We start from the raw sequence: 57,671 nt of genomic DNA, 5'->3' as shown, positions 1-57,671 counted from the left end.
CGCACCGGCTCGGGCAAGGTCCAGAAGCAGAAGCTGCGCGAACTCCCGCCGCCACCCCGGGGTTAGGGTCTGACCCATGCAGGACGAGGTCGCGGAGTTCCGCCGCTCACTGGGCCTGGACGCCCTCATCGACGTCCACACCCACTTCATGCCGCAGCGCGTACTGGACAAGGTGTGGGCGTACTTCGACGAGGGCGGCCCTCTCGTCGGGCAGCCCTGGCCGATCGCGTACAGGCACGAGGAGGACCAACGCCTGGCGCTCCTGCGCGACTTCGGCGTGAAGGCGTTCACGTCGATGCTCTACCCGCACAAGCCGGACATGGCGCGCTGGCTCAACGACTGGGCTGCCGACTTCGCTTCACGCACCCCCGACTGCCTGCACACGGCGACGTTCTTCGCCGAACCCTCCGCCGCGGACGACGTACGGCGGGCCCTGGACCAGGGCGCGCGGGTATTCAAGAGCCACCTCCAGGTCGGTGCGTACGACCCCAACGACCCGACGCTCAAGGAAGTCTGGGGGCTGCTGGCCGAAGCCGGCGTCCCGGTCGTGACGCATTGCGGCTCCGGCCCCGCGCCCGGTCCCTTCACCGGCCCAGGGCCGATCGCCGCGCTGCTCGCCCGCCATCCCCGACTGCCGCTGATCGTCGCGCACTTGGGGATGCCGGAGTACGAGGACTTCCTCGAACTGGCCGAGCGCCACGAGAAGGTCATGCTCGACACGACCATGGCCTTCACACCGTTCGTCGAGGCCGCCGCGCCCTTCCCCCGCCGCGCGCTCCCCCGCCTGGCGGCCCTCCAGGACCGCGTCCTGCTCGGCACGGACTTCCCCAACATCCCGTACACCTACGCCGACGCGCTCCGGGCCCTCGAAGCGACGGACCTCGGCCCTGACTGGCTCCGGGCGGTCTGCCACGACAACGCGGCGCGGCTGTTCGACCTGTGAGCGGCGGGCCTCCGGTGAGCGGCCGGCCTCCGGGCTTCGCACCTCGCCGACGGCACCGGTACGGGCTGCCGGCGGCCGGCCCTCACCGCGCGTCGTCAGACGAGCACGGCGCTCCCCGCCCTTGAGCGCCGAAGGCCGATGAACTCGAGCTCGGCGAAGACCGCGACCACCAGCGCCGCGGCGACAATGAAGGCCGTTCCCAGGCCGGTGAGCGGCACGACGTCCGCGAAGGCGAGCACGAGCATCGCCACACAGGACAGCGCGTTGCCCACGACGACGGCCGCGGCGAAGCGCGCCGGGATCTCCGGATAGCCGGCGATGAGGCCGAGTGCGGCGGCGCCGCCCAGCATGGCGATCCCGAACGGCACGGACCAGGTCGCCGGCAGCCCGAGCAGGCCGCTGAGCCACCCGCTGCCGGCGAGCATGACGACGCCGAAGACGGCGGTGCTCCAGCCGTCGACGCGCAGGATGGTGCGCAGCAGATCCGGTGCGGCGCTGCCGGCCGCCGGCCGCTGGGCGGTCATGGCTGGAGTGTTCATGCGGGCCTCCTTGGTCTACGGGCCGGCATCCGGCATGCCCGGCCTGGTGAGAAGGTGGCAGCGCACCGGCCATGGACTCAATGACCTCCGAGGTCATGGCAGCTGTGACCCGGACGCCGATAGCCTCGCGGCCATGGATGTGGAACAGCCGTCCCGGGTGGGCGCACTGCTTCGGGACTGGCGCCGGCGCCGCAGGTTCAGCCAGCTCGATCTCGCCCTCCTGGCAGAGTCCTCCGCGCGCCACCTGTCCTGCGTGGAGACCGGCCGTGCACGACCGAGCCGGATGATGCTGCTCCGTCTGTCCGCCGCCCTGGACATCCCGTTGCGGGAGCGGAACACCTTGCTGCTGGCCGCCGACTACGCACCGGCGTACCGGGAGAGCGGCCTCGACGACGAGTACATGGCGTCGGTCCGTTCCGCGCTCGACGCCATGCTGGCGGCGCACGAGCCGTACCCCGCCGTCGTGGTCGACCGCTGCTGGAACGTGGTGACCGGCAACCGGGCGATGTCCCTGTTCATGGACGGCATACCGCCTCATCTCCTGGAGCCGGCACCGAACGTGTTCCGGCTGGCTCTGCATCCCGACGGGCTGGCCCCGCACATCTCCAATCTCGGCGAGGTCCGAGCCCTCTTCCTCGAACGGCTGCTCCGCCAGGTCAACGCCACCGGAGACCCGGAACTGCGGGCGCTGCACGCGGAGGTGGGCCGGTACCCGCTGCTCGACGGCGAGGAGCCGGTCGCCGATGCCGACGTCCCGGCAGCGCAACCCGGCCCGATACAGGTCCCGTTGAGAATGCGCACCCCGCACGGCGAGCTGTCGATGTTCACCACCATGGCGACATTCGGGGCCCCGGCCGACGTGACGCTGTCGGAGCTGGCGATCGAACTGTTCTATCCCCTCGACGAGTTCACCACGAAGACCCTCCGCGAGCTGGCTGCGCCGCCCGGCCCGTAGGGCTGAGCTGGAGGGCTGCTCGGTGGCGCCCCGTCCACCCCGCTGCAGCGATCGGCCCGCGGCCCGGCGTCCCGTACACCGGTGGGGGTGGGGTGCGGGGTCGTCACGGTCCACGTCTGCACGCCGCAGCGGGCCGCGACGTGAGGCGTCGGGGCCGGAGGGGAGGGGCGGGTTCACGGGAAAACTAATGGGGTCTCCCCAGCGAAGCGAGGGGAAGTGATTTGTGGCCGCTGCAAAGCCGACGAATGCGATTGCGTGGGCGGCCGTAAATCATGCCTTTCCCGTGGGCCCGTCCCGGACCGCAGGTCCCGGCGCCGCCCCCGACCCACCCACCGGCATCGATCGCCCCGCGCCAGCGGACCCGGCACCGGGTGCCGATTTCCGCGGCACGGAATGCCAATTTCGGTGGAAGCTTTGATCGATCATCGATCGTAGGCGTACAGTCCGAATTGCTGGGCCGACCCTGTCCTGCCAACCAGGGAGAGACCCGCACCCGGGAGGCCTCCCGACCCCCGTCGTCCCGACCCCTCCCCACCCCCCGTCCATCCCCGTCCGTCCCGTCCGGAAGGTGGCCACCATGCCCCGCCCCGTACGCAACAGTCCGAGCGAGCTCGACCAGCTCACGGACCGCGACCCGCAGGAGACCGCCGAGTGGCGTGAATCGCTAGACGCCGTCATCGCGCATGCCGGCCCCGAGCGCGCCACCTACCTCATGCGCCGCGCCCTCGGCCACGCCCAGGACAGCGGACTGGCGCTGCCGAATCTGCTGGAGACGGACTACGTCAACACCGTCCCGACCGCCGCCGAGCCGGAATTCCCCGGCGACGTGGAGATGGAATCCCGCATAACCGCCTGGAACCGCTGGAACGCCGCCGCCATGGTCACCCGTGGCAGCCGCTACGGCCTCGGCGGGCACATCGCGACGTTCGCCAGCGCCGCATGGCTGTACGAGACGGGCTTCCAGCACTTCTTCCGCGGCAAGGACGGCCTGGACGACACAAGTGCGGGCGCCTCCGCCGGCTCCGGCGACCAGCTCTACATCCAGGGCCACGCCTCCCCCGGCATCTACGCCCGCGCCTTCCTCGACGGCCGCCTCACCGAGGCCGACCTCGACCGCTTCCGCCAGGAGACCGCGGCTCCCGGGGAAGGCCGCGGCCTGCCGTCCTACCCGCACCCCCGCCGGCTGCCCTGGCTGTGGGAATTCCCCACCGTCTCGATGGGCATCGGCCCGATCAACGCCGTCTACCAGGCACGCTTCAACCGCTACCTGACGAACCGCGGCATCAAGGACACGTCCGCCTCCCACGTCTGGGCTTTCCTCGGCGACGGCGAGATGGACGAGCCCGAGTCGACTGCTGCCCTCGCCCTCGCCGGGCGGGAGCAGCTCGACAACCTCACCTTCGTCGTCAACTGCAATCTGCAGCGCCTCGACGGCCCGGTCCGCGCCAACTTCAAGATCGTGCAGGAGCTGGAGGCCCAGTTCCGCGCGGCCGGCTGGAACGTGGTCAAGTCGCTGTGGGGCACCGCCTGGGACGAGCTGTTCCAGCTCGACACCACAGGTGCCCTGGTCAAACGCCTGCGTGAGGTGCCGGACGCCCAGTTCCAGACGTACGCGACCCGCGACGCCGCCTACATCCGCCAGCACTTCTTCGGCGCCGACCCGGCCCTCGCCGAGATGGCGAAGCTGCTCTCCGACGAGAAGATCGCGGCCTGTTTCCACACCTCCCGTGCGGGCCACGAGCCGCGCAAGGTGTACGCCGCGTACAAGGCGGCCGTCGAGCACAAGGGCGCACCGACCGTGATCCTCGCGCAGACCGTGAAGGGCTGGACGCTGGGCAAGGGCTTCGAGTCCCGCAACGCCAACCACCAGATGAAGAAGCTGACCGGTAAGGAGTTCCGCGCGATGCGGGACCTGCTCGGGCTTCCCATCTCGGACAGCAAGCTGGACGACGAGCTGGTGCCGTACGTGCACCCGGGCGAGGACTCCCCCGAGGTGCGCTACCTCCAGGAGCGCCGCGCCGCGCTCGGCGGGCCCGCGCCGGCACGCAAGGTGCACCCCGTCGCCCTGCCCGAGCCTTCCGCCAAGCCCTTCGAGGCGCTGAAGAAGGGCTCCGGCAGCCAGGAGATCGCCACGACCATGGCGTTCGTACGGCTGGTGAAGGACCTGATGCGGGAGAAGGAGACCGGCAGGCGGTGGGTCCCCGTCGTCCCCGACGAGGCACGCACCTTCGGCATGGAGTCCCTGTTCCCGTCGGCCGGCATCTACTCGCCGCTCGGTCAGAACTACGACCCCGTCGACCGTGACCAACTCCTGTACTACAAGGAGGCGTCGGACGGTCAGATCCTCAACGAGGGCATCACGGAGGCCGGTTCACTGGCGGACTTCACGGCTGCCGCCACGTCGTACGCGACGCACGGCGAGCCGATGATCCCCTTCTACATCTTCTACTCGATGTTCGGCTTCCAGCGCACCGGCGACCAGTTCTGGTCCCTGGCCGACCAATTGGGTCGCGGCTTCGTCATCGGCGCCACTGCCGGACGTACGACGATGACCGGCGAAGGCCTTCAGCACGCGGACGGCCACTCGCCGCTGCTGGCCTCCACCAACCCGGCCGTCGTCACCTACGACCCCGCGTTCGCCTACGAGGTGGGCGCCGTCGTCAGGGACGGGCTGCGCCGCATGTACGGTCCGGACCCGTCCCGCAACGAGGACGTCTTCTACTACCTCACCGTCTACAACGAGCCGAAGGCGCAGCCGCCGCAGCCCGCGGGCGACGGCGTCGAGGAGGGCATCCTCAAGGGCCTCTACCGCTTCAGCGAGGGTGAGAGCGCCGAACCGGGCGCGCCCCGCATCCAGTTGCTGGCCAGCGGCACGGCCGTCCACTGGGCACTGGAGGCTCAGCGGCTGCTGGCCGAGGAGTGGGGAGTGACCGCGGACGTCTGGTCGGCGACGTCGTGGAGCGAGCTGCGGCGGGACGCGCTGGAGTGCGACGCCGCGCAGTTGCGGGGCGAGGACCGCACCCCGTATGTGACGCGGGCGCTGGAGGACGCACCCGGGCCGGTGCTCGCGGTCAGCGACTGGATGCGGGCCGTCCCGGACCAGATCAGCCAGTGGGTGGCGCAGGACTGGACGTCGCTCGGCACGGACGGTTTCGGCCTGTCCGGCACCCGTGAGGCCGTACGCCGCCACTTCGGCGTGGACCCCGAGTCGGTCGTCGTCGCCGCGCTGGCGCAGCTCGCGCGGCGGGGCGAGGTCAAGCGCGAGACGGTACGGCGGGCGGCGGAGGGTTACGGCCTGGCCTGACTCTCCGGGCCGGCTCGTCGGGCGGCGCGCGGCGCGCGGCCTACGGCGGACGGCGGACGAATCCGGCGGGCGGCACCGTCCGCCGGATTCCCGGAGTCCCGCGGCCCCTCGTGGCCGCGGGGCTGCGGGGGCTCCCGGGGCGCCACGCGCCCGCTTCCCGGCACAGTGGTTCACTGCCGCACGCACACGGCGGCAGAATGCTGCCATGCGCGCGGCCCGGCTGATCAAGATGGTGCTTCTGCTCCAGACCCGGCGTGCCATGACCGGTGCCGAACTCGCCGCCGAGCTGGAGGTTTCCGAGCGTACGGTCTCCCGCGACGTGCTCGCACTGTCGGAGGCCGGGGTGCCCGTCTACGCGGACCGGGGGCGCAGCGGCGGCTACCGCCTCGTCGGCGGATACCGCACGCGGCTCACCGGCATCGGCCGCAGCGAGGCCGAGGCGCTCTTCCTCTCCGGTGTGCCCTCCGCGCTGCGGGACATGGGCCTGGCGGACGCGGCGTCCGCGGCCAGGCTGAAGGTCTCCGCCGCGCTGCTTCCCGAACTGAGCGACGCCCACCGTTCGGCGGCGCAGCGCTTCCATCTCGACGCCCCCGGCTGGTGGCAGCCCTCCGAGGAGCCGCCGGAGCAACTGCCCGCACTGGCGGACGCGGTGTGGGACGACCGCAGCGTGCGGATGCGTTACCGGCGCCGGGGCACGGAGGTGGAGCGGGAGTTGGAGCCGTACGGGCTCGTACTCAAGGCGGGCGTCTGGTACTTGGCGGCGCGCGTGGCGGACGCCGGCGACCGGCGGGTCTACCGGGTCGACAGGGTCACGGGCGTCGAGGAGACGGGTGAACGCTTCCTACGGGACGAGGAGTTCGACCTGTCGGCCTTCTGGGAGGAGCGCTCCTCGGTGTTCGCGCAGTCGATCCTGCGCGACGAGGTGGTACTGCGGCTCTCGCCTGCCGGCAGACGGATGCTGCGGCACGCGACCGACCGCCGGGCCGCGGACGAGGCATTGGCCAAGGCCGGCTGCGACGTGCCGGAGAACGGCGCGGCGAAGAGCCGGGAGCGGGAGCGCCGGGAGCGGGAGCGCCGGGAGGCGGAGACCCGGGCTCCGGATGGCGGGGAACCGCGCGGAGGGGCGGAGCCGGAGGGCGAGGAGGCGGTGACCGTCGTTCTCGCCGTGGAGTCGGTCGACGTCGCCTACACCCAGCTGCTCGCCCTGGGCCCGGAGTGCGAGGTCCTCGAACCGCCCGCGCTGCGCGAACGGTTCGCGGAGGCGGCACGGCGCATGGCGTCGCACTACGGGCCCGGCGGGGCGTAGCGGGCCGGTCGGCGCGGGGCGCGCGGTCAGCGGTAGCCGGTCACGTCCGCGGACTTGCTCTCCTGATCGACCTCCACCATGTAGCGCCACGCGTCCGGCGCCGAGCCGTCGACATCGGTGAAGCCGTACTCCTGCGCGAGTCCGCCGCTGGAGAGCGAACGCCCGTTGAACCGGCTCACGTCCGGATCGGCCGCGAGCGCCGTGACGGCACGCCCGACGAAGACGGGCGATTCGGAGATCGCGAAGTGCGGGTTCTGCGCGGTGCCTTCGAGCCAGTTGTCCTCGGTGACCTTGAAGGCGGTGTCGAGCATGAACTCGGAGCGCAGCCAGCCGGGCGTGAGACACACGGCGGTCGCCCCGTGCTCCGGCAGTTCCTCGGCCAGTGCGTGCGCCATCCGCAGCGGGCCGTACTTGGCCAGGTCGTAGTAGAAGGGCTTGCGGTACCGGGTGCCGTTGAACTCCTCGGTGCCGTCGGTGACTTCGACGACCAGACCGCCCGGCCTGCGGATGAGCAGCGGGATCGCGTACCGGCTGGTGACGATGTGGCTCTCCACTCCCAGCCGCAGAATCCGCAGTCCCTGCTCCAGGTCGTGCTCCCACATCTTCTTGTCCCACTGGACGAGGTGGTCGCCACCCCAGATGTCGTTGACGAGGACGTCCAGACGGCCCTGCTCACTGTCGATCCGCTCCACCAGCTCACGAACCTGGCCGGGCTCCAAGTGGTCTGTGGGCACTGCGATGCCCGTGCCGCCCGCCTCGTCGACCAGCTCCGCGGTGCCTTCGATGGTCTCGCTCGTGCGGCCGATCTCGCTTACGTGCTCGCGGGTGGTACGGCCCGTGGCGTAGACGGTCGCACCCGCTCTGCCCAGCTCCACGGCCATGGCCCGGCCCGCGCCCCGTGTGGCGCCGGCGACCAGCGCGACCTTGCCGCTCAGCGCCCCTGCTGTGCTCACCGTCGGTCCTCCTCTGTGTTCACCGTCGGTCCTCCTCCTCTTACTGCGGTCCGCACGTCCCGCGGTCCGCTGCGCACAGCACGCTCGCACGGAAACCGGACACCTCACGTCGGTCTTTCCGGGTTTTCGGGACGGGTCCACCACGAGTGACACATGGGATGGTCACAACAGCGGCACATTGAGACCTTGACGCACCCTGGTAACGACAAGGCGGCATCCGAGGGAGTCCGCGTGCGTCTGGCGGGTACAAGGCGGATGCTGTGTTCGTGATGGACGAGACCGAGTTCTGGGCGCTGATCGATTCCACCCGCGAGGACGCCGAGGGCGACCCCGAGGAGCAGGCAGACCTGCTCATCGAGCGGCTGACGCGGCTCGATCCGGACGCCGTGATGTTCTTCGCCCGGCACTTCGAGTCCCGCTACAACCGTGCCAACCAGTGGGACCTGTGGGCGGCGGCCTGGATTCTGCTGGACGGCGTCAGCGACGACGCCTTCGACGCGTTCCGCTGCTGGCTGATCGGCCAGGGCCGTGAGGTCTTCGAGCACGCGGCGCACGACGCCGACTCCCTCGCCGACGTCCTGGAGGGCTTCGACGAGGAGCTGGACGGCGACGCGGAGGATCTCGGCTACGCGGCCGACGAGGCGTACGAGCAGCTCACCGGCATCATCATGCCGGACCTCGGCCTGCCGGACCCGCCGGAGGACCCGACCGGTGTCTCCCTCAACCTGGAGGACGACGCCGCCCTCGCCGAACGCCTCCCCAAGCTCTGGGACCGCTTCCGCGGCTGAACGCCGGCCGGCCGGTCACGGCTCGGTAAGCGGACGTCCCATCAGCACGTCATCGACGTACTCCCCGTTCAGCAGGAACTCACCGGGCAGCACGCCCTCCACGGAGAAGCCGGCCGCGCCGTACAGCTCGCGGGCGGCCTCGTTGTGTGCGAGCACCCGGGGGCGCGGGTGCACCGCATACAGGGGTGACCAGCTGATCCGGTCCAGCTCGCCGAGCCGGGTCTCGTCGGCGAGGGTTGCGGGGCGAACGGCGGGTGGGGTGGGCATGGGCGCAACAGTGCCTCGCTCCCCCACAGCTACGCGTGGGAGGTACCCCCAACGCCCGTCCACCGCTTGTCGGACAGGTCCGCCCCTCACCATCCGCCCCGTGCGCGGCGCTTCAGCAGGGCGGGCGCAGACGGCAGGATGGGCCCCATGCGTATCGCGGTCACCGGTTCCACCGGCCTCATCGGCACGGCACTCTCCCGCTCACTCCGTGCGGACGGGCACGACATCGTCCGCCTCGTGCGCCGCGCCTCCCAGGACGCGCGGCGTTACGAGAGTGCGGGCCCTGCCCCGGTGGCCGGGGGCCCGCCGCCGTCCGAGGTGATGTGGGACCCGAAGGGCCATTACGTGGACACCGCCGGGCTCGCCGGCTGCGACGCCGTCGTCCATCTCGCGGGCGCGGGCGTCGGGGACCGGCGCTGGACGGCCGCGTACAAGAAGGAGATCCGCGACAGCCGCGTGCTGGGCACCGCCGCCGTCGCCGACGCGATCGCCTCGCTCGACGAGCCGCCGCGCACGCTGATCGTCGGCTCGGCCATCGGCTACTACGGCGACACCGGCGCACGTGCCGTGGACGAGAGCGCACCGCCCGGTGACGACTTCCTCGCGAACGTCGCCCAGGAGTGGGAGGAGGCGGCGGCCGCGGCAGCCGAGGCCGGAATCCGTACGGTCTTCGCGCGCACCGGTCTCGTCGTCGCACGTGAGGGCGGCGCCTGGGGGCCGCTGTTCCGCATCTTCAAGGCGGGCGTCGGCGGCCGCATGGGCAGCGGCAACCAGTACTGGAGCCATATCGCGCTGCACGACCACATCGCTGCGCTGCGTCACCTGCTGGACCGGGACGATCTGTCGGGCCCGTTCAACCTCACCGCGCCCGAGCCCGTCACCAACCGGGAGGTGACCGCCGCTATGGGCCGCGTCCTGCACCGGCCGACGGTGTTCCCCGTGCCGGCACCGGTGCTGCGGGCGGCGCTGGGCGAGTTCTCCAAGGACGTGCTGGGCAGCCAGCGCGTCCTGCCGAAGCGGCTTCTCGAATCGGGTTTCAGCTTCGCGTTTCCCGGCATCGAAGACGCGGTACGCGCCGCATTGCGCTGACGGTACGGCCGGGCACCCCGTGGGTGTCTCCCGCTCCCGGGGCTCCCACTCCCGGGAATGGGCCTGCCGCGCCGGACGGCTTGATCGAAGCGGTGTGCGACCGCTGTGCGCCCGTGCTCTGCCCGTGTGCCACTGACCGCAACCGGACCGCTGCGTAGAGTCCGGATACTCACGGTTCACCAGCTCCGGTGAGGGCAGTACGGAAGCAGGACGGCCCCGCACCGCGCGCCGACCACGGGAGGCATCGTGCGCTCCACAGAGACAGCACGCTCCGGCCGTACACCGACTCCGGACACCGACGTCGTCATCATCGGCGCGGGGCTCGCGGGCCTCGCCGCCGCACACCATCTGACGGACGCGGGCCTGCAGGTCACGGTGCTGGAGACGACCTCCCGTGTGGGCGGCCGGATGGCCACGGAGAACGTCGACGGCTATCTGCTGGACCGCTCCGGGAGGCTGCTGTGTCCCGACTGGCCGGAGTTCCGGCGGCTCCCCCCGCTCGCCACGCTGGAGATGCGTCCCTTCGCTCCCGGCGCCCTGCTCCGCGCCGACGGCCGTACGCACCGGATAGGCGACCTGCGCCGCACCATCGGGCGCCTTCCCCGCGCCTCCCGTACCGCAGTCACGGACGCCGCGGCGCGCGCCGGCCGCGCCGAACGGGCCGACCGGCGCACAAGGAGCGCACTCACCACGGCACGCGCCCTCGCCGGGTCCCACGGCCCTTCCGCCTGGGGCATCTCGCGCCGCGGGCAGGGCTGGGGCATCTCCCGCCGCAAGCAGGGGAACGGCACCCTCGACCTCGCCCGGCTCCGAGGCGGGCTGGCCCGCTTCGCGGCCGTGCCCTCCGACCGGCTGCTCGCCCGTACCGAACTCCCCGCCGCCCAGGCCCTGTCGGCGCGCGGGCTGCCCGCACGCACGGTGGGATCGCTCGTACGTCCGCTGCTGTCCGCACTGCTCTGCGATCCCGCACTGACGACTTCCAGCCATGTCGCCGACCTGACGCTACGCGCGTTCGTGAGGGGCGGCTGCAGCCTGCCGGCCGGCGGCATGGCCTCGGTCCCGGAGCTGCTGGCGGCCTCGCTGCCCGAGGGCACCGTGCGTAGGGACGTCACCGCCGTGTCCGTCACCACGAACTCGGTGACCACCCGCGACCACGGCACGCTCGCCTGCCGCGCCGTCGTCGTCGCCACCGGTGCGGCCGACGCGGGAGAGCTGCTGCCCGGACTGCGGGTGCCGGACTTCCACCCCGTGACCGTCCTGCACCACGCCGTCGACGAGGTGCTGCCGCTGTCGCCTTCGCTGCTCGTCGACGGGGACGCGGCACGCCAGGGGCCCGTGTCGCACTCGTGGGCGGCCTCCGCCGTCGATCCCGGGCGCGCACGGCCCGGACGTGCGGGCCTGGTCACCTCGGTGGTGCTGGGCGCGGCGGCCGGCGAGCCCCTCGCCGCGCTGGAGTCGGCGGCCCGCTCCCAGCTGGCCACCCTGCACGGCGTGCCCACCGGGCGCTGGAGCCTGCTCGCCGCCCACTACGACGCGCAGGCCGTTCCGGCGATGCCGGCGCCGCACGATCTGCGCCGTCCGGTGCGGGTGCTCTCCGGCCTGTATGTGTGCGGCGAGCACCGTGACACCAGTACGGCTCAGGGCGCGCTCGTCTCGGGACGGCGGGCCGCAGGCGAAGTGCTGCGCGACTTCGGTCTGCCGCTGCCGCTGACCGACGGGCCGCTCACCACGGCGGCCTGAACGGCGCGCGCACGCCCATCACTTCGCCGGTGCCGTCCGCGCCGGCGACGACCCGGGCGACGCCGGCGACGTCGGCAGCCGTACGGTGAAGTGCGCGCCGCCCTCGGGCGCGTGCGCGGCGGTGACCGTGCCGCCGAGACGTTCCACGAGGCGCGCCGCCAGCGCGAGTCCGAGACCGGTCCCGACGGGCCGGCTGCCGCGGTAGCGGCGGTGCAGCCTGCCGTGTTCGAAGGCCACGAGCAGGTCCTCGTCCGAGAGGCCCGGGCCGCCGTCGCGTACCGAGAGCGCGATCCCTCCCCCGGGAGCGCGCGGTCCGGCGTGACCGGCGGCACCGGCGGGCACCTCGGCCCCGCCGCCGTCGGCGGGCGGTGCGTCGAGCGCGACCACCAGCGGTGCTCCCGGCGCGACGCGGCCCGCGTTCTCCATCAGGATGTCCAGGACCTGACGCAGCCGTCCCGGGTCCGTGCCCAACAGGACCGGATGCGGGGGCAGTTCGGTGCTCAGCTCGGTGCCGGACCGCTCCAGCGAAGGCCGCCAGGCGGTGACCGCGCCGGCGGCCAGCGCGGTGACGTCGACCTCCTCCACATCGAGCGTGAAGTCGTCCGCCTGCAGCCGTGCGAGGGCGAGCAGATCGGTCACGAGACGTTCCAGCCGTCCGGCCTCGGTCAGCACGGTACGGCCGGCGTCCCGCGCGACGTCCTCCTCCGCGGACAGGACACCGTCGGCGAGGGCTTCCGCGTAGCCGCTGATCGTCGTCAGCGGGGTGCGCAGTTCGTGCGACACGGACATCAGGAAGTCCTGCTGCCGCCGCTCGCTGACCTCCAGCGCCGCGGTCAACTCGTTGAGCGCGGCGGCGAGTTCGCGCACCTCCTCGGGCGGGGTCAGCGGCAGCCGGCAGCCGCGGTCCCCCTGCCGGATGCGGTCAGCGGTGCGGGCCGCCTGCCGCAGCGGACGGGAGAGGCGGCGGGAGAGCGCCACGCCCGCGAGGGTGCCGGCGGTCGCGCCGGCGGAGAGCGCGAGCGCCAGCCCCAGCCCTGCGGTGTCGCCGCGTGCCTCCTCGACGGACTGTGCCAGCACGACGCCGCCGGCCGCTCCGACGGGGCGTGCCTCGATGAGCACCTCGCGGCCGTCCTCGCGCGTGACGCGGGTGTGCGCGGGCACGCCCTCCCGGAGCCGCCGCGTGACCCGCGCGGGAACCCAGCCGCGGTCCGGGGTGTGGGCGCGTACGAGGGAGATGCGGATGCCGTTCCCGCGCATCAGCCGGGCCAGCTGCCGCACCCGGTCCGGGCGTCCGGTGCGCGCGGCGAGCATGGTCGCCGCGAGGTCCGCCTGGTCGCGCAGCGCCTCCCGTGCCTGAACCGTCGCCGCCTGCCGTACGAGCGGGACCGCCGCCGCCGCGGTCGCGAGCACCGAGACGAGGGCGACGAGAAGGGTGACCAGGACCGTACGGGACGTCATCCGCCCCATGCGGCGGCCGCGCAGCAGCTTCCCGGCCGGCCCGGCCCGCAGGGCGGAACCGGTGGAACCGGTGGAACCGGTGGAACCCGCGGCAGGGGTGGCACCCGCGGCATCCTCGGTACCGGCCGACTCGGCGCGCCCGGCGGGCGGTTCAGTCCTCGACGCTGTATCCGACACCGCGTGCCGTCCGGATAGTCCCGGCTGCGGGCCCCAACTTGGCCCGCAGCTGGGCGATGTGCACGTCGACCGTGCGCGCGCCCGCGTCCGAGCGGTGTCCCCACACCGCGGCCAGCAGATCGCTGCGCGTACAGACGCGTCCCGGCCGGGTCATCAGGTGGGCGAGCAGGTCGAATTCGGTGGCCGTCAGCTCAACGCGTTCCTCCCCCACCGAGGCCCGCCGGCGCGGCACATCGACCTTGAGCGGCCCGACGCAGCGCACGGACTCGGTGACGGCGCCCGAGGTGCGCCGCAGCACCACGCGTACGCGGGCGACCAGTTCGCGCGGACTGAACGGCTTGGTGATGTAGTCGTCGGCGCCGAGCTCCAGCCCCAGCAGCCGGTCCACCTCCTCGTCGCGGGCGGTGAGGAACAGCACGGGCGTCCAGTCCTGCTCGCTCCGCAGCCGCCGGCAGACCTCGGTGCCTTCCATGTCGGGCAGCATGACGTCGAGGACCACCGCCACGGGACGGTGACGGCGGGCGGCGGCCAGCGCCTGCTCACCGCTCGACTCCGTCATCACGGTGAAGCCTTCGCGCACGAGATACGTGCGGACCAGCTCTGCGATCGCCGGCTCGTCCTCGACGACCAGTACGAGACCGCGGTTCTGCCCTGTCAGGACTCCTCCTCCGCCCGTCGTCCCCCGGTACGGCCGGCCGGCATCGCCGCCCGCGGGCGGGGGCTCATTCACCCGGCGCGGGCGCCTTCGGTATCTCCTCTCGGCACTCCGCACCCGCACACCCTTGCAGTTCGTCGAGCCGGCCGTCGAGGAACGTGCGGACCTTCCCGTACGCGGGGTCGCCGTGGCGCGAGGTCAGCTCGTGCGGATCCCCGGCCAGGTCGTACAGCTCCCTGCCGCCCCTGACGTAGCGGATGTAGAGGTAGCGGTCCGTACGGATCGCCTCGTACGCCGCGGACTTCGGGCCGCCCCGTCGCTTGCCGTCCTTCCCCGGCGCGGGCGGCGACGCCTCGCCGTCCTGGTCCAGGTCCCCGGCGCCCGCGGCCCTGCCCGCGGAGGCGTCGTCGCGCGGCGGAGCACCCGCCGGCCGCGAACCGCCGCCGCCTGCAGGGTCCTTGACCGGGGCGCGCCGTGCGCCTTCCGCGATCTCCTGCAGCACCGGACGGTCGCTCCGCCTGCCCGGGTCGCGCCCGTACGGCAGCAGCGAGCGGCCGTCGAGGGAGAGGTCCGGGTCCGCTCCGCCGATGTCGGCGATGGTGGCGGCCAGATCGGCGTTGCCGGTCAGCTCCTTCGAACGGCCGCCTGCGTCGAGGCCGGGACCGCGCATGAGCATCGGCACCTGCCCGGAGGGGCCGTGGGCGAGGAACTTGCCCGTGGGCACTCGGTGTTCACCGAAGAAGAATCCGTTGTCGGAGGTGAACAGCACGTAGGTGTTGTCGAGTTGGCCCGTTTTCTTGAGGGTGTCCATCAGCTTCTCCACGGCCTCGTCCACCGCGAGCAGCGACTCCAGACGTCCGCGGTAGCTCTCCGTGATCCGCTCGGTGGTCCCGGCGTCGAGGTCGGGGCGCTCACGGAGGAACGCCGGCTTGTCCCGCATGTCGTCCTCTCCGTACGCGGGATTCCGGGGCAGCTTCTCGTCGGCCAGCTCGCCCTCGTGGCGCGGTGCGGGCCGCGGGGCCTCCCCGACGTTCGGCTGCCGGCGGTCCTTCTCCTCGTCCCCAGCAGGTTTCTCCCCCGCCTTCTTGCCCTCCGAGTGCGGCGCGAGGAAGGCGAGGCTGAGGAAGAACGGCTTGTCCTCCTTCGCCTTGCGCTCGATGAAGTCGGCGCCTTTGTCGCGGTACACGTCCGTCTGGTAAAGCTCCGGGTCCTCCTCGCCGGGCTCTCCGTACGTGTGCAGCTTGCCGTTCTCGTTGAGCTGGTAGCCCCACATCCTGTACGTGGAGCCGCTCACCGAGCCGCGCCATTCGTCCCAGCCCGGCGGCACGTGCTCGGGGTCCTTGTCGCCGTAGCCGTTCGGGTACTTGCCGATGTGCGAGGTGACGTAACCGGCCTTCTGCATCCACACCGGCAGCGTCTTCTTCTCGTTCAGTTTGTCGTAGCCGCCCTGCGGTGCCTTGTTGTGCCGTACGCCGTTGTTGTGCGCGAACTGCCCGCTCAGATAGGTCGAACGCGAAGGGCAGCACAGCGGTGTCGAGGGGTGGTAGCGGTCGAAGGTTACTCCCTTGTCGCCCACCAACTCCCGCGTGTGCGACATGATCCGCATCGACTCCAGCCACTGATCGTCGGTCATCACCATCAGCACATTGGGCTTCTTGGCCTCTTCCGTGCCCGCTCCGGCGCTGCACCCGGCCGTCGCGGGAAGCAGCAGAAGCAGGCCGAGCATGCAGGCCACAACGGGCCTCGCCGGGCTGCGCCGCATCACCGTCCCCCTCTCCTCGTCCGTCTCCTTCGGAGCCAGCATCGGCGAGCCGTGTTCGAGGAGTGTGAAGGCTGCGTACGGATGCGGTCAGCGCACCGGCCGGGACTCCCAACGTCCCTTGTGACCAGGGATGTTGGCGGATCCGTTGTCAGTGCCGCGCGGTATTCTGGGAACCAGAGAACGACGCGGATTCCAGGCCTGTTCAGCACGTCAGCCCGTCGCCATGTCAGCACGTGAGCACGTCACGACACCAGTACGTCAGCACGCCAGTACGTCAACACGTCACCCACGTAACGACGTTCACGGAGGTCGCCGATGACCGCAGCCACAGCCAGCACTCCGAATCCCCCTCTGCCGCTTGCCTTCCCCGCCGCCCCCGTACCGAAGAAGCGGCTTCCGGCCGGCCGCCCGCGCGAGTGGTATGTCTCGCACAACCGCCAGTTGAAGGCGATGCGCATAGCCATCGCCCTGCTCGACTCCGGCGTCTACACGCCGGGCCAGGCCCGCGACCACACCATCCGCCGCACGGCGGCCCGCATCGGCGTGCATCCGCCGTCCGGCGCGACGTGCAGGCTCGTACGTTCCCTGCTGCCCTGAGCCTTGTCCGGCCGGGATCAGCCGACATGCTGGTCCCGGCCGTCCTCACACCGCCGGACCTTCGCCGTCCTGGTCGAAGACCGTTGCGGCGGAGCAAAACCTGCCGCGACGGCTGGCGACGCCTGCGGCAAACCCGTTCGGTGCCGCTCCCGGCCAGGCCGCGGGACGGCACCGCCCGCGACGTCAGGAGCCGGGGCCGCTCTCCTCGCGGTCACGGGTCTCACCGTCTCGGGCCTCGCGGTCACGGGTCTCGCGCCATCCGGCCACGACGGCTTCCACGTCGTACGGCGTCAGGTTCAGCGGCGGGCCGGACAGCGGCCGGCGGATCGCCTCTCGGATCTTGTCGTTGATCCCGCCGACGATCCGCCGCACCTCCTTCTCCGACCGCGCCCGTGCGGCCGCCTTAAGAGCCTCCTCGGCCTCCTTGCGGAGGGCGAGGGTCGGCGGCAGGTGGGACAGGCCCTCGTCGCGCATCTTCTGCTTGAGCCACCAGTTCTCGTCGTACGGCGCATTCGCGTCCCGCAGCGGCTTGCCCGCGCCCGGAAGATCGGCGAAGGCCCCGCGCTCCTCCGCCTCGCGGATCTGCTTGTCGACCCAGGACTCGAAGTCGATGCCCGGCGGCTTCCGTTCGGTCATGGGGCCATTGTCCCGCAGCCGGACGGGCGCGGACAGCCCGCGCCAGGCCGCCGACAGGCCCTGACAAGGGCCTTCCCGGAATTTCTTCCGCCGGAATCCCCCATGCCGTAACGGACGTCACACAGGCCCGAAGACTGGCTGTTCTCTTCCCTCATGGCTGCGTACACGGCTGATCACAGGCATGAGCGGGCCCCGGATGAAGAATTCCGGCATTGACGCTCTCCGGGCCGCTGCCTAACGTCCCGCCCATGACCCCGCGAGCAAGCGCCGACATGATCGATGCGCTGGATCGCCGCATCATCGCGGCGCTCCAGCTCAACGGTCGTGCTCCCTGGGCAGGCATAGCCCGCTGGGCGGGGACGAGTGAATCCACCGCCCAGCGCCGCTTCAACACCCTGCGCGAGCGCAAGCTCCTCCATGTCGTCGGCGCCGTCGAACTGGACCGCACCGGCGGCGGCTCGTCGATGCTGGTGCGCGTGCAGGCGCGCCCCGGCAAAGGGCTGGAGCTCGCGGAGCTGCTGGCCGAGTGTCCGGAAGCCCGGTTCCTCGCCCTCGTCACGGGCACAGCCGACCTGATCGTCGACTTCGTCGCCCGCGACAACGAAGAGCTGCTGCGGCTGCTCTACACCGATCTGCCGGGCGCCCACCTCATCGCCGGCACCGAGCACGTGGCCGTCATCCGCACCTTCACCTCGGCGGCGATGTGGGACACGGGACTGCTGCCCGAGGAGGCGGTGGCCGATCTGCGTCCCGCGCAGTCGCCCGCGTACGAGCGGGTCGACTGGGACAAGGCCCCGCAGCCGCTCACCGAACTGGAACGCGCCGTCGTCGGTGAACTCGCGACGGACGGACGGCTTCCGGTGACCACCGTCGCCCGGAACCTCGACCGCGGCGAGTCCAGCGTCGCGCGTGCGCTGGACCGGATGGTCGGCCGCGGCTGCCTGCAGTTCCGCACTCTCGCGGAGCCCGCGCTGCTCGGCTACGAGGCCGAGTTCATGCTCTGGCTCTCCATCGACCCCGGAAGTCTGGAGGCCGCCGGCAGGCAGCTCGCCAAGCATCCGGGGACGAAGTTCCTCGCGGCGGCCACGGGCCGGTTCAACCTGGTCGGCCACATGGTGCTGCCGCGCCGCACCGACCTCTTCCGCTACACCGACGAGGTCATCGGCGCGCTGCCGGGCCTCAACGGCTCGGACGTCACGCTCCATCTCGTCACGCTCAAGGGCGCGTGGACTCGCATGGACCAGTTCGACGCCTAGCCGACGCTCCGGCCCGGTCCCCCGGCCCGGCCCGTCCTCCAGCCCGTCCCGATCCTCCAGCCCGACGCACGCCCCCGACACCCGGACGGGGAGGGCGCGACGCCGCCACCCGTCCCTGCCACGGAGGCCTCCGTACGCCCGCCGCCTCCCCGTATCCGCCCGCCGTCCCGAACTCCCCTGCGAGGCACCATGTCCACTCACGGTCCCCCGGCCGCCTCCGCCGGTCCCCCCGCGCACGCGCCCTCGGCCGCCGACGCCGCCAGGCCCTCGTGGCAGTGGCCCGAGTCCGTCTGGCGCGGCCACGTCGACGCCGTACGCGCCGGACGCGGGCTGCTCCCGCCGCGCTGGCCGGACGGGGCACGGGCCGCGGTGGCGCTCTCCTTCGACTCCGACCACGAGACGATCCCGCTCCGCGACGGCGAGACCAGCCCCGGCCTCCTCGCACAGGGCGAGTACGGAGCACGAAAGGGCGCCGGGCGGGTGCTGGAGCTGCTGGAGCGTCACGGCGTGCCCGCGACGTTCTTCATGCCCGCCGTCTCCGCCCTCCTCCACCCGGACGAGGCCCGGCGCTACGTGCACGAGGGCCACGAGGTCGGCGTGCACGGCTGGATCCACGAGCGGAACACCCTGCTCGGCGCCGACGACGAGAAGACGCTGATCCTGCGCGCCCTGGAGACCCTCTCGGACATCACCGGACGGACGCCCACCGGGATCCGCACCCCCTCCTGGGACTTCTCCGACTCCACGCTGGAGACGATCCTCGACCTCGGCTTCCTCTACGACTCGTCCCTCATGGCCGACGACGAGCCGTACGAGGTGCTGGCGCACGGCACGCCGACCGGCCTGGTGGAGATCCCCGTGGACTGGATCCGCGACGACGCCCCGTACTTCACGATGGACCGCTTCGGCGCGCTGCGCCCCTACACCCGCCCCCGCGACGTGCTGGAGATCTGGAAGGACGAGTTCGACGCGGCCTACCGCGACGGCGGCGTCTTCCAGCTCACCCTCCACCCGCACGTGATCGGCCACCGCTCGCGGCTGGTGATCCTGCGCGAACTGCTGGACCACATCGGCGGCCACCACGACGTGTGGTTCGCCACCCACGACCAGCTGGCCGGCGCGGCCCGCGAACAGCTCGCCCGGCCCGCCGCGCCCGACGCCGGCACCGGACCCATCGCCGGCACCGCGCCGATGACCGGCACCGCACCCACCGCACCGACGGAGCGCCCCTGATGAGTACCGACACCTCTCCCGCCTCCGCCGGTCCCGGCGGCCCACCGCCGCCCGCGGGCAGGCTCACACGCGCGCAGCGCAAGGCGATCCTGGCCGGCACGGTCGGCAACACCGTGGAGTGGGTCGACTGGGCGCTCTACTCGATCTTCGTGAAGGTCATCTCGGAGGTGTTCTTCCCGAAGGCCGAGGGCGCCGTCGCGCTGCTCTCCACGCTCGCCGTCTTCGCCGTCGGCTTCGTCGTACGGCCCGTGGGCGCGGCCGTGCTCGGCGCGTATGCGGACAAGTTCGGGCGGAAGAAGGGCCTCACGCTCACCGTCGGGCTGATGGCCGGCGCGTCCTTCGTGATCGCCCTGACCCCCGGTTACGAGACGATCGGCGTCGCCGCGCCCGTCGTACTGCTGATCGCCCGGCTTCTGCAGGGCTTCTCGGCGGGCGGCGAGTTCGGTTCCTCCTCGGCCTTCCTCGTGGAGTCCGCGGCGGCCGGGCGGCGCGCGTTCGCCGGGTCCTGGCAGCAGGTCTCCGTCGGCGCGGGCACGCTCATCGCGTCGCTGCTGGGCACCGTGCTCACCTCCGCGCTCAGCGACGACGCGCTGCACTCCTGGGGCTGGCGCGTCGCATTCGTCGTCGGCGGGCTGCTCGGTCTGGTCGGGCTGTGGCTGCGCGTCTCCGTCGAGGACACCGACTCCTTCAACAAGGCCGCGCAGAGCGGACGTTCGCGCCGCAACCCGCTCGCCGCGATGTTCCGCGAGCACCCGCTCGGCGCGCTGCGCGTCGTCGGCATCACCATCGCCGGCACCCTCACGTACTACGTGTGGATCACGTATCTGCCGACGTACGCGAACCTCGCGACCGGCATACCCATGGACAAGGCGCTGCTGTCGCAGACCATCTGCCTGGCGATCTTCATCTCGCTGCTGCCGTTCGTGGGGAAGCTGTCGGACCGCATCGGGCGCAAGCCCACGATGGCGGGCTTCGCCGGCGGCTTCGTCGTGCTGTCCTGGCCGCTGCTGCACCTGCTGAGCAACAGCTTCGCCAGCCTCTTCTTCGTACAGCTGACGGGCATGCTGCTGATCCTCGGCTACTCCGCGAACTGTGCGGTGATCATGGCGGAGCAGTTCCCTCCGGAGGTGCGGGCCACCGGCATCGCACTGCCGTACGCGCTGGCCGTGGCCCTCTTCGGCGGGACGGCCCCCTACGTCACGACCTGGCTCAACGACGCCGGTCACGGCGGGATGGTGTGGCTGTACGTCGCCACGGCCGCTCTGATCTCGCTGGTCGTCTACCTGACCATGCCGGAGACGAAGAACAAGGAGTTCGACTGATGGGGCGGGCGCCCGGGTCCAGACACGTCCTGGTGACCGGCGCGGCCGGCGGCATCGGCCGTGCCGTCGCGGAGGCCTTCGCCTGCGATGCCGGAACCGAGCTGACGCTGGTCGACGCCGACCCCGGCGGGCTCGCCGCGGCGGCGTCGGCGCTGGACGCCGGGCAGCTGTGCGTGGACCTGGCCCTGGCCCGCGGCCCCGGTGAGGCGGTGCGCCGCGCCTGGGAATCGCGGGGCGGCGTCGACGTCCTGGTCAACGCCGCGGGCATCTACCCCTCGCTCGACATGATCGACGTGTACGCGGACGCTGCCGGGCCGGACGGGCCGGCCACCGGCGCCGAAGCAGCCGGTGCCGAAGCAGCCGGTGCCGAAGGATTCGCCGCCGAAGGAGCCGGTGCCGAGTTGTGGGACCGGATCTTCGCCCTCAACACCCGGGCACCGGCGCTGGCCACGGCGGCGCTGGCCCGCCGTGCCGTGGCGGCGTCCCGTCCGGCGTCGGTGGTCAGCATCTCCTCGGGCGCGGCGCTGCGTGCCCGTCCCGGCGGCGGCCCGTACGCGGCTTCGAAGGCCGCCCTGGAGATGGCGACTCGGGCGGCGGCCCTCGAACTCGGCCCGCACGGCATCCGCGTCAACGCCGTCAGCCCCGGATTCGTACCGGTCGGCAGCGACTGCAATCCGGTCGCGCCTGAGTACGCGGCGGCCGTGTCCGCCAACCCCCTCGGCCGGCCGGGCACTCCGCGGGACATCGCCCGCGCCGTGCACTGGATCGCGGGCGAGGAGGCCGCGTGGATCACCGGCGAGATCCTGCGCGTCGACGGAGGTTCCGGCGCGGGCGCGGGCCATCTGCCGCGGCTGTGGCCCCCGGAGCGGGCGGACGCCGCACACGACGAGAGGGAAGGAAGCAGGGCATGAGCGGCGACGCGTACACCGTCGTGGGCGGTGGAGCCATCGGCGGCACCATCGCGCACAGCCTCGCCCGCGCGGGTCATCCCGTCACCGTCGTCGACTCAGATGCCGGGCACGTCGCGGCGATCAGGGAGCGCGGCCTGACGGTGGACCACGGCGGCGGCCGCTTCGCCGCCGTACGCGTATCCGCCACGACCCCCGAGGAGTTCGACGCCGAGCACCCGGACGGCGAAGGCGACAGCGGTGGCGACCCGCCGGCCCGGCGGCTGTCGCGTGTGCTGCTCGCCGTCAAGGCGCAGGCCACCGAGGGCGCGATGCGCTGGATCGCGCCGAGGCTCGCGCCCGGCGGCTACGTCGTCTCCGTACAGAACGGCTTCAACGAGGCGCTCGTCGCCGAGCACGTCGGCGCGGATCGCACCGTCTCCGCGTTCGTGAACATCTTCGCGGACGTGACGGCGCCGGGTGTCGTCCGGGACGGCGGCCCAGGCGCGTTCGTCGTCGGCGAGCCCGGCGGGGCACCGGTCTCCGGGCGCGTCCGCCGCCTGGTCGAGGATCTCCAGGCCTGGGGTCCCGCCCGCGCCACCGACAACGTCGAGGGCTATCTGTGGGCGAAGGCGGGCTTCGGTGCGATGCTCGCTGCGACGTCACTCGCGGACGACGCGATGGCCGACCTGATCGACCGTCACCGCGGGTCGATGTACGCGCTGGTGCATGAGGTGTTCGCAGTGGCCGAAGCCCTGGACGTACGGCTGGAGCCCTTCGACGCCTTCGAGGCGCAGGCGTTCCGGAAGGGCACTCCCCCGGCCGTCCGGGAGGCCGCCACCGACCGGCTCACGGCATGGCTGCGCACCCAGCCCAAGGACCGCAGCGGCATCTGGCGCGACATCGCGGTGCGCCGCCGTCCCGTCGAGGTGACGACGCACTACACGACCGTGTTCGAGGAGGCGGAACGCGCGGGCATCGCGACGCCCGTGCTGCGCGCGGTCATCGGCGGGCTGCGGGAACTGGAGCGGGATCCCGGCGGGATGTCGGAGTCGCGCCTGTACGACCTGGACCGCCTCGCCGCCGCGCACAACCCGCCGTCCAGCGGGGCGACTTCGGCCCCGGCCGGTTCCGTCCCGGCTCGCACGGCGGGCTCTGCCCGGGAGCACTCCGTCCCGGCTCGCACCACCGGCTCCGCCCCGGATCACCCCGTCCCGGCTCGCTCCCCCGGCAGCCTGCCTTCCGCGCCGCGGCTCAGCGCGGCCGGAGCCCGCTCCGTACAGAAGTGGCTGGAGGAGCACCGCGAGGAGATGGTCCGGAACCTCGCGGCGTACACCGCGCACGGCAGCTCCAGCGACGACCGGGCGGAGCTCGGCACCTGTCTGGAGTGGCTGCGGCGCTGGCTGGACGAGTCTCTCGGAGCGCCCGGCACCGCGGGAGTCACCGAGGAGTTGCTGGAGCGCCAGGATGCGGGCGGCGTCGTCGTCCGCCGCTACCCGGCCCAGGCCACGGACCACGGGCGGACGGACGGCCACCGGGACGGCGACGGCGCCCGCAGCGCCACCACGGCGCGGCCCTCGACGCAGCCCCCGGCGCAGCCGGTGCTGCTGCTCGCCCACTACGACACGGTGTGGCCCACCGGCACCCTCGCCCAGTGGCCGTTCCGGCGGGACGGCGAGAAGATCACCGGCCCCGGCGTCTTCGACATGAAGGCCGGCCTGGTGCAGGCGGTCTGGGCGCTCCGGGCACTCGACGCGCTCGGACTGCCGCGCCCCGCCTGCACGCTGATGCTGAACGGGGACGAGGAGACCGGCAGCCTCGCCTCCAGCGACGCCATCGTGGCCGAGGCGGCGGCTTCGCGTGCCGCGCTCGTCTTCGAGGCGGCTGCCGGCGGAGCGGTCAAGACGGCCCGCAAGGGAGTCGGCCTCTTCCGGCTCACCGTCGACGGTGTGGAGGCGCACGCCGGACTCGACCCGGCCGCCGGAGCCAGCGCGGTCGAGGAGGCCGCACACCAAGTCCTGCGGCTGGGCGCGTTGAGCGATCCGGAATCCGGCACCACCGTCAACGTCGGTGTCCTGCACGGCGGTACGCGCAGCAACGTCACCGCCGGGCACGCCGTAGCCGACTTCGACATACGGGTCGCCTCCACCGCCGAGCAGAAGCGGATCGAGGCTGCGCTCTCGTCCCTCTCCCCGGTCGATCCCCGTACGAAGATCGCGGTCACCGGCGAGTGGAACCGGCCGGTCTTCGAACGCACTCCCGAGGTGGCACGCCTCTACGGGCTGGCTCGCGCCTGCGCCGAGCCTCTCGGCCTGGATCTGCGGGAGACGTCGGTGGGCGGAGCGAGCGACGGCAACTTCGTCCTCGCGGCGGGCGTGCCCGTGCTCGACGGCCTCGGCGCGGTCGGCGGGGGCGCACACGCCCGCACCGAGCACACGACCGTCGGCGGCATGACGGAGCGCGCCGCGCTCGCGGCCGGGGTGCTCGCGGCGTTCGCCGGGTGATCCTGCTTCAACCCCCCTTTCCGGCAGTACAGTTGATCCTGCGAACGGCCGGATCAACGCTGGTCCCCGGACCAGGAGGGGGATGTCTGTGAGCAGTCTCAGCAAGGGTCTCGAAAAGGTCGAGGTGACGCTGAAGTGGGACCCGAGTCCCATGGGCGCGCCGGTTCATGATCTCGACCTCGTCGCCGCCACGTACACCGGCGACGATCCGCACGGAGACCCCGATTACCTCGTCCACTTCGACAGCCGTTCACCGGACGGCACGATCACGCTCAGCAGGGACAGCCGCACCGGCCAGGGCTTCGGTCCCGACGAGGCCATGACGCTGGAGCTGGAGCGTCTCGCACCCTCATACACGCGTGTCGTCGTGGGCGTGGCCATCCAGCAGGGCGGCGGGCGGATGACGTTCGGCGACGTGTCCAACACCCTCGTGGAGATCGCCGAGGGGTACACCAAGCTGGCGGCGGACGACTTCACGGGAGTGGCGGCCTCGACGGCTGCGACCGTGGCGGAGTTCGTACGCACGGACGGCGGGGCGTGGGAGCTGCGTGACGGGGTCACCGGTTTCGACACCGAACCGGAGTCCTTCGCGAGGGAGATGGGCCGCGGGATCTCCTGAGCGGAGCCCGGGGCCGCGCCCCGCACGCGTACTCCGGAGCCGCGACCGGGCCGCAGGCGGGCCGGACTTCCGCAGCCGGCGCGGGTGCCGACGCACACCTGCCGGTGTTGTGCCGGGATGCGGCCCCTGGGACAGACTTGCCGCATGAGCGATTCCCAGGGGTCTTCCGGGCCTTCCGGTTCTTCCCGGCCTTCCGGTACTGCCGGACCGTCCGGACCGTCCGGCTCTGCCGGCAGTGAGCTGACCGCCCGGACCCCCTGGGCGAACCTCCACCGGCCGCTGCGCCGGTTCCTGCGCACCGAGACGGGCAGCGCCGCCGTGCTGCTGTGCGCCACCCTCGCCGCGCTGCTGTGGGCCAACATCGACTTCGCCTCGTACGAGCGGCTGTGGTCGACGAAGCTGTACGTGGGCGCCGCCGACGGCAGGATCTCGCTGGATCTGCACGATTGGGTCAACAGCGGGCTCATGACGTTCTTCTTCTTCGTCGTCGGCCTGGAGGCACGCCGCGAGTTCGACATGGGCGATCTGCGCGAGCGGCGCAGGGTCGCGCTGCCCGCGCTCGCGGGGATCGGCGGCATGCTCGTCCCCGTAGCGATCTACCTCGCGTTCAACGCGGGCGAACCCTCCGCGCAGGGCTGGGGCGCGGCGATGTCGACGGACACGGCGTTCGCGCTCGGCATGCTCGCCCTGGTCGGGCCGCGCTTCCCGCGGCGGCTGCGGGCCTTCATGCTCACCTTCACCGTCGTCGACGACGTCATCGCGCTGGCCGTCATCGCCTTCGTGTACAGCGAACACATCTCTCCCGTACCGCTGTTGACGGCTTGCGGCCTCCTCGTCGTGGTGCTCGTGCTGCGGTACGCGAATGTCTCGTCCGGGCCCGTCTACGCGCTGCTGGGCGTCGCCATGTGGGTGGCGATGGTGGAGTCCGGTGTCGACCCCATCGTCACGGGTCTCGTACTGGGACTGCTGACGTACGCGTATCCGGCGTCGCGCGGCGACCTGGAACGGGCCAGCGGGCTCTTCCGCCTCTTCCGCGAGCAGCCGACGGGAGAACTCGCGCGCACGGCTCGCGTCGGGCTCGCCGCCGCCATCTCGCCCAACGACCGTCTCCAGAACCTCTTCCACCCCTGGACGAGCTATGTGATCGTCCCCCTCTTCGCCCTGGCCAACACGGGCGTGCCGCTGTCGGCGGAACTTCTCACGCGTGCCTTCACCTCACCCGTGACGCTCGGCATCCTCGTCGGTTTCGTCGTGGGAAAGCCCGTCGGGATCGCCGGCGTCTCGTGGCTGGTGACGCGCCTCAGCGGCGGCCGGCTGCGCCCGCCGGTGGGCTGGGCGGCGACCGTGGGCGGCAGCACGATCGCGGGCATCGGCTTCACCGTCTCCCTCCTGATCGCCGGACTGGCCTTCCACGGGGCGGAGTTGAACGAGGCGAAGATCGGCGTGCTCAGCGCGGCACTGTGCGCGTCCGTCGCGACGTGGGCGGTGTCCCGCGCGACGGCGATGCTGCCGCACCACCTCAAGGGCCGCGCGATGCTGGGCATGTCCGCGCCCCTGACCGATCTGACCACCGAGGTCGACGACGAACGCGACCACGTGCGCGGCCCGGCCGACGCGGCGGTCACGCTCGTCGAGTACGGCGACCACGAATGCCCGTACTGTGCCGGCGCGGAACCCGTCATCCGTACGCTGCTCGGCGGCCGCGACGACGTACGCCATGTGTGGCGCCATCTGCCGCTGACCGACGTCCACCCCAACGCGCAGCTGAGGGCGGAGGCGACCGAGGCGGCCGGGGCCCAGGGCGCGTTCTGGGAGATGCACGACTGGCTCCTGGCCAACCAGGAGGAGACGAGCATCGCCATGCTGGTCCACCGGGCCGAGGTGCTCGGCCTGGACACGGACCGCTTCCGCGCGGATCTGCGCAGCCGTGCCGGTGCCGACCGGATCGCCGAGGACATCGAATCCGCCGACGAGAGCGGGGTGTCGGGCACGCCCACGTTCTTCGTCAACGGGCGCCGCCACCACGGCCCGTACGACAGCGCGGGCCTGCACGCGGCGGTACGCGCGGCGCGGCTGCGGGCCGACATCGGCGGGTGAGAGCGCGTGTTGCCGCATTGCCGCGTGTTACTGCGGGGACGGCGGCGGAGGCGTCCATACGCTGCGAGGAAACCGACTGAAGCAGGGAGACGGACACCGTGCGACGCGAAGACCTGCCCGCCCCGGAGACGGGCATCCTCCTCACCCATTTCCTGACCGTGCGCGACGTGGCTCGGTCACGCGCGTTCTACTCGGACGTCCTCGGCGGCACCGTGGTGCTGGAGGAGAACCCGTGCATCGTCAGACTCGCCAACGGCTGGCTCATCATGAATCCGGGCGGCGGCCCCACACCCGACAAGCCCGAGGTGACGCTGCGGCCGCCCGAGAACCCGGACACCACCTCGAGCTTCCTCAACATCCGCGTGGCCGACATCCAGGAGTGCTATCGCGAATGGAGCGCCAGGGGCGCCGAGTTCCTCACCCCTCCCATCGACCGCAAGGCCGAACTGCGCTGCTACGTACGCGATCCCGACGGCTACCTCATCGAGGTCGGCCAGGCGACGGGACTGCTGGAGGGCATCCTCGCCGACCCGCCGGCGACCCCTGGCTGAGCAGGCATTCGCCGAACGTGCCGTCCTTTGGGCCTCGCTGCCGGGTGGTGCCCCAGGAATTCGCGGCCCCAGGGGACCCGGCCCAGGCCGGAGGCTCTTGGAGAAGCACGAAGCCGCCGCCACGGCGCGCAACCACCCAGCACGAGAGTCCGGCAGCATCGGCGACTGCCGGCCGGCGGGGCCCAGGGCCGCGAGGCCCAGGGGGACCGCGTCCGGCTGATCTCCCGGCTATGCCGGGAACGCCCTGCCCGCGCGGAGGTTCCAGCGGCCCGAGCGGCCGCTGAACTCCGTCACCGTCAGCGGTGCGACGTCCACCCGCCAAAGGCTCTGCGCCGGTGCGCCCAGGGCGTGCACCACCAGGGCGCGCACGACGTCGGGTTCCACGACGGCCAGCAACCGCCCGTGAAATTCGGCCAGTTCCGTCAGCCACTCGCCCGCCCGGGCACAGAACTGCTCGACGGACTCCCCGCCGTGCGGAGCGCCGGCCGGATCGGAGAGCCACCGCGCCACGCCCTCCGGTTCGGCGGCACTCACCTCCTCCAGCGTCAGACCGCGCCAGCGGCCCATCGCACAGCCGGACAACCGCTCGTCGACCGGTCCGGCGGCGACGCCGTCGATACCGAGCCCGAGCCCTTCGGCGGTCTGCGCACAGCGCGGCGACGGCGAGACGGCTGTGCGCCCGGCGGCAGTCAGCAGCGCACCGGCCGCCGTCCGCGCCTCCCGCACTGACCGCAGCCCCGCGGCGCTCAGCGGACGCCCGTCGTCGAAACGGAACTCCTCGGACGACTCGCTGCGGGCAGGCGAGATCAAAGTCACTCGCGTGGTCATCGGCCTCTCCTCCCCCGTGAACGGCGGCTCTCCGCACGGGAGTTGATCACGTGGCGCCCCGATGCCCGGGTTGTGCGGCCTTGGCCGGGCAGGTGGTGTCGGGGTACCTTCCGGTCGTATCGATCGACGACGGCAGGGCGGAAGCCGGTGAGATTCCGGCGCGGTCGCGCCACTGTATGCCCCTTCCGGTCCGCTGCCGTGCGCAGCGTACGGGCGGGGGCGAGCCAGACCCGCTGTGCTGTCACGAGCTCCACCGACAGGGACGCGAGTTCCCACCAGGAGGTCCTGCCATGGCACAGTCCATCGCCCCGCCCAGTTCCGCAACTTCCGCCCCCGGCGCAGCCGTTCCCGCGACTCTGCCGGTCAAGGCGATTCTTCCGTGGGCTTTCTTCTTCGGTCTGCTGATGCTCGTCCTGCTGTACTTCGTCGGCGCGGAGCAGGGGGCCACGTCCCTCATCTCCGGCATGGGCGTGCACGAGTGGGTCCACGACGGACGCCACCTTCTCGGCTTCCCCTGCCACTGAGCGGGGAGGCGCACGATGAACTCCTCCACTGTGAGGACCCTCCTTGTACGCGGCATGCTCGCCGGTCTCGTCGCCGGGCTGTTCGCCCTGGTTGCGGCCTCCTTCCTGGGTGAGCCGCACATCGACGCGGCCATCGCCTACGAGGAGGCGCATTCGCACGAGCACGGCGGCGAGGCACCGCTCGTCAGCCGCGGCATGCAGTCCACCGCGGGCCTCGCCACCGCAGTCCTGGTCTACGGCGTGGCCATCGGCGGCATCGCCTCGCTCGCCTTCAGCTTCGCGCTGGGGCGTGTGGGCCGCTTCGGTCCGCGTGCGACGGCACTGCTGCTGGCGGGCGCCGCGTTCGTCTGCCTGTACCTGGTGCCGTTCCTGAAGTACCCGGCCAACCCGCCGTCCGTGGGCGACCCGGCGAGCCTCGACAAGCGCACGGCTCTGTACTTCCTGATGGTGCTGCTGAGCGTGCTGCTCGCCGTCGCGGCGACGATCCTCGGCAAGCGCCTGGCACCGCGCCTGGGCAACTGGTACGCGACGGTGGCGGCGGCAGCCGGCTTCGCGTTCGCCGTCGGGCTCGCCTACGCCTTCCTCCCGTCCCTCAGTGAACTTCCCGACCACTTCCCCGCCTTGCTGCTGTGGGAGTTCCGCGTCTCGACGCTCGCCGTGCACCTGGTGCTGTGGGCCGCCTTCGGGCTGACGTTCGGCCATCTCGCCGAGCGGGCTCTGGGGTCGGCGGCACGCGGCGAGAAGGGCGCGGAGTCGCCGTCCGCCGCGGCGCCCGCCGCACACTGATGACCTGACGACCTCGCTCCACGCCGCACGAACGCCGCTGCCGGGCACCCGCGAAGGGTGCCCGGCAGCGGCGGTTCGGCCTCTGAGGAGCCCCGCCGGGGCCCCTCCGGCGCCTCAGCCGCGGGCCGCGACCTCCGTCCGTACGGTCCGTGCCGCCTCCACCATGTGCTCCAGTGCCTGACGCACCTCCGGCCAGCCGCGGGTCTTCAGACCGCAGTCCGGGTTGACCCACAGCCGCTCCGCCGGGATCGCACCGAGGCCCTTGCGCAGCAGCGACGCAACCTCACCGGCGTCGGGCACCCGAGGGGAGTGGATGTCGTAGACACCGGGGCCGACTTCGTTCGGGTAGCCGGCCGTGGCGAGTTCGCCGGCGACCTGCATGTGCGAGCGGGCCGCCTCCAGGCTGATGACGTCGGCGTCGAGACCCGCGATGGCGGAGACGATGTCGCCGAACTCCGCGTAGCACATGTGCGTGTGGATCTGGGTGTCCGCACGCACGCCGCCGGTGGCCAGCCGGAAGGACTCCGTCGCCCACGCCAGGTACTGCGGGCGCCCGTCGGCCCGCAGCGGCAGCGTCTCGCGCAGAGCGGGCTCGTCGACCTGGATGACGGCCGTGCCGGCGGCCTCCAGGTCGGCGACCTCGTCCCGCAGGGCCAGCGCGACCTGGCGTGCCGTCTCCGCCTGCGGCTGGTCGTCCCGTACGAACGACCACGCGAGCATGGTGACCGGGCCGGTGAGCATGCCCTTGACGGGGCGTGAGGTCTGCGACTGGGCGTAGCGCGTCCACCCCACCGTCATCGGCTCGGGACGTGAGACGTCGCCGGCGAGGATCGGCGGCCGTACGTAGCGGGTGCCGTAGGACTGCACCCAGCCGTGCTGCGTGGCGAGGTATCCGTTCAGCTGCTCCGCGAAGTACTGCACCATGTCGTTGCGTTCGGGCTCGCCGTGCACCAGCACGTCCACTCCGGCCTGCTCCTGGAAGGCCAGTACGTCGCGGATCTCCGCGGCGATCCGCTTGTCGTAACCCTCCGCGTCGAGCCGTCCGGCCCTCAAGTCGGCCCGTGCGGTGCGCAGTTCGCCGGTCTGCGGGAAGGAGCCGATGGTGGTCGTGGGGAGCAGCGGCAGACCCAGCCGGGTGCGCTGTGCCGCGGCGCGCTCCGGGTAGGACTGAGCGCGGCGCCCGTCGGCGTCGGTGACGGCCGCGGTACGGGCCCGTACCGCCGGGTCGCGGGTGAGGGCGGCGGACGAACGGGAGGCGAGCGCCGAGGAGTTGGCGTGCAGCAGACCCGCGATGACGTCGGTGCCCTCGCTCAGGCCCTTCGCCAGGGCGACGGTCTCCTCCACCTTCTGCCGTGCGAAGGCGAGCCAGCGCGCCACCTGCGGGTCCACGTCCCGCTCGACCGCGGCGTTCAGCGGTACGTGCAGCAGCGAGCAGGACGGCGCGACATCGACGCGGTCGGCGAATCCGAGCAGCGACGCCAGCGTGGAGAGCGACCGCTTCAGGTCGTTGATCCACACGTTGCGGCCGTCCACGACCCCCGCGACCAGCCGCTTGCCGGGCAGTCCGCCCGCACGCGCCAGATCCTCCAGATTGGCGGCGGCCGGTCCCGTGAAGTCCATCGCCAGCCCCTCGACGGGTGCCTTGGCGAGTACGGGCAGGGCCTCCCCGAGACGGTCGAAGTAGGACGCCACCAGCAGTGCGGGCCGGTCGGCCAGTCCGCCCAGATCGCGGTAGGCGCGTGCGGCGGCGTTCAGCTCCGCGGAGGTACGGTCCGCGGCCAGCGCCGGCTCGTCGAGCTGCACCCAGCGGGCGCCGGCTGCGCGCAGGTCGGCGAGCACCTCGGCGTAGACGGGCAGCAGCCGGTCCAGCAGGGTCAGCGGTTCGAAGTCCGCGGCGACGCCGGGCGCGGGCTTGGCGAGCAGCAGATACGTGACGGGACCGACGAGGACCGGCCTGGCGTCATGGCCCTGCGCGAGGGCCTCGGCCAGTTCGCCCTTCTGCTTCGAGGAGTCCGCCCCGAAGACGGTGTCCGGCCCCAACTCCGGTACGAGGTAGTGGTAGTTGGTGTCGAACCACTTCGTCATCTCCAGCGGTGCGACGTCCTGAGTGCCGCGCGCCATCGCGAAGTAGCCGTCAAGGGCGTCGGCGGCCTGCGCGGCCCGGTGCCGTTCGGGTACGGCACCGACCATGAGGGTGGTGTCCAGCACATGGTCGTAGAGGGAGAAGTCTCCGGTGGGCACCTCGTGCACGCCGGCGGCCCTGAGCTGCTGCCAGTTCTCCTGGCGCAGCCCCGCTGCGGTCTCCCGCAGGGCGTCGGCGGTGACACGGCCCTTCCAGTAGCCCTCGACGGCCTTCTTCAGTTCACGGCCGGGACCCTGCCGCGGATATCCGTGGACCGTGGCCAGGGACCTCGTAGATGCGTTCGCTGCCGCGGCTGCGGACTTCGGTGTCACTCAACTCTCCTTCGCGAGTCTCGCCGGTGACCCTGATGCACGGGCGAGGGAGGAGAGGCGACGCGGCGGCCGCACGCACGCCGCGTGCCGTCCGCCTGTACCGCCGACCCGCCCTCGAGGTCACCGAGATCGCCGCATACGACCGTCGTACACGGGCAGTGGCAGGTCTTCGGACTCGTGGGCCTGCCGCGTCCGTGTTCCACGGACCGGCACCTACTGGCCGTCGCTTCCCGGGCCCACTCGGGCCCAGTGCGTAAGACGGCGTTCGTTCCCACTCACCGCTGCGGGGCAGTTCCGGAGTCTCACCGGATTCCCTCTTGCGACGTGCCTGCCTGGCGGACAGGCCGAACCGACTGCTCTTCCAGCGTACGGGGGTGTGTGGCGCACCGGCAAAGGCCGGGGATGCGGGGTAACTCATGCTCCCCGCCGGTTTACGCGGGGGTGGGCACGGCTCACGCCGGGTGTGGCCGCCGGCCGGGCCGCTCGCTCCGGCCGGACGCCGGGCCGGGCCCGCTCCCGCCTCCTTGCGGTGTCCCGGGCCGCCGGTGGCGACAGCGCCTCACCGCTCGCCTCCCACGGGGCCGCCGCCGCGCGTGGGTCAGTGCCGACCCGGGCCTCGAGGCTCGTGCCTCCCGGCCGCAGGCCCAGGCGGGGCAGGGGCACTTGGGTAACCGGGCCGCAGGAGGGCCCGCGGCGTGGCGCTCCCGAGTCGGCCAGGACGGGCGCCCGTTGGCCCCGCTCCGGGCCGGAACGGCCGCATGCGCGGCGGTCCGCCGTCCGTGTCCCGGCGGTGTGGCGCGCGCCGAGTCGCGGCCCGCCGGTTCCAAGCTGCTGCCGGAGACTCGCCGCTCCGCCGGCGCGCAGACCGGGCGGGGCGATCCCTTCCACGAGCGACTGGAGAAGATGACCATGCCATCCCGCCCCGCGCCCGCGTCCACTCCGGCATCCGGAGCATCCGGAACCGCGGCCGCTCCCGAAACCCGGGCCGCCTTCGAAGGCCAGGCCGCACCCCAAGCCCAGGCCGCACCCGCCGCCGAGGACGCCGGACTGCCCCCGGAGGCCAACCCCGCAGACCCGCGGTTCTGGCAACTGCCGCACGAACAGCGGCACCAGGTCTTCGCCATGCTGCGCGAGCGGGAGGCGCCCACGTACTTCGCACACCCGCAGCACACCCTGCGCAAGCGCCAGCAGCCCGGCTTCTACGCCCTCGTCCGGCACGAGCACGTGCAGGAGGCGAGCCGCAACGCGGCGGTGTTCGGGAGCGCGCCGGGTGTCACCACGCCGCACCCCGCACGCTGGGTGAAGGCCCTCTTCGGGGAGTCCATGGTCAACCTCGACGGCCGTGACCACGCCAAGCTGCGGAAGATCATCTCCCGTGCGTTCAGCCCGCGGCTGCTGGCCGGCACCGAGAAGGACATCGAGGACGTCGTCGCCACCGTCGTCGGTGACGCGGTGCGGCAGCCCTCCCGCGAATTCGTCACCGCTGTCGCCTCGCTGGTGCCGTTCGAGGTGGTGTGCAACATGATGGGCATCCCCCGGCGCCACCGGCCGCGCATCCTCGCCCAGCTCAACGACGCCTCGGAGAACATCGGCGTACGGCGGGGAGCCGGCGCGAAGTTCCGTATCCCGGGCAAGGGGCTGCGGGCCCTGGCCCGTATGCACGTCATGATCGCCATGCTCGCGCGGGAGCGCCGGCGCCGCCCAGCCGACGACCTCATCTCGGCGCTCGTGACCGCCGATGTGGACGGGCAGTGCCTGGGAAACCGTCAACTGGGCGCGTTCTTCACGCTGTTGATGGTGGCGGGGGTGGAGACGACCCGTAACGCGATCTCGCACGGCCTCGCGCTGCTCAGCGCACACCCCGAGCAGCGGGAGCTGTGGGAGAGCGACTTCGAGAAGTACGCGGACACCGCCGTCGACGAGATCGTGCGGTGCTCGACGCCCATCATCCAGTTCCGGCGCACGCTGCGCACCGACCACGTCATGGGCGGCCGTACGCTGCGCAGAGGCGACACCGTCGCGCTCTACTACGCCTCAGCCAACCGCGACGAGGCCGTCTTCCCCGACGCCGGCGCCTTCGACATCACCCGTGACCCCAACCCCCACCTCGGCTACGGCGGCGGAGGCCCGCACCACTGCCTGGGCGCGCACCTGGCCCGGCAGGAGCTCAAAGCGCTCTTCAGGCTGCTGCTCACCGACTCCGTCGGCATGCGGGCCGACGGACCGCCGGACCTGGTGCCCTCCAGCTTCGACAACCGCATCCGTTCACTGCAGTTCGACATCGCCCGGCCTCGCGACGGCGGAGAGGCGACCGCCCGGGTGAGCGGCGCCTGACGTCCGGAGCGCTCCACCGGGGCCCGTGCGGGACTGCGGGGGGCGCGGCGGCGTTGTGTCCCGGCGCGCGCCGGGACACAACGCGCGCCGTTGCCGCGCGCCCGAAGGTGGTTCTGCGCGCCTGTTACTGAGGGCCCGTCACCGTACGATGAATTGCATGAATACCGTGGTGTTTCTTCTCGCCCTCGGCACCACTTGTCGTATTACCAGGTTCATAACGAAGGACACCCTCGCGGCGAGCTTCCGATCGTGGGTGGCCGCGCGATTCGGTGACGATTCCAGGCCCGCCTATCTCGTCACCTGCAGCTGGTGCACCAGCATCTGGGTGTCCACCGCCGTCGTTCCTTCTGCGTATCTCGCCGGCGGCTCGCTCGCATTCCAGGCCGTCGCCATGATCCTCACCGTGTCCTACCTCGCGGGGATCGCATCCAACTGGATCGACTGAAACTGCGGTGTCAGCGCCGTGTGCCGACCCGAATCCCCTTCTTCCGCACCGCGGTTGAGCCGCATCTCCTCCCGCGGGAGCCGTTCTCCCGGCCGCTCCGCACGGGAGCGCCGCCGATGTGTCGGCGGTACCCCGTCCGGGGCACACAACGTGTACGGAATTCCCGTAGCGGCCTCCGCCTTCTCCGGACTGCCAGGCGGGCGCCGACCCTGCCGTACCGCATGCAGCCACCGATGTGCGGCTCGGAGAGGCGGGCAATGCCGGGGGCGCACGAGAGCGCCACCGGACCGTATCCGCCCGGCTCTCGCACACGAATTCACCGACCACCGCGCAGAACCCGCCGGAATGAGCGGGGCGAGCGGTGCGGCATCGCCGGGTCCGAGGGACTCGTGCGCCGGAAAGGGCCGCTGCTGCGGCCAGGAGCGAAGGAGGATGCTCGATGGGATGCAATTGCGGCGGGCGCGGAGCCCGGCGGACCGTCACCGTCTACAGGCTGATTCTGCCGAACGGCGTCACCCGTGACTACGTCACCTTGCAGGAGGCCAACGCGGCCAACAGCAGGGAAGGGGGCAGGGGCACCGTCGTCGCGGTCAACCAGTAAGAGCGCAGGCAGAGAACCCTCACGCGGGCCGGACACGCCTGGTCCCGCGTGAGGGTTCCGCATTTCACCACGGCACATCGCGACGCCGGGCAGTCGCGGTCGCCTCCGCGACCGTGGTGACCATCGGGCGGAATGATCAAACGAGCAAACCGGCGAAGCCTCCGCCGAACTTGGCGACCGTCCAACTGAGGGGGCGCCAAGGCGTGATGGCGCAGACCCGTGAGACGCGGCGTGCGCCCCCCTTTGGCGAGTTTCCACTGCCGGCAATCAACGACTCGTGCATGTACGGAAATTGACCACGGAGCGTGTCGCGCGACCAAACGTCCGGAGGCGGCCGGGAATCTCCCCGGCAGGCGCTCGAGATGAAATCGGCATCCGGTCTCCACCGGCGAAGGTGACCTCTTGGATGTCAACTGAGCCGAAAGCCAGGGGACTTGCGCTTCGAACGCCGCACCTCGCCAATCAGGGGCGCGCGGTCGGCCCTTGCGCAGCACTACGGGGGCGCGGGCGGCGCTTCATCGATTTTCCGGAGAGGGCAGCCCCCCCGGGTCTCGTCGATTCACTCGTCCTGGTGGAGAACATACGGCGGGTAACCATGTGCCGGGATGACCGAAACAGCCCCGCACCCCTGTTCTTTGAGACAAAGACCCCGTGCGCGGAGGCGCCGTCCCTCCCTCGGTTTATGCGCCCCCTCACTCCCAATTGCGCTCGGCCGAACGGGGGTTATCGCGTCCGCTCATCTAGCTCAACTCCGCATTGAGACGCCTACTGAAGATGTCGGCAGGTGAGCCGTCGGCTCCTTTCTGGCCTGGCCGCCGGCTCTCAACACACCGATGCCGCACGGTCATTGACTCAGTCGAACCGCGTCAACGGCACAAGGCTCTCGCCTTCCGTCCGTGGACCGATGAGAGGACTCAGCATGCCAACGACCACCACACTCAGCCCTCCCACACCGCTTACTCCGATTTGTGGGGACGCTGTTTCGTTCACCGTCACGGTGACGGAAGCGGACCCCGGCACCAACGGAGACCCGTCCGGTCCCGTCACCATCTTCATCAGCAACGACGGACCGCCCCTGACCGGCAACCTGGTTGTGGCGACTCCGGGTTCCGGCGTCGGCACGGTCACCCTCAGCACCCTCCCCGGCGACGTACCCGCTGGATCCCACAGCGCCGTCGCCCTGTACCCGGGAGGCGGGCTCTCCGCCCCGTCCTTCTCCGACCCGCCGGTCGTCTTCACCGTGACTCCGGCCACGACCACGACGACGATCAGCGCGACACCCGACCCGTCGACGTGCGGCGACTCCGTCCTTGTCTGCGCCACCGTGGCCAACACCGACATCCCGGGCAACATCCCCACAGGCACGGTGACTTTCGGCGGCACCGCCGGCGTCACCGGCACCTTCGTCGTCGACGGCACCGGCCAGGCCTGCGCTCCGGCCAGCACCACCCTCGACAGCGGCACCATCACCGCCACCTACAACCCGAGCAGCCCGCCCTGCTTCGCCACCTCCACCGCCACACCGTTCACCCTCACCGTCAACCCGGCGACGACCACGACCACGATCAACGTCACGCCGCCCGGGCCCTTCACCTGTGGTGACTTGGTCACCGTCTGCGCCACCGTCGCCGGCGGACCCACCACACCCACCGGCACGGTCACCTTCGGCGGCACGGCCGGCCTGATTGGCACGTTCCCGCTCGTCGCCGGTCAGGCCTGCGCGGCCAGCACCACCCTCGACAGCGGCACCATCACCGCCACCTACAACCCGGACGACACCTGCTTCGCCACCTCCGCCGCCACACCCGTCAACATCACGGTCAACCCGGCGGCGACGACCACCACGATCAACGCGACACCCAACCCCGCCATCTGCGGCGAATCGGTCACCGTCTGCGCCACCGTCGCGGGCGGACCCACCACACCCACCGGAACCGTCACCTTCGGCGGCACCGCGGGAGTCACCGGCACCTTCCCACTCGTCGCCGGACAGGCATGCGCACCCGCCAGCACCACCCTCGACAGCGGCACCATCACCGCCACCTACAACCCGGACGACACCTGCTTCGCCACCTCCACGGCCACCCCGGTCAACCTCACCGTCAACGCGGCCGCGACCAGCACCACGATCAACCTCACGCCGCCCGGGCCCTACACCTGCGGCGACTCCATCACCGTCTGCGCCACCGTCGCCAACAACGACGTGCCAGGGAACACACCCACCGGCACCGTCACGTTCACCGGTACCGCGGGAGTCACGGGCACCTTCCCACTCGTCGCCGGTCAGGCCTGCGCCCCAGCCAGCACGACGCTCGACAGCGGCACCATCGTCGCCACGTACAACAGCGACGACCCCGCCTGCTTCACCGGCTCCGTCACCACGGAAAACCTCACGATCAACCCGGCGGCGACCACCACCACGATCAACGCGACACCCAACCCGTCCACCTGCGGCGAATCCGTCCTGGTCTGCGCCACCGTCGCCAACAACGACTTCCCCGGCAACGTCCCCACCGGAACCGTCACCTTCGGCGGCACCGCAGGAGTCACCGGCACCTTCCCACTCGTCGCCGGACAGGCATGCGCACCGGCAAGCACTTCGTTCACGAGCGGCACCATCACCGCCACCTACAACCCGGACGACACCTGCTTCGCCACCTCCACGGCGACCCCGGTCAACCTCACCGTCACCCCGGCGGCGACGACCACGACGATCAGCGCGACACCCAACCCGTCCACCTGCGGCGAATCCGTCCTGGTCTGCGCCACCGTCGCCAACAACGACCTCCCGGGCAACGTCCCCACCGGAACCGTCACCTTCGGCGGCACCGCAGGAGTCACCGGCACCTTCCCACTCGTCGCCGGCCAGGCCTGCGCACCCGCCAGCACCACCCTCAGCACCGGCACCATCACCGCCACCTACAACAGCGACGACCCCGCCTGCTTCGCCACCTCCACGGCCACACCCGTCAACCTCACCGTCGATGCGGCCGCGACGACCACCACGATCAACGCGACACCCAACCCCGCCGTCTGCGGCCAGTCTGTCCTGGTCTGCGCCACCGTCGCCAACAACGACCTCCCGGGCAACACACCCACCGGCACCGTGACCTTCGGCGGCACCGCGGGAGTCACCGGCACCTTCCCACTCGTCGCCGGCCAGGCCTGCGCACCCGCCAGCACCACCCTCAGCACCGGCACCATCACCGCCACCTACAACAGCGACACCCCCGCGTGCTTCGCCAACTCCACGGCCACACCCGTCAACCTCACCGTCAACCCCGCAGCCACCACCACAACCATCAACCTCACCCCGCCCGGGCCCTACACCTGCGGCGACCCCATCACCGTCTGCGCCACCGTCGCCAACAACGCCTTCCCCGGCAACGTCCCCACCGGAACCGTCACCTTCGGCGGCACCGCGGGAGTCACCGGCACCTTCCCCGTCATCGCCGGCCAGGCCTGCGCCCCAGCCAGCACGACACTCGGCAGCGGGACCATCACCGCCACCTACAACAGCGACGACCCCGCCTGCTTCGCCACCTCCACGGCCACCCCGGTCAACCTCACCGTCAACCCGGCGGCGACCACCACGACGATCAACGCGACACCCAACCCCGCCGTCTGCGGCCAGTCTGTCCTGGTCTGCGCCACCGTCGCCAACAACGACGTCCCCGGCAACACACCCACCGGCACCGTGACCTTCGGCGGCACCGCGGGAGTCACCGGCACCTTCCCACTCATCGGCGGCCAGGCCTGCGCCCCAGCCAGTACGACACTCGGCAGCGGGACCATCACCGCCACCTACAACAGCGACACCCCCGCGTGCTTCGCCAACTCCACCGCCACCCCCGTCAACCTCACCGTCAACCCCGCAGCCACCACCACAACCATCAACCTCACCCCGCCCGGGCCCTACACCTGCGGCGACCCCATCACCGTCTGCGCCACCGTCGCCAACAACGCCTTCCCCGGCAACGTCCCCACCGGAACCGTCACCTTCGGCGGCACCGCGGGAGTCACCGGCACCTTCCCCGTCATCGCCGGCCAGGCCTGCGCCCCAGCCAGCACGACGCTCGACAGCGGCACCATCACCGCCACCTACAACAGCGACACCCCCGCGTGCTTCGCCAACTCCACCGCCACCCCCGTCAACCTCACCGTCAACCCCGCAGCCACCACCACAACCATCAACGCGACTCCGAACCCCGTCACGTGCGGTGAGTCGGTCACCGTGTGCGCCACCGTCACCGGCGGACCTTCAACACCCACCGGAACGGTCACCTTCGGCGGCACCGCAGGAGTCAACGGCACGTTCCCGCTCATCGCCGGTCAGGCCTGCGCTCCGGCCAGCACCACCCTCGACAGCGGCACCATCACAGCGACCTACAACCCGGACGACGCCTGCTGGGCCACCTCCACGGCCACCCCGGTCAACCTCACCGTGACCCCGGCCGCGACGACAACAACCATCAACCTCACCCCGCCCGGGCCCTACACCTGCGGCGACTCCATCACCGTCTGCGCCACCGTCGCCAACAACGACGTCCCCGGCAACACACCCACCGGCACCGTGACCTTCGGCGGCACCGCGGGAGTCACCGGCACCTTCCCACTCATCGGCGGCCAGGCCTGCGCACCGGCCAGCACCACCCTCGACAGCGGCACCATCACCGCCACCTACAACAGCGGCGACCCCGCCTGCTTCACGAACTCCACGGCCACCCCGGTCAACCTCACCGTGACCCCGGCCGCGACCACCACAACCATCAACCTCACCCCGCCCGGGCCCTACACCTGCGGCGACTCCATCACCGTCTGCGCCACCGTCGCCAACAACGACGTCCCCGGCAACACACCCACCGGCACCGTGACCTTCGGCGGCACCGCGGGAGTCACCGGCACCTTCCCACTCATCGGCGGCCAGGCCTGCGCACCGGCCAGCACCACCCTCGGCAGCGGCACCATCACCGCCACCTACAACAGCGATGACCCGGGCTGCTTCGCCACCTCCACGGCCACCCCGGTCAACCTCACCGTCAACCCGGCGGCGACCACCACGACGATCAGCGCCACACCCAACCCGTCCACCTGCGGCCAGTCCGTCCTGGTCTGCGCCACCGTCGCCAACAACGACGTCCCGGGGAACACACCCACCGGCACGGTGACGTTCGGCGGCACGGCCGGCCTGAGCGGCACGTTCCCGCTCGTCGGCGGCCAGGCCTGCGCACCGGCCAGCACCACCCTCAGCAGCGGCACGATCACCGCCACCTACAACAGCGATGACCCGGGCTGCTTCGCCACCTCCACGGCCACCCCCGTGAACCTCACCGTCAATGCGGCGGCCACCACCACAACGATCAGCGCCACACCCAACCCGTCCACCTGCGGCCAGTCCGTCCAGGTCTGCGCCACCGTCGCCGGCGGACCCTCCACACCCACCGGAACCGTCACCTTCGGCGGCACCGCGGGAGTCACCGGCACCTTCCCGCTCGTCGCCGGCCAGGCCTGCGCACCCGCCAGCACCACCCTCGACAGCGGCACCATCACCGCCACCTACAACAGCGACACCCCCGCGTGCTTCGCCAACTCCACCGCCACCCCCGTCAACCTCACCGTCAACCCCGCAGCCACCACCACAACCCTCAACGCGACACCCAACCCGTCCACCTGCGGCCAGTCCGTCCAGGTCTGCGCCACCGTCACCGGCGGACCCTCCACACCCACCGGAACCGTCACGTTCACCGAGCCCAACGGCACTCTGCACCCCAACGTCCCGCTCGTCGCAGGGCAGGCGTGCTTCACCTCAACCACCCTCACCACCGGCAACGTCCAAGCCACCTACACGCCCAACGACGCCTGCTGGGCCACCTCCACCGCCACACCACTGCCGATCGTCGTCAACGCGGCAGCCACCACGACCACCGTCACGGCGACACCCAACCCGTCCACCTGCGGCCAGTCCGTCCAGGTCTGCGCCACCGTCACCGGCGGACCCTCCACACCCACCGGAACCGTCACCTTCACCGGTCCCGGGGTCAACACGACTGTTCCGCTCACGGGCGGGCAGGCCTGCTTCACTTCCTCCAGCCTGTCCAGCGGAACGATCACCGCGAGCTACAACGGAACCGCTTGCTTCGCCACGTCCTCGGGCACGGTGAACATCGTCTCGACCGTCGTCAACACCACCGTCACGGCGCCGCCCGCGCAGATCCGCAGGCGCACGAACGGCCAGCTGGTCATCCAGACGATGAACGCGACGCTCAGGAACAGCGCGACGCTGGCTCCCATCGCGGGCCAGACGGTGGTCTTCACCGCCAACACCGCAGGCGGCCCGTTCGTTCTCGGGTCGGCGGTCACCAACGCCAGCGGTGTGGCGACCCTCGCACCGCCGACCTTCGTCGTCCCGGTGTCCGTCGTGTCCGCCACCACGTACACGGCTTCCTTCGCGGGAGTGCCCTGCATCAACCCGTCCTCGGCAACGGCCACGTTGACCTTCGTACCGGTCCCGTCCGTGCCCTGATCCCATCCGTCCTCAACCCGCGCCGGGCCGCCTCCAGCGGCCCGGCGCGGCCGTGTTCGCAGTCTTCGATGGGGCACGCATCTTGCACGACCGCATCAACCGGCGTATATCCTTCATCGGATTCATTTCGCCCATGTCCGTCACTGCGTTTCAGCACACACCAATCCCCCGGTCTCTTTGCTCCTTTTGGTGACGAACGCGGTAAGCGGTCGCTCGTCCAGGGCGACTCGCGAGTAGATTTTTACGCCGCATTCCGCCACAACCGTTTTCCAGGGCTACTGACTGCACTACGTTGTCAGGCGCGTACACCCCGCGAACCGGTCGGGTCAGACCAGCCCGTCTGACGGTTCTCCCGTTACGGGCCTGATCTGCGCCGTGAGCGATGCCCGTACGGAGGGCAGCCCGCGCTCACTGAGACGCCCGCCCGAAGCTCCAACCCTCGCGTGGCGACGGACAGTTGAACAGCGAGCTCGAGCACCGCCCCGGACCAGGCGCTTTCGATGCTTCACCGCTCCTGGCCTGTCGGCGCCTGCTCGCGACAGCACTTCCGGCTCCACTGGGAATTGGTGGATCGGCGACTTCAGCACCCCGCGCAAGCTGCCCCGAAAGAGAAATCATGAGAAGACCTCGCATTGCGGTATCACGTCTTGCGGCCGCCGCGACCGCACTCGCCATTACGGCGACCGCGTGCAGCGGCCTGAACAGCGCTTCCGGCGAACAGGAGTTCAGCGGCAAGACCCTCACGGTCGCCGGCACCTGGAACGGCGGCGAGGGGAAGGCCTTCAGAAAGGTGCTCGACGGCTTCACCAAGAAGACGGGCGCCAAAGTGAAGTTCCTCTCCAGCCGCGCGCAGGGCCGTGACGATTTCGCCCTTTTCATCCGCGATCTGCGCAAGAGCGGCAAGACTCCTGATGTGGCGATGGTGCCGCAGGTGGGTGTGCTCCAGCAGTTCGCCCAGAAGGGATGGCTGGAGCCGCTGCCGCCAGAGGTCGAACTCGAGGCCGCCCGCAATTTCGCGCTCGTGTGGCAGAACTACGGCAGCGTGCGGCGGATCTTCTACGGCCTCTACTTCAAGGCGTCGCACAAGTCGACCGTCTGGTACAACCCGAAGACCTTCGAGAAGGCCGGAGTGCAGCCTCCGAAGGACTACACGGAAATGGTCGACAGCGGCGAGAAGCTGTCCGCGACCGGCACCTCGGCCTTCTCAGTGGCCGGGAAGGACGCCTGGCCGCTGACCGACTGGTTCGAGAACATCTACCTGGCGCAGGCCGGGCCCGCCAACTACGCCAAGCTGGCCACGAACGAGATCGGGTGGACTGACCCCTCCGTCATCAAGGCCCTCAAGACCTTCGGCAAGCTCTTCAAGGGCGACAAACTGGTGGAGGGCGGCGGGACGGAGGCCCTGCGCACCGACCTCAACGAGTCCGTCGGCGCGGTCTACGGCAAGGACCCCAAGGCCGCCATGGTCTACGAGGGCGACTTCGTGGCCGGGATCATATCCGGCGAGTTCAACAGGGACGTCGACGAGGACGCCGACTTCTTCGAGTTCCCGCCCGTGGGCAAGGGCAAGCAGGCGCCCGTGATCAGCGGCGGCGACGCCGCGGTCGCCATGAAGGAGGCCAAGAACAAGGAAATGGCCATGTCCTTCATCGAGTACCTGGCGAGCCCGAAGGCCGCGGAGATCTGGGCCAAGGAGGGCGGGTTCCTGTCACCCAACATCAATCTGAACCTGAACGCCTACCCGGACGACACCACCCGCAAGGTCGCCAAGTCCCTCGTCGACGCCGGTGAAGCCGTGCAGTTCGACATGTCCGACCAGGCGCCGGGCGACTTCGGCGGCACACCCGGCCAGGGCGAGTGGCGGCTGCTGCAGGAGTTCATCCGCGACCCGTCCGACCCGGAGGCGACAGCCCAGAAGCTCGACGAGGCGGCGGCGAAGGCCTATCTGGACGCGTCGGCCACCGGCACGACGGGCTGACGAACACCGCAACCGCACAGCACCTCGACCGCACACCGACCGATCCGCACCACCCGCACCACCCGCACCACCCGCACCACCCGCAATCGGTCTGCTTGCCGCGTCGCCCGGTCCTGCCGACCGGGAACGGACCCTCGCGGCCGCACAGGAGGAACTCCGGCAACCGGCCCGGGTCCTGGTCCCGGCCCCGGCGCCCCGCCGGCCCTGCGTGAGCCCGACGGTCCGTTCCCGGGTGCCCGGCGCTGGTTCCCGCCCCGCTCCCGCTCCTGCTCCGCTCCCGCCATGGCACCCCCGACGGCCGCCCGTCGACCCACCGTGCGCACTCTCGTACGCCCTCATGCACCGCCGCGATGTGACGACCGTGTGACGTGTCACAGACAGCACGAGCGTGGATGTGGGAGCTTCAACTCCGTTACTCATCAGTAGAGTTGCTGGGATTCCGGGAGCGAGGTCCGGTCGGGATGCGGGCCACACCGGCAGCCGTCGACATGTGCGCCGGCGCGCCGGGTGGCTCCCCCAGCGGTCCGGTCCGCACGTCGGCCCGGGACGGACGGGCCGCGGCGGGAGAGGATCGGATGAGCACTTCGCAAGCCACGACACTGGACGAGCTGGTCGACACGGACCGGTATCCCCTCACGGACCTCGACAGCGACGGAGGACGGGCCGTCCTCTCCCGCGCCAGGAACGATCTGCTGGCCGACGGCTGCACCGTGCTGCCGGACTTCATCCGTCCGTCCCTCCAGGAGACGCTGCGGCAGGAGGGCGCGGACATGGCGCCGCGGGCGCACTTCGACGTCGCGACCGTCAACGTCTACAACATGGCCGCCGGCCCCGACCTCCCCGAGGACCATCCGGGACGCATCGCCTTCGAGCGCGGCAACGCCTTCGTACCGCGGGACCGCATCCCCGCCCGCTCCCTCATCAGCCGCCTCTACTCCGACGAGGTCTTCCAGGGCTTCATCGCGCGATGCTTCGAGCTCGACCGGCTGCACGAGCTGGCGGACCCGCTCTCCGGGCTCGTGCTCAACGTCGTCGAGCCGGGCATGGAGCACCCCTGGCACTTCGACACCAACGAGTTCACCGTCAGCATGCTCACCCAGGAGGCCCAGGAAGGCGGCGTCTTCGAGTACTGCCCGAACATCAGGTCCGCGCAGGAGGAGAACTTCGACGCGGTACGGGACGTACTCCAGGGCAGGGGCGCGGAGTTGACACGGCGTCTGCCGCTGCGTCCCGGCGATCTCCAGCTCTTCAAGGGGCGCTTCTCCCTGCACCGCGTCAGCCCCGTGCGGGGCGAACCCGCCCGCCACTCGGCGATCTTCGCTTACAGCGAGCGCCCCGGCGTCATCGGGAGCGTCTCGCGGACCCGGCAGCTCTTCGGGCGTGTGCTGCCGGAGCATCTGGAGGCCGAGGGCCGCGCCGTGCGCGGTGACCGGCTGCTCGATTAGCCCGCTGTGAACGAGAGTTGCCCCCCTCGCTGCGGAGGGGCAGGGCCCGACGTCCGCCGCGAACTCTCCCCGCCACCCCCTCAGGAGCAATCCGTGCGCTTCGACGCCACCGGAAAAGTCACGCTCGACCACATCTACAACGGGCCGGATCCGCGCGCCTACTTCAGGGAGCTGCGCAAGCTCGAATACTGCGTGCCGCAGCAGGCCAAGCCCTACTTCGCGAAGCTCGTCGAGGAATACCGCGACACGATGCAGGTGGCGGTGCCCAAGGTGCTCGACATCGGCTGCTCGTACGGAATCAACGCCGCGCTGCTCAAGTACGACGTGACCATGGACGCCCTCTACGCCCGCTACTGCGACGAGCACCTCGCCGGCGGCGAGCCCGGGACCAGGGCCGGGACCGGCGCCCGGACAGGGACCGGGACGGCGGACGCCGCACGTGCCGAGGAGACCCCCGAGGCGCTGCTGGCCCGCGACCGCAAGCTGGCACGGTCGCACCGGCCCACCCGTCCGCTCCGCTTCGTGGGCCTGGACACCTCCGGCAGCGCGCTGGCGTACGCGCTGGAGGCGGGCTTCCTCGACGACATCGTCCACGCCGATCTGGAGAAGCACGAGCCGTCGGCGCGGCAGCGCGCGCAGTTCGCCGGTACGGATCTGGTGATCTCGACGGGCTGCATCGGTTATGTCACCGAGCGCACTCTTACGCGTATCGTCCGCTCCATGGGCGGCCACCGGCCCTGGATGGCGCACTTCGTGCTCCGCATGTTCCCGTTCGGCCCGGTCGAGCGGGCGCTGGAGGAACTGGGATACAGCACCGTCTGTGTCGACGACGTCTTCCGGCAGCGCCGGTTCGCCTCGCCCCAGGAGCAGACGCAGGTACTGGAGACCATGAAGGAAGCCGGAGTCGACGCGGAGGGCCTGGAGGCGGACGGCTGGCTCCACGCGCGCCTGTATCTTTCCCGTCCGTCGGACACCGCCGGATGGCCCTGGTCCCGGGAACGCCTCGCACGGGAATCCGCGGCCCCGCCGGGAGCCGGTGCCACCGCGTCAGTCACACCACCCACCATCAACGAGCCGAAGTGAGAGCGGAATTGAACACCAGTCAGCACAGCGCACCCCGGGAGAGCGCGACGACCACCCCCACCTTCGCGCGGGAGGACTCGCTGCCGCGCGTGCCGCTGCCCACCCTGGAGGCCAGTTGCGAGAAGTTCCTCGCCTGGTGCGCTCCGCTGCTCTCCCCGGGCGAACTGGCCGCGACCGAGGCCGAGGTGACCGCATTCCTCTCCCCCGACGGGCCCGGCCGGGTGCTGCAGACGGCGCTGGAGGAGTACGACTCCTCGGAGGGCGTGCACAGTTGGCTCGACACCTTCTGGCCGTACCGCTACCTGGGGCGGCGCGACCGCATCGCTCTGAACGCCAACTTCTTCTTCCTCTTCCAGGACACCGGCGAGCCACAGGTGGAGAGGGCGGCAGGGCTCATCGCCGGCGCCCTCGAATACAAGCGGCAGATCGACGAGGAGCTGATTCCGCCCGTCGTGCAGCGCGGGACGCCGCAGTCGATGGAGCAGCTGAAGTACCTCTTCTCCAGCACCCGGATCCCTGGGGAGGAGCAGGACACCTCCCGCACGCCCTACTCGCAGGAACGGCCCGGCCCCTCGCGTGCACGGCACATCCTGGTGTTCTTCCGCGGCAACACCTTCCGGATGGACGTCGTCGGCGAGGACGGCGCCCCGCACAGCCTGGAGGACCTGGAGGCCGGGCTGCGTGACGTGATGAAGGCGGGCGCAGAACCCGCCGACCCCGGCTCCCGGGTGGGCCACCTCACCACCATGGCCCGCGCGGAGTGGGCGAGGGCACGCGCGTCGCTGGTGGACTGCGGCCCGGGCAACGCGGAGGCCCTGGAGACCGTCGAGGACGCGCTGTTCTGCCTGTGTCTGGAGGACTTCGCGCCCGCCGGCGTCCAGGAGGCGTGCGACGAGCTGCTCCACGGCGACCGCGGCAACCGCTGGTTCGACAAGGCCGTGTCCTTCGTCGTCTTCGAGGACGGACGTGCCGGGCTGAACGTGGAGCACTGCCAACTCGACGGCACGACCATCCTCAGCTTCGTCGACGCGCTGCTGCCCGTACCCGCGGCTGTGCACTCCGAGCAGTCCGGTGCGCGCACGCAGGGCCCGCCGCGTGCGGAGCCGGTGGAGTTCCGGCTGGACGACGCGCTGCGGGAGCAAGTGCGTTCGGCCGCGGACGCGTTCGCCGAGTACGGGCGGAGCACCGCGACGCGCACGGTCTCCTTCGACGACTTCGGCAGCAGCGACGCGAAGGCACTCGGCGTCTCGCCCGACGCCTTCGTGCAGCTCGCCTACCAACTCGCACACCGGCGCGCGAAGGGCCATCTCGGCGCGACGTACGAGTCGATCGCCACGCGGCAGTACAAGCACGGCCGTACGGAGGCGATGCGGGTCGTGACGCCGGAGATGTACGCCTTCGTGGACGCCATGGAGGACCCGGACGCGGACGCGGCGGCGCGGCGCGCGGCCTGCCGCGCGGCGGCGGCCCGGCACGTCGAGCGTGCCAAGGAGTGCCAGGCCGTCGAGGTGCCCGAACAGCACCTGTGGGAGCTGGAGTTGATCCAGCGCCGCCGCGGTGCGGAGCTGGGGGTGCTCGAACAGCCGTCGCTGTACCGCAGCGCGGGCTGGCTGACGATGCGCGACGACTATCTGAGCACCAGCTCGGCACCGTCCGTCAACATCCAGTTCTTCGGCTTCGGTTCGACGAGCAGCCGCTGCATCGGTGTCGCATACGTACTGCTGCCCGAGCGCTTCAACCTGTATCTGAGCACTCCGCAGAGCGTGGCGGACCAGATGCACGCCTTCACGGAGAAGCTGCGCGAGGCGGTTGCCGAACTGCGGGAGCTGCTCGCCGAGTAGAGCCCCAGGGCTGCGCCCCCGCACCGCACCCCGCACCCGGAACCGCGCCCCGGATCAGACCGGACCGGCACCGACGTCATCGGTGCCGGTCCGGTCTGATCCGGGGCGTCTGCCGTGCGGCTCTATTGACCTCCGCTGACCAGCGGTGCCACTATCTGCGGTCACAGAGCGGTACGTGCGTTTCACCAGGCGGACCGCAGGCCCTTCCGAAGGGAAGTCCGAGATGTGGGCGAGCCGGATCCGCACCGTGGCGGTCGCCGCCTGCGCTCTGGTCCTGACGGCGTGCGGCACCACCACGGATCCCGCCCCCGGCAAGGCACTTGTGGTGGCCGACCTCTACACCCCGACACACTCGATCGGCGAGGCGGGCTTCCAGCCGTTCATGAAGCGGGTCGAGGACGGCTCCCGGGGGCGGCTGAGCTTCGACTACCGCTCCTCCGAGCAGCTCATCGCCGTGGAGGACGACCCCTGGGCGGTACGGGCCGGCGCCGCCGACATCGCGAACATCCTGTACATGGACAGCCAGATGCCCCTCATGTACGTCCCTCAGCTGCCCGGGCTCTTCGAGGACCGGGACGTGGTCGGAGCGTCGAAGGCCTTCTGGCAGTACGTGCGGACGAATCCCCGCATCCAGTCGGACTTCCGCAAGTGGAACATGCGGCCGCTGTTCTGCTTCACCACCACGAACTACCAGTTGCAGTTCTCCGACCGGTCCGTGGACTCGCTGCCGAAGCTCTCCGGAAAGCAGATACGGGCAGCGGGCACCGTCCTCCCCCACTCGATAGAGGCGACCGGGGCCATATCGACGGACCTCAACGCGGCGGAGGCGTACGACGCCTTCAACCGCGGCGTCATCGACGGACTGAGCCTCTCGGTGACGAGCATGCGGGACTACTCCACCTACGAACTCATCAAGTCCGCGGTGCTCGGCGTGGATCTGGGCGCCTTCCCGGTCTGCTACGGGATGAATCTCGACCGCTGGAGGCAACTGCCGCCCAGGGACCGCCGCGTACTCCGGGAGGCCGGAGACCGCACCGTCGTCTCGGCGGCGAAGAAGCTGCGGGACCAGGTCGGTTCGGAGATCGAGCAGTGGAAGCGCGACGGCGTGGACGTGCACACCGTCGAGCAGACTCCGCAGGTCGAGAAGGAACTGGCCGGCGTGGAGGAGAAGTGGGTGGACCAGCTGGTGGCGGACGGGATGGACCGGCCGGCCGTCGAGCGGGCCATCGCCCAGTGGAAGCGGCTGCTGGAGCAGCACACCGGAAAGCGGACCCGATGAGGCGGCCGTCAGGGCCGACGCGTCCCGGGAGAGGATCAATGGCCGGTCACAACGGACCACGGACACACAGGACGCCCGGGACGCCCCCGACGGCCCCGAGGGGTGTGCGCGCCGCGACGCCCTCGGTGCACGTCGTCGCGGGGAACCTCGCGGGCGGGGTACTCATCGTCATCGCGCTGATCGTGCTCGCGGGCATCGTCTCCCGTGCGGTCTTCGGACGGCCGATCCCGTCGAGCAACGAACTCGTCGGCAGCTGCCTGATGGTGGCGCTGATCTATCTCTCCGTCCCCGCGGCGAACCATCTCCGCATCACCGTCATCACGCGGCGGCTCCCGCGGAAGGCGGCAGCGTACGTCGAGCGGGCCGTTGTCGGGATCTGTGCGGCAGGGCTGGCGGTCGCGGCGTGGGCGGCGCTCACCACGGCTGTCTTCTCCTTCCGCACGGGCGAGTCGACGGTCGGACTCCACACCTTCGACATCGCTCCCTTCCGGCTGATCATCTTCGCCGGGACGTTCCTGCTCCTGCTGCGCGTCGCACGCGAGGGCCGCTCCTGGCTCAGGGAGGAACACGAACCAGGGACCGACGAGGCGTCCGCAGCCGGTGATTCCGGCGGGCGGGACGACGGGCCTGGAGAACCGGGTGCCGGCAGCACACGAGCGGGCGACCGCACGGGAGACACCTGACATGGAGACCATCGGGATTCTCGCCGGCCTCATCGCCCTGGCCGTGCTGCTCGTCACCGGCACACCCGTAGGTCTCGCGATGCTCGTGGCCGGCACCGGCGGCTCGCTCATCGTCTTCGGGCCCGGCATCGCGATGACGTACCTGGGCACCTCCCTCTACCGGGAGTCGGCGAACTTCGTGCTGCTTTCCATACCCCTCTTCGTCTTCATGGGGGCTCTGGGAACCCAAGGAGGCCTGTGGGGACGGCTGTTCGCCTGGGCCTACTCCCTGGTCGGCCGCATCGGCGGCGGCCTCGCCATGGCGATCGTCGGCGCCGGAGCGGTGCTCGGCGCCGCGTCGGGATCCTCGACGGCCAACGCCGCGGCTCTCGGCAAGGTCTCGATCAGCGAGTCGAAGAAGTACGGCTACGAACAGCGGACCGTTCTGGCCTGCATCGCCGCCTCGGGAACCATCGCGGTGATGATCCCGCCGAGCATCACCCTCATCGTCTACGCGCTGCTCACCGACACCTCGGTCGCACGGCTCTTCGCCGCCGGCGTCGTTCCCGGCGTCCTCACCGCCGTCACGTTCATCGCCGCGGTGGCGGTCATCGCGAAGCTGCGGCCCGAAAGCCTTCCGAAGGGGCCGCGGTTCACGGCGCGTCAGCAGCTGACGGCCACAGGGGAGGTCGCTCCCACTCTGGGAGTCATCGGGCTGGTGATCATCGGGATCTACGCCGGTCTCTACACGCCGACCGAGGCGGCCGCGGTCGGTGTCCTGGGCATCGGCGTCCTGGCGCTCCTCTTCGGGAGGATCCGCTTCCCCCAGCTGTTCGCCGCCGCCCGTGAGGCGGCGGAGACCACGGGCATGATCTTCCTCATCATCGTGGGCGCATTCGTCTTCGGACGGTTCATGTCGGCGACGCAGATACCCCAGAGCTTCGCCGACACGATCTCGGGGCTGCCGCTCGGCCCGTACCCGATTCTGGTGGTCCTGCTGTGCGTCTACATCGTTCTCGGCGCGTTCATGGACCAGCTCGCGATCCAGGTGCTGACGATCCCGATCGTCTTCCCGCTGATCGAGGCCTTCGGCTTCGACCCGTACTGGTTCGCGGTCGTCTTCGTGAAGACGGTGGAGATCGGGCTGCTCACTCCGCCCCTGGGGCTCAACGTCTACGTCGTCAGCGGCATGGCCAAGGTGCCCGTCCACGAGGCGTTCCGGGGCATCTGGCCGTTTCTCGTGGCGGACGGCGTCATGCTCGCCGCGCTCGTGGCCTTCCCGGACATCACGCTGTGGCTCCCCGACCTGCTGCTGGGCCGGGAATAGCCGACTCGACCGGGCTCAGTCCCGCCCCCGGGGCTTCGAGCCGGCCGTCAGCGACGCGTGCAGCCCTTCGAGACCCGCGATCAGGCCGCCGAGGGCGAGTTCGAAGCTGTCGCTGTCGATCTCCTCGGCGTGCGCCGGGATCAGGTGCGCCTGTACGAGGTTGGGGTAGCGCTCGAAATAGACGCGGGTGTCGTCCGCGAAGCCGCTCGCGAAGGGTGTCGTGGCGGCGCCGATGACCAGGTACTTCACCGAGGCGGCGATCATCGTCGCGTACCTGGGCGGCCAGCCGTCCCCGACGAGCCCGCCGTGCACGGCGTCGGCCATGGCCAGGAAGTCCTCGCGTCTGCCCGTACCCGCGGCGACCACCGGGGCGGCGTTCGGGTGCTTGCTGAGCGCCGCGTGGTACGACCTGCCCCACGTCTCCAGCCCTTCGCGCCAGCCGCGCTCGAAGGCGGACGTGTCGACCTGCCGCGTAAGGAGGTTGGCCACGGCGTCCAGGACGGCGTCCTTGCCGGGATAGTGGCTGTAGAGCGAGGCGGCCCGGACGTCGAGCCTCAGGGCGAGATTGCGCATGGAGAGGGAGCCGATGCCCTCGGCGTCGATCAGCTCCAGCGCGGTGTCACGGATCAGCTCCCGGCTGAGCAGGGGCGACTTCGGGCGTGGCATCGCGGGCTCCTTGTGAAAACTAACGCCGTTAGGTTAACGTACGTCCAGAGAGAAACCTAACGCTGTTCGCGATGGACGAGGAGATCTCCGTGCCGCCCGTGACGCCCCAGACCCCGCTCGGACTCTTCGGCACCGAAGCCCTGATCGGCGAGGAGGACCGCGCGATCCGGGACACCGTCCGCCAGTACGTCGTGGAGAAGGTGCAGCCGAAGCTCGCCGACTGGTATGAGGACGGCTCGATCCCCGTCCGCGAACTGGCCGCGGAACTGGGCTCGTTGGGCGTCCTCGGCATGCATCTCGACGGGTACGGCTGCGCGGGCACCACCGCCACCGCCTACGGACTGGCCTGCATGGAGCTGGAGGCGGGCGACTCGGGGCTGCGTTCCCTGGTCTCCGTGCAGGGCTCGCTGGCCATGTTCGCGATCTGGAAGTACGGCAGCGAGGAGCAGAAGCAGCAGTGGCTGCCCGCCATGGCCGCGGGCGACGCCATCGGCTGCTTCGGCCTGACCGAACCGGACTTCGGCTCCAACCCCGCGGGCATGCGCACCCGCGCGGTGCGCGACGGCTCCGACTGGGTGCTCGACGGCACCAAGATGTGGATCACCAACGGGTCGGTCGCCGACGTCGCCGTGGTGTGGGCCAGGACGGACGACCCGGGGAACAAGGTCCGCGGCTTCGTGGTGCCGGCCGGCACCCCCGGATTCTCCGCCCCCGAGATCAAGAAGAAGATGTCGCTGCGCGCGTCGGTGACGTCCGAACTCGTTCTGGACGGCGTGCGGTTGCCCCAGTCCGCGGTGCTCCCCGAGGCCGTCGGGCTCTCCGGCCCCCTCTCCTGCCTCAACGAGGCGCGCTACGGCATCGTCTTCGGAGCGCTCGGGGCGGCGCGGGACTGCCTGGAGACGACTCTCGAATACGCCCGGCAGCGCGAGATCTTCGACAAGCCGCTGGCCGCCTATCAGCTCTCTCAGGCCAAACTCGCCGACATGTCACTGGAGTTGGGCAAGGGCATGCTGCTGGCGCTGCATCTGGGGACGCTCAAGGACGGCGGCTCGCTGCGGCCCGAGCAGGTCAGCCTCGGCAAGCTCAACAGCGTCCGCGAGGCGATCGCGATCGCGCGCGAGTGCCGCACGATGCTCGGCGCCGCCGGGATCACCCTGGAGTACCCGGTCATGCGGCATGCCAACAACCTGGAATCCGTGCTGACTTACGAGGGCACGTCGGAGGTGCACCAGCTGGTGATCGGCCAGGCGCTCACGGGCGAGGCGGCCTTCCGCTGACCGCGCTCAGGGCGTGCGGCGGGCGATCACCTGGACGCTGCGGGTGGTCTCGCCGTGATGCAGCGTGGCCGTGGCCGCCGAGCGCTCCTCCTCCACGGTGAAGCCGTGGGTGCGCAGCAACTCCCGTAGCTCCTCCGGCCGGTGGTGCCGGAAGAGCCCGCCGTCGGGGGTGGAGAAGACGCCGTAGGGACGGCCGGGAGAAGAGGCCGCGGCCTCCTCGTAGCGCCGCACATGGTGCTCGTCGGTCTGCAGCGGTACGTCGCTGAGGTAGAGCACCCCCGACGGCCGTACCAGACGGGCGAGTTCGGCGACGAGCACCTCCTGGTCCGCGTCGCCGGTGACGACACCGAGGATGACGAAGAGCAGCGCCGCGTCGAAGCTGCCGTCCTCGAAGGGCAGGGGAAGCGCGTCGAACCGTACGAGCGGCAGTGCCGGATGCTCGCGCCGCCCGCGCTCGATCAGCGCCCGGGACGGGTCCACGCCGTGGACGTCCCCGTAACCCAGCTCCACGAGCTGTGCCGTCAACCGCCCGTAGCCGCATCCGTAGTCGAGAACGCGCGCGCCCCGGGGCACGTACTGCTCCAGCAGCGCATGGTCGAGTGGGTGGGTGAAGGTCTTCGTCGCGCCGGTGTCCTCCCAGAACCCGTGCACGGCGGGACGCGAAGGGCGCTCGGACAGGGCCATGCCGGAAGGCTACCGGGGCGGCTCGCCCTGCCGGAGCGCGAAAACCGGCCCAGGGTGTGTCCGCGCCCGGGGCGCGCTCACCCGACGGCCGCGGGCCGCACCCCGGCTGACAGGGGTGCGGCCCGCGGCCGTCGTTCAGCGTGGTCGGGGCTCAGTCAAGCGCCGCCAGCGCGTCGTTGAAGGTCTTCGACGGACGCATCACGGCCGACGCCTTCGCGGCGTCCGGCCAGTAGTAGCCGCCGATGTCCGCGGGCGAGCCCTGCACGGCGATCAGCTCGTCCACGATGGCCTGTTCCTGCTCGCCGAGCGTACGGGCGAGAGCCGCGAACGCCTCGGCGAGCGGGGCGTCCTCGGTCTGCTTCGCCAGCTCCTGCGCCCAGTACAGGGCGAGGTAGAAGTGGCTGCCGCGGTTGTCGAGCCCGCCGACCCTGCGCGTCGGGGACTTGTTCTCCTGCAGGAAGGTGGCCGTCGCCCGGTCGAGGGTGTCGGCGAGGATCTGCGCGCGTGCGTTGTCCGTCGTCTGCGCGAGGTGCTCGAAGCTCACCGCGAGGGCGAGGAACTCACCGAGGCTGTCCCAGCGGAGGTAGTTCTCCTTGACGAGCTGCTGCACGTGCTTGGGCGCCGAGCCGCCCGCGCCGGTCTCGAAGAGCCCGCCGCCGTTGATGAGCGGGACGACCGAGAGCATCTTGGCGCTGGTGCCCAGCTCCAGGATCGGGAAGAGGTCGGTCAGGTAGTCGCGGAGCACGTTGCCCGTGACCGAGATCGTGTTCTCGCCGCGGCGGATGCGCTCCAGGGAGAACGCGATGGCCTCGACGGGCGACATGATCTCGATGCGCAGACCGTCGGTGTCGTGCTCGGGGAGGTACTGCCTGACCTTCGCGATGAGGTTGGCGTCGTGGGCGCGGCCCTCGTCCAGCCAGAACACCGCGGGGTCGCCGGTCGCGCGGGCGCGCCCGACGGCGAGCTTGACCCAGTCCCGGACCGGGACGTCCTTGGTCTGGCACATGCGGAAGATGTCGCCGGCGCTGACCGCCTGCTCCAGTACGGCGTGACCGCGGGCGTCGAGCACCCGCACCGTGCCGGTGGCGGGGATCTCGAAGGTCTTGTCGTGGCTGCCGTACTCCTCGGCCTTCTGCGCCATCAGCCCGACGTTGGGCACCGAGCCCATCGTGGACGGGTCGTACGCGCCGTTGGCACGGCAGTCGTCGATCACGGCCTGGTAGATGCCGGCGTAGCTGCTGTCGGGGATGACCGCGAGGGCGTCCTGCTCCTGGTCGTCCTTGTTCCACATGTGGCCCGAGGTGCGGATCATCGCGGGCATGGACGCGTCGACGATCACGTCGCTCGGCACGTGCAGGTTGGTGATGCCGCGGTGGGAGTCGACCATCGCCAGGTCCGGGCCCGCGGCGAGCTCCGCCTCGAAGGACTCCTTGATCCTGGCGCCGTCGGGCAGCGACTCCAGGCCCTTGAAGATGCCGCCGAGGCCGTCGTTCGGCGTCAGGCCGGCGGCGGCGAGCGTCTTGCCGTACTCGGCGAACGTCTTCGGGAAGAACGCCCGTACGACGTGCCCGAAGATGATCGGGTCGGAGACCTTCATCATCGTGGCCTTCAGATGCACCGAGAAGAGCACGCCTTCGGCCTTGGCGCGGGCGACCTGCGCGGTGAGGAACTCGCGCAGTGCCGCGACGCGCATCACCGCGGCGTCCACGATCTCGCCGGCCAGCACCGGCACCGATTCGCGCAGCACGGTCACGCTGCCGTCGTCGGCGGCCAGCTCGATGCGCAGGGAACCGTCCTCGGGCACGATCACGGACTTCTCGGTGGAGCGGAAGTCGTCGCCGTCCATGTGCGCGACGTTCGTCTTCGACTCGGAGGTCCAGGCGCCCATGCGGTGCGGGTTGGACCGCGCGTAGTTCTTCACGGACGCGGGCGCGCGGCGGTCGGAGTTGCCCTCGCGGAGCACCGGGTTGACGGCGCTGCCCTTGACCTTGTCGTAGCGGGCGCGGATGTCGCGCTCCTCGTCGGTCTTCGGCTCGTCCGGGTAGTCCGGCAGCGCGTAGCCCTTCTCCTGGAGCTCGGCGACCGCCGCCTTGAGCTGCGGGATCGAGGCCGAGATGTTGGGCAGCTTGATGATGTTGGCCTGCGGCGTCTTCGCCAGCCCTCCGAGGTTGCCGAGGGCGTCCTCGATGCGCTGCTGCGGCTCCAGACGCTCCGGGAACTGGGCGATGATCCGCCCGGCCAGGGAGATGTCGCGGCTCTCGACACCGACTCCGGCCGTCGAGGCGTACGCCCTGACCACGGGCAGGAACGAATACGTCGCCAGGGCCGGGGCCTCGTCGGTGTCCGTATAGATGATGGTCGAGTCAGTCACCGGTACTCCGCTCCACGTCTGCTCTGCTCCACGTCTACGTCGTCTCGATATCAAGATATCTCGTCACCTCCCGCGCGGGGCAACCCGCCCCCGGATCGGGCTCCGGCGACGGCCGTCCGGGGCTTGCGCACCCGGACGGGGTGGGGGTGATCCCACGGCCACGCGGGATCGTCGTGCGGCCCGTTGGGACCCGGCGCTCTGGCCAAACCCGCCGACACGCCTGATCATGGCTGCCGTTGCCCGACCGAAGCCCTCTCCTGCCGGAGCCCGCATGACCTACGACATCGACCTCTTCCGCGCGCAGTTCCCCGCCCTGGCGACGGGAACGGCGTTCTTCGACGGCCCCGGAGGGACACAGACACCCCGCGCTGTCATCGAGGCGATCGCGGGCGCGCTGGCGGGTCCGCTCTCCAACCGGGGGCACGTCAACCCCGCGGAGCGCAACGCGGAGACGATCGTCACCGAGGCGCGGCAGGCCCTGGGGGATCTGCTGGGCGCGGATCCGCGCGGGATCGTCTTCGGGCGCAGCGCGACCCAGCTCGCCTACGACTTCTCCCGTACGCTCGCGAAGTCCTGGTCGCCGGGCGACGAGATAGTGGTGACGCGCCTGGACCACGACTCCAACATCCGCCCCTGGACGCAGGCCGCCGAGCATGCCGGTGCCACGGTGCGGTGGGCCGAATTCGACCCGGAGGACGGGGAGTTGACGGCTGACGCCATCGCTGCGGTCCTCTCCTCCCGCACCCGGCTCGTCGCGGTCACGGGAGCCTCGAACCTGATCGGTACGCGTCCGCCGGTGCCGGAGATCTCCCGGCTGGCCCACGAGGCGGGTGCGCTGCTCTACGTCGACGGGGTGCATCTCACCGCGCACTCCCTCATCGATCTGGACGAGCTGGGCGCGGACTTCTTCGCCTGCTCCCCGTAC

General features: G+C 71.1%; 44 protein-coding genes and 1 riboswitch (2 of these 45 only partly in view). Of the genes, 32 read left to right on the top strand and 12 right to left on the bottom strand.

Features of this window, described 5'->3' with window-relative positions; all coding sequences use genetic code 11:
- Positions 1 to 66 carry the final stretch of an acyl-CoA synthetase gene (locus ACSMXX_RS24910; RefSeq protein WP_473180932.1) on the top strand. 1,431 nt of this gene lie to the left of the window's left edge, so 66 of the gene's 1,497 nt are visible here — the last part of the coding sequence; its start codon lies beyond the left edge, outside the window; the stop codon is at positions 64 to 66.
- A 10-nt stretch (positions 67 to 76) separates the two neighbouring features.
- On the top strand, positions 77 to 943 hold the full coding sequence (locus ACSMXX_RS24905) for an amidohydrolase family protein (protein ID WP_473180931.1): 867 nt from the start codon (positions 77 to 79) through the stop codon (positions 941 to 943).
- A 95-nt stretch (positions 944 to 1,038) separates the two neighbouring features.
- Here the strand turns inward: ACSMXX_RS24905 and ACSMXX_RS24900 are convergent, their stop codons facing one another.
- A complete protein-coding gene (locus ACSMXX_RS24900) occupies positions 1,039 to 1,482 on the bottom strand; it encodes a hypothetical protein (protein WP_473180930.1) in 444 nt (147 codons plus the stop codon).
- Positions 1,483 to 1,615: 133 nt separating this feature from the next.
- On the opposite strand from ACSMXX_RS24900, the gene ACSMXX_RS24895 reads away from it, so the two are divergent.
- From ACSMXX_RS24895 to ACSMXX_RS24885, 3 genes are all read left to right on the top strand, one after another.
- Positions 1,616 to 2,437, top strand: a complete 822-nt coding sequence (locus ACSMXX_RS24895; RefSeq protein WP_473180929.1) for a helix-turn-helix domain-containing protein — start codon at positions 1,616 to 1,618, stop codon at positions 2,435 to 2,437.
- 577 nt (positions 2,438 to 3,014) lie between these two features.
- The gene (gene aceE, locus ACSMXX_RS24890; protein ID WP_473180928.1) at positions 3,015 to 5,741 is read left to right on the top strand and encodes a pyruvate dehydrogenase (acetyl-transferring), homodimeric type; all 2,727 of its coding nucleotides are present in this window, start codon (positions 3,015 to 3,017) and stop codon (positions 5,739 to 5,741) included.
- Positions 5,742 to 5,946: 205 nt separating this feature from the next.
- Positions 5,947 to 7,047 carry a helix-turn-helix transcriptional regulator gene (locus ACSMXX_RS24885; protein WP_473180927.1) on the top strand — a complete coding sequence of 367 codons (1,101 nt, stop codon included), beginning with the start codon at positions 5,947 to 5,949 and terminating at the stop codon, positions 7,045 to 7,047.
- A gap of 26 nt (positions 7,048 to 7,073) precedes the next feature.
- Here ACSMXX_RS24885 and ACSMXX_RS24880 read toward each other — a convergent pair whose 3' ends face one another.
- Positions 7,074 to 8,000: an SDR family oxidoreductase gene (locus tag ACSMXX_RS24880; protein ID WP_473180926.1), complete on the bottom strand. Its 927-nt coding sequence runs from the start codon at positions 7,998 to 8,000 to the stop codon at positions 7,074 to 7,076.
- 269 nt (positions 8,001 to 8,269) lie between these two features.
- Between ACSMXX_RS24880 and ACSMXX_RS24875 the strand changes: the two genes are divergently transcribed.
- On the top strand, positions 8,270 to 8,788 hold the full coding sequence (locus ACSMXX_RS24875; RefSeq protein ID WP_473184946.1) for a DUF4240 domain-containing protein: 519 nt from the start codon (positions 8,270 to 8,272) through the stop codon (positions 8,786 to 8,788).
- Between the two features lie 15 nt (positions 8,789 to 8,803).
- Here ACSMXX_RS24875 and ACSMXX_RS24870 read toward each other — a convergent pair whose 3' ends face one another.
- Positions 8,804 to 9,055 (bottom strand): GNAT family N-acetyltransferase, encoded by a 252-nt coding sequence (locus ACSMXX_RS24870; RefSeq protein ID WP_473180925.1) that lies wholly within the window; start codon positions 9,053 to 9,055, stop codon positions 8,804 to 8,806.
- Between the two features lie 138 nt (positions 9,056 to 9,193).
- Here ACSMXX_RS24870 and ACSMXX_RS24865 point away from each other — a divergent pair, with 138 nt between their 5' ends.
- Complete coding sequence (locus ACSMXX_RS24865) at positions 9,194 to 10,144, top strand: TIGR01777 family oxidoreductase (RefSeq protein WP_473180924.1); 951 nt, start codon at positions 9,194 to 9,196, stop codon at positions 10,142 to 10,144.
- 246 nt (positions 10,145 to 10,390) lie between these two features.
- Complete coding sequence (locus tag ACSMXX_RS24860; protein WP_473180923.1) at positions 10,391 to 11,884, top strand: FAD-dependent oxidoreductase; 1,494 nt, start codon at positions 10,391 to 10,393, stop codon at positions 11,882 to 11,884.
- 18 nt (positions 11,885 to 11,902) lie between these two features.
- Here the strand turns inward: ACSMXX_RS24860 and ACSMXX_RS24855 are convergent, their stop codons facing one another.
- The 3 genes from ACSMXX_RS24855 to ACSMXX_RS24845 are packed head-to-tail and all read right to left on the bottom strand — an operon-like array spanning position 11,903 to position 15,978.
- Positions 11,903 to 13,519 carry a HAMP domain-containing sensor histidine kinase gene (locus ACSMXX_RS24855; RefSeq protein ID WP_473180922.1) on the bottom strand — a complete coding sequence of 539 codons (1,617 nt, stop codon included), beginning with the start codon at positions 13,517 to 13,519 and terminating at the stop codon, positions 11,903 to 11,905.
- Positions 13,494 to 14,249, bottom strand: coding sequence for a response regulator transcription factor (locus ACSMXX_RS24850; RefSeq protein WP_473180921.1), 756 nt, complete (start codon positions 14,247 to 14,249; stop codon positions 13,494 to 13,496). Before ACSMXX_RS24850 ends, ACSMXX_RS24855 begins: the two co-directional genes overlap by 26 nt.
- Positions 14,242 to 15,978: a sulfatase family protein gene (locus ACSMXX_RS24845; RefSeq protein WP_473180920.1), complete on the bottom strand. Its 1,737-nt coding sequence runs from the start codon at positions 15,976 to 15,978 to the stop codon at positions 14,242 to 14,244. Before ACSMXX_RS24845 ends, ACSMXX_RS24850 begins: the two co-directional genes overlap by 8 nt.
- Before the next feature lie 273 nt (positions 15,979 to 16,251).
- Between ACSMXX_RS24845 and ACSMXX_RS24840 the strand changes: the two genes are divergently transcribed.
- Positions 16,252 to 16,533, top strand: a complete 282-nt coding sequence (locus ACSMXX_RS24840) for a hypothetical protein (protein WP_473180919.1) — start codon at positions 16,252 to 16,254, stop codon at positions 16,531 to 16,533.
- 183 nt (positions 16,534 to 16,716) lie between these two features.
- On the opposite strand, the gene ACSMXX_RS24835 is transcribed toward ACSMXX_RS24840, so the two are convergent.
- Positions 16,717 to 17,169, bottom strand: coding sequence for a DnaJ family domain-containing protein (locus ACSMXX_RS24835; RefSeq protein ID WP_473180918.1), 453 nt, complete (start codon positions 17,167 to 17,169; stop codon positions 16,717 to 16,719).
- A gap of 272 nt (positions 17,170 to 17,441) precedes the next feature.
- Between ACSMXX_RS24835 and ACSMXX_RS24830 the strand changes: the two genes are divergently transcribed.
- From ACSMXX_RS24830 to ACSMXX_RS24795, 8 genes are all read left to right on the top strand, one after another.
- Positions 17,442 to 18,425, top strand: a complete 984-nt coding sequence (locus ACSMXX_RS24830; RefSeq protein ID WP_473184945.1) for an Lrp/AsnC family transcriptional regulator — start codon at positions 17,442 to 17,444, stop codon at positions 18,423 to 18,425.
- A 189-nt stretch (positions 18,426 to 18,614) separates the two neighbouring features.
- The gene (locus ACSMXX_RS24825; RefSeq protein WP_473180917.1) at positions 18,615 to 19,658 is read left to right on the top strand and encodes a polysaccharide deacetylase family protein; all 1,044 of its coding nucleotides are present in this window, start codon (positions 18,615 to 18,617) and stop codon (positions 19,656 to 19,658) included.
- Positions 19,658 to 20,980, top strand: coding sequence for an MFS transporter (locus ACSMXX_RS24820; RefSeq protein WP_473180916.1), 1,323 nt, complete (start codon positions 19,658 to 19,660; stop codon positions 20,978 to 20,980). The genes ACSMXX_RS24825 and ACSMXX_RS24820 overlap by 1 nt, the downstream gene beginning before the upstream one ends.
- Positions 20,980 to 21,891, top strand: coding sequence for an SDR family NAD(P)-dependent oxidoreductase (locus tag ACSMXX_RS24815; RefSeq protein WP_473180915.1), 912 nt, complete (start codon positions 20,980 to 20,982; stop codon positions 21,889 to 21,891). Before ACSMXX_RS24820 ends, ACSMXX_RS24815 begins: the two co-directional genes overlap by 1 nt.
- Positions 21,888 to 24,371 (top strand): M20/M25/M40 family metallo-hydrolase, encoded by a 2,484-nt coding sequence (locus ACSMXX_RS24810; RefSeq protein ID WP_473180914.1) that lies wholly within the window; start codon positions 21,888 to 21,890, stop codon positions 24,369 to 24,371. Before ACSMXX_RS24815 ends, ACSMXX_RS24810 begins: the two co-directional genes overlap by 4 nt.
- A gap of 88 nt (positions 24,372 to 24,459) precedes the next feature.
- Positions 24,460 to 24,990 carry a TerD family protein gene (locus tag ACSMXX_RS24805; RefSeq protein WP_473180913.1) on the top strand — a complete coding sequence of 177 codons (531 nt, stop codon included), beginning with the start codon at positions 24,460 to 24,462 and terminating at the stop codon, positions 24,988 to 24,990.
- Positions 24,991 to 25,134: 144 nt separating this feature from the next.
- Complete coding sequence (gene nhaA, locus ACSMXX_RS24800) at positions 25,135 to 27,087, top strand: Na+/H+ antiporter NhaA (protein ID WP_473180912.1); 1,953 nt, start codon at positions 25,135 to 25,137, stop codon at positions 27,085 to 27,087.
- Between the two features lie 98 nt (positions 27,088 to 27,185).
- Entirely contained in the window at positions 27,186 to 27,638 is a 453-nt protein-coding gene (locus ACSMXX_RS24795; RefSeq protein ID WP_473180911.1) for a VOC family protein, read from the top strand.
- A 228-nt stretch (positions 27,639 to 27,866) separates the two neighbouring features.
- Here the strand turns inward: ACSMXX_RS24795 and ACSMXX_RS24790 are convergent, their stop codons facing one another.
- Positions 27,867 to 28,466, bottom strand: coding sequence for a histidine phosphatase family protein (locus ACSMXX_RS24790; RefSeq protein ID WP_473180910.1), 600 nt, complete (start codon positions 28,464 to 28,466; stop codon positions 27,867 to 27,869).
- Positions 28,467 to 28,756: 290 nt separating this feature from the next.
- Between ACSMXX_RS24790 and ACSMXX_RS24785 the strand changes: the two genes are divergently transcribed.
- Positions 28,757 to 28,990 (top strand): CbtB domain-containing protein, encoded by a 234-nt coding sequence (locus ACSMXX_RS24785; RefSeq protein ID WP_473180909.1) that lies wholly within the window; start codon positions 28,757 to 28,759, stop codon positions 28,988 to 28,990.
- A gap of 15 nt (positions 28,991 to 29,005) precedes the next feature.
- Positions 29,006 to 29,776 (top strand): CbtA family protein, encoded by a 771-nt coding sequence (locus ACSMXX_RS24780; RefSeq protein WP_473180908.1) that lies wholly within the window; start codon positions 29,006 to 29,008, stop codon positions 29,774 to 29,776.
- Positions 29,777 to 29,890: 114 nt separating this feature from the next.
- Here ACSMXX_RS24780 and metE read toward each other — a convergent pair whose 3' ends face one another.
- Complete coding sequence (metE, locus tag ACSMXX_RS24775) at positions 29,891 to 32,230, bottom strand: 5-methyltetrahydropteroyltriglutamate--homocysteine S-methyltransferase (protein ID WP_473180907.1); 2,340 nt, start codon at positions 32,228 to 32,230, stop codon at positions 29,891 to 29,893.
- Between the two features lie 143 nt (positions 32,231 to 32,373).
- Positions 32,374 to 32,600: riboswitch (cobalamin riboswitch) on the bottom strand.
- A 539-nt stretch (positions 32,601 to 33,139) separates the two neighbouring features.
- On the opposite strand from metE, the gene ACSMXX_RS24770 reads away from it, so the two are divergent.
- The 11 genes from ACSMXX_RS24770 to ACSMXX_RS24720 all read left to right on the top strand — a co-directional run bounded on the left by ACSMXX_RS24770 (position 33,140) and on the right by ACSMXX_RS24720 (position 51,748).
- Positions 33,140 to 34,564, top strand: a complete 1,425-nt coding sequence (locus ACSMXX_RS24770) for a cytochrome P450 (RefSeq protein ID WP_473180906.1) — start codon at positions 33,140 to 33,142, stop codon at positions 34,562 to 34,564.
- Between the two features lie 157 nt (positions 34,565 to 34,721).
- On the top strand, positions 34,722 to 35,009 hold the full coding sequence (locus tag ACSMXX_RS24765) for a DUF1360 domain-containing protein (RefSeq protein ID WP_473180905.1): 288 nt from the start codon (positions 34,722 to 34,724) through the stop codon (positions 35,007 to 35,009).
- 439 nt (positions 35,010 to 35,448) lie between these two features.
- Positions 35,449 to 35,610: a DUF7196 family protein gene (locus ACSMXX_RS24760; protein WP_473180904.1), complete on the top strand. Its 162-nt coding sequence runs from the start codon at positions 35,449 to 35,451 to the stop codon at positions 35,608 to 35,610.
- Positions 35,611 to 36,607: 997 nt separating this feature from the next.
- The gene (locus ACSMXX_RS24755; protein WP_473180903.1) at positions 36,608 to 42,133 is read left to right on the top strand and encodes a beta strand repeat-containing protein; all 5,526 of its coding nucleotides are present in this window, start codon (positions 36,608 to 36,610) and stop codon (positions 42,131 to 42,133) included.
- 616 nt (positions 42,134 to 42,749) lie between these two features.
- Entirely contained in the window at positions 42,750 to 44,111 is a 1,362-nt protein-coding gene (locus tag ACSMXX_RS24750) for an ABC transporter substrate-binding protein (protein ID WP_473180902.1), read from the top strand.
- Positions 44,112 to 44,686: 575 nt separating this feature from the next.
- The gene (locus ACSMXX_RS24745) at positions 44,687 to 45,556 is read left to right on the top strand and encodes a HalD/BesD family halogenase (RefSeq protein ID WP_473180901.1); all 870 of its coding nucleotides are present in this window, start codon (positions 44,687 to 44,689) and stop codon (positions 45,554 to 45,556) included.
- Positions 45,557 to 45,649: 93 nt separating this feature from the next.
- Complete coding sequence (locus ACSMXX_RS24740; RefSeq protein ID WP_473180900.1) at positions 45,650 to 46,639, top strand: class I SAM-dependent methyltransferase; 990 nt, start codon at positions 45,650 to 45,652, stop codon at positions 46,637 to 46,639.
- Positions 46,640 to 46,647: 8 nt separating this feature from the next.
- Entirely contained in the window at positions 46,648 to 48,480 is a 1,833-nt protein-coding gene (locus tag ACSMXX_RS24735) for a choline/carnitine O-acyltransferase (protein WP_473180899.1), read from the top strand.
- A 175-nt stretch (positions 48,481 to 48,655) separates the two neighbouring features.
- Positions 48,656 to 49,759 (top strand): type 2 periplasmic-binding domain-containing protein, encoded by a 1,104-nt coding sequence (locus ACSMXX_RS24730; RefSeq protein WP_473180898.1) that lies wholly within the window; start codon positions 48,656 to 48,658, stop codon positions 49,757 to 49,759.
- 104 nt (positions 49,760 to 49,863) lie between these two features.
- Positions 49,864 to 50,442, top strand: coding sequence for a TRAP transporter small permease (locus tag ACSMXX_RS24725; RefSeq protein WP_473180897.1), 579 nt, complete (start codon positions 49,864 to 49,866; stop codon positions 50,440 to 50,442).
- A gap of 1 nt (position 50,443) precedes the next feature.
- A complete protein-coding gene (locus tag ACSMXX_RS24720; protein WP_473180896.1) occupies positions 50,444 to 51,748 on the top strand; it encodes a TRAP transporter large permease in 1,305 nt (434 codons plus the stop codon).
- A gap of 15 nt (positions 51,749 to 51,763) precedes the next feature.
- Here the strand turns inward: ACSMXX_RS24720 and ACSMXX_RS24715 are convergent, their stop codons facing one another.
- A complete protein-coding gene (locus tag ACSMXX_RS24715; RefSeq protein ID WP_473180895.1) occupies positions 51,764 to 52,414 on the bottom strand; it encodes a TetR/AcrR family transcriptional regulator in 651 nt (216 codons plus the stop codon).
- 71 nt (positions 52,415 to 52,485) lie between these two features.
- On the opposite strand from ACSMXX_RS24715, the gene ACSMXX_RS24710 reads away from it, so the two are divergent.
- On the top strand, positions 52,486 to 53,691 hold the full coding sequence (locus ACSMXX_RS24710) for an acyl-CoA dehydrogenase family protein (protein ID WP_473180894.1): 1,206 nt from the start codon (positions 52,486 to 52,488) through the stop codon (positions 53,689 to 53,691).
- Positions 53,692 to 53,697: 6 nt separating this feature from the next.
- Here the strand turns inward: ACSMXX_RS24710 and ACSMXX_RS24705 are convergent, their stop codons facing one another.
- Entirely contained in the window at positions 53,698 to 54,375 is a 678-nt protein-coding gene (locus tag ACSMXX_RS24705) for a class I SAM-dependent methyltransferase (protein ID WP_473180893.1), read from the bottom strand.
- Between the two features lie 151 nt (positions 54,376 to 54,526).
- A complete protein-coding gene (locus ACSMXX_RS24700; RefSeq protein ID WP_473180892.1) occupies positions 54,527 to 56,746 on the bottom strand; it encodes an NADP-dependent isocitrate dehydrogenase in 2,220 nt (739 codons plus the stop codon).
- A 271-nt stretch (positions 56,747 to 57,017) separates the two neighbouring features.
- Here ACSMXX_RS24700 and ACSMXX_RS24695 point away from each other — a divergent pair, with 271 nt between their 5' ends.
- Positions 57,018 to 57,671: the 5' portion of a cysteine desulfurase-like protein gene (locus tag ACSMXX_RS24695; RefSeq protein WP_473180891.1), read on the top strand. 558 nt of this gene lie beyond the right edge of the window; 654 of the gene's 1,212 nt are visible here — the first part of the coding sequence; its start codon is at positions 57,018 to 57,020; its stop codon lies off the right edge, out of view.

It is taken from the genome of Streptomyces sp. DSM 116795, assembly GCF_055792905.1.
This window is presented reverse-complemented; position numbering and strand designations above follow the sequence as displayed.

What these genes read in the sequence shown, in the direction of transcription:
- ACSMXX_RS24905 (WP_473180931.1), top strand. Translation starts at nt 77, where the DNA reads ATGCAGGACGAGGTCGCGGAGTTCCGCCGCTCACTGGGCCTGGACGCC.
- ACSMXX_RS24900 (WP_473180930.1), bottom strand. Translation starts at nt 1,482, where the DNA reads ATGAACACTCCAGCCATGACCGCCCAGCGGCCGGCGGCCGGCAGCGCC.
- ACSMXX_RS24895 (WP_473180929.1), top strand. Translation starts at nt 1,616, where the DNA reads ATGGATGTGGAACAGCCGTCCCGGGTGGGCGCACTGCTTCGGGACTGG.
- aceE (WP_473180928.1), top strand. Translation starts at nt 3,015, where the DNA reads ATGCCCCGCCCCGTACGCAACAGTCCGAGCGAGCTCGACCAGCTCACG.
- ACSMXX_RS24885 (WP_473180927.1), top strand. Translation starts at nt 5,947, where the DNA reads ATGCGCGCGGCCCGGCTGATCAAGATGGTGCTTCTGCTCCAGACCCGG.
- ACSMXX_RS24875 (WP_473184946.1), top strand. Translation starts at nt 8,270, where the DNA reads ATGGACGAGACCGAGTTCTGGGCGCTGATCGATTCCACCCGCGAGGAC.
- ACSMXX_RS24870 (WP_473180925.1), bottom strand. Translation starts at nt 9,055, where the DNA reads ATGCCCACCCCACCCGCCGTTCGCCCCGCAACCCTCGCCGACGAGACC.
- ACSMXX_RS24865 (WP_473180924.1), top strand. Translation starts at nt 9,194, where the DNA reads ATGGGCCCCATGCGTATCGCGGTCACCGGTTCCACCGGCCTCATCGGC.
- ACSMXX_RS24845 (WP_473180920.1), bottom strand. Translation starts at nt 15,978, where the DNA reads ATGCTGGCTCCGAAGGAGACGGACGAGGAGAGGGGGACGGTGATGCGG.
- ACSMXX_RS24840 (WP_473180919.1), top strand. Translation starts at nt 16,252, where the DNA reads ATGACCGCAGCCACAGCCAGCACTCCGAATCCCCCTCTGCCGCTTGCC.
- ACSMXX_RS24835 (WP_473180918.1), bottom strand. Translation starts at nt 17,169, where the DNA reads ATGACCGAACGGAAGCCGCCGGGCATCGACTTCGAGTCCTGGGTCGAC.
- ACSMXX_RS24830 (WP_473184945.1), top strand. Translation starts at nt 17,442, where the DNA reads ATGATCGATGCGCTGGATCGCCGCATCATCGCGGCGCTCCAGCTCAAC.
- ACSMXX_RS24825 (WP_473180917.1), top strand. Translation starts at nt 18,615, where the DNA reads ATGTCCACTCACGGTCCCCCGGCCGCCTCCGCCGGTCCCCCCGCGCAC.
- ACSMXX_RS24820 (WP_473180916.1), top strand. Translation starts at nt 19,658, where the DNA reads ATGAGTACCGACACCTCTCCCGCCTCCGCCGGTCCCGGCGGCCCACCG.
- ACSMXX_RS24815 (WP_473180915.1), top strand. Translation starts at nt 20,980, where the DNA reads ATGGGGCGGGCGCCCGGGTCCAGACACGTCCTGGTGACCGGCGCGGCC.
- ACSMXX_RS24810 (WP_473180914.1), top strand. Translation starts at nt 21,888, where the DNA reads ATGAGCGGCGACGCGTACACCGTCGTGGGCGGTGGAGCCATCGGCGGC.
- nhaA (WP_473180912.1), top strand. Translation starts at nt 25,135, where the DNA reads ATGAGCGATTCCCAGGGGTCTTCCGGGCCTTCCGGTTCTTCCCGGCCT.
- ACSMXX_RS24790 (WP_473180910.1), bottom strand. Translation starts at nt 28,466, where the DNA reads ATGACCACGCGAGTGACTTTGATCTCGCCTGCCCGCAGCGAGTCGTCC.
- ACSMXX_RS24785 (WP_473180909.1), top strand. Translation starts at nt 28,757, where the DNA reads ATGGCACAGTCCATCGCCCCGCCCAGTTCCGCAACTTCCGCCCCCGGC.
- ACSMXX_RS24780 (WP_473180908.1), top strand. Translation starts at nt 29,006, where the DNA reads ATGAACTCCTCCACTGTGAGGACCCTCCTTGTACGCGGCATGCTCGCC.
- ACSMXX_RS24770 (WP_473180906.1), top strand. Translation starts at nt 33,140, where the DNA reads ATGCCATCCCGCCCCGCGCCCGCGTCCACTCCGGCATCCGGAGCATCC.
- ACSMXX_RS24765 (WP_473180905.1), top strand. Translation starts at nt 34,722, where the DNA reads ATGAATACCGTGGTGTTTCTTCTCGCCCTCGGCACCACTTGTCGTATT.
- ACSMXX_RS24760 (WP_473180904.1), top strand. Translation starts at nt 35,449, where the DNA reads ATGGGATGCAATTGCGGCGGGCGCGGAGCCCGGCGGACCGTCACCGTC.
- ACSMXX_RS24750 (WP_473180902.1), top strand. Translation starts at nt 42,750, where the DNA reads ATGAGAAGACCTCGCATTGCGGTATCACGTCTTGCGGCCGCCGCGACC.
- ACSMXX_RS24745 (WP_473180901.1), top strand. Translation starts at nt 44,687, where the DNA reads ATGAGCACTTCGCAAGCCACGACACTGGACGAGCTGGTCGACACGGAC.
- ACSMXX_RS24720 (WP_473180896.1), top strand. Translation starts at nt 50,444, where the DNA reads ATGGAGACCATCGGGATTCTCGCCGGCCTCATCGCCCTGGCCGTGCTG.
- ACSMXX_RS24715 (WP_473180895.1), bottom strand. Translation starts at nt 52,414, where the DNA reads ATGCCACGCCCGAAGTCGCCCCTGCTCAGCCGGGAGCTGATCCGTGAC.
- ACSMXX_RS24710 (WP_473180894.1), top strand. Translation starts at nt 52,486, where the DNA reads ATGGACGAGGAGATCTCCGTGCCGCCCGTGACGCCCCAGACCCCGCTC.
- ACSMXX_RS24705 (WP_473180893.1), bottom strand. Translation starts at nt 54,375, where the DNA reads ATGGCCCTGTCCGAGCGCCCTTCGCGTCCCGCCGTGCACGGGTTCTGG.